At 50.7% G+C, this 57,671-nt stretch carries 56 protein-coding genes (1 of these 56 running past the window's edge); 42 read left to right on the top strand and 14 right to left on the bottom strand.

Translation table 11 applies throughout. The features are described 5' to 3' along the window. On the bottom strand, positions 1-1,058 hold a 1,058-nt coding region (locus ACF2JD_RS21360), incomplete at its 3' end, for a DUF4158 domain-containing protein (protein ID WP_001138079.1). A 125-nt stretch (positions 1,059-1,183) separates the two neighbouring features. Between ACF2JD_RS21360 and ACF2JD_RS21365 the strand changes: the two genes are divergently transcribed. The 3 genes from ACF2JD_RS21365 (at position 1,184) to ACF2JD_RS21375 (ending at position 3,503) form a co-directional block, all read left to right on the top strand. After that, the gene (locus ACF2JD_RS21365; RefSeq protein WP_000904906.1) at positions 1,184-1,798 is read left to right on the top strand and encodes a recombinase family protein; all 615 of its coding nucleotides are present in this window, start codon (positions 1,184-1,186) and stop codon (positions 1,796-1,798) included. Positions 1,799-1,863: 65 nt separating this feature from the next. After that, positions 1,864-2,667, top strand: coding sequence for an aminoglycoside O-phosphotransferase APH(3'')-Ib (gene aph(3'')-Ib, locus ACF2JD_RS21370; RefSeq protein WP_001082319.1), 804 nt, complete (start codon positions 1,864-1,866; stop codon positions 2,665-2,667). Beyond that, positions 2,667-3,503 (top strand): aminoglycoside O-phosphotransferase APH(6)-Id, encoded by an 837-nt coding sequence (locus ACF2JD_RS21375; RefSeq protein WP_000480968.1) that lies wholly within the window; start codon positions 2,667-2,669, stop codon positions 3,501-3,503. The genes aph(3'')-Ib and ACF2JD_RS21375 overlap by 1 nt, the downstream gene beginning before the upstream one ends. Before the next feature lie 1,698 nt (positions 3,504-5,201). Here ACF2JD_RS21375 and ACF2JD_RS21380 read toward each other — a convergent pair. From ACF2JD_RS21380 to ACF2JD_RS21390, 3 genes are read right to left on the bottom strand one after another with little or no spacing between them, the layout of a single operon-like run. Then, on the bottom strand, positions 5,202-5,639 hold the full coding sequence (locus ACF2JD_RS21380) for a hypothetical protein (RefSeq protein WP_103829034.1): 438 nt from the start codon (positions 5,637-5,639) through the stop codon (positions 5,202-5,204). Next, positions 5,639-6,391: a hypothetical protein gene (locus ACF2JD_RS21385; RefSeq protein WP_103829033.1), complete on the bottom strand. Its 753-nt coding sequence runs from the start codon at positions 6,389-6,391 to the stop codon at positions 5,639-5,641. The genes ACF2JD_RS21380 and ACF2JD_RS21385 overlap by 1 nt, the downstream gene beginning before the upstream one ends. A gap of 18 nt (positions 6,392-6,409) precedes the next feature. After that, positions 6,410-6,754, bottom strand: coding sequence for a hypothetical protein (locus tag ACF2JD_RS21390; RefSeq protein ID WP_128343918.1), 345 nt, complete (start codon positions 6,752-6,754; stop codon positions 6,410-6,412). Positions 6,755-7,208: 454 nt separating this feature from the next. Between ACF2JD_RS21390 and ACF2JD_RS21395 the strand changes: the two genes are divergently transcribed. After that, on the top strand, positions 7,209-8,438 hold the full coding sequence (locus ACF2JD_RS21395; RefSeq protein WP_103829032.1) for a ParA family protein: 1,230 nt from the start codon (positions 7,209-7,211) through the stop codon (positions 8,436-8,438). Further along, on the top strand, positions 8,438-9,436 hold the full coding sequence (locus tag ACF2JD_RS21400) for a ParB N-terminal domain-containing protein (protein WP_103829031.1): 999 nt from the start codon (positions 8,438-8,440) through the stop codon (positions 9,434-9,436). Before ACF2JD_RS21395 ends, ACF2JD_RS21400 begins: the two co-directional genes overlap by 1 nt. Before the next feature lie 116 nt (positions 9,437-9,552). Here the strand turns inward: ACF2JD_RS21400 and ACF2JD_RS21405 are convergent, their stop codons facing one another. The 9 genes from ACF2JD_RS21405 to ACF2JD_RS21445 all read right to left on the bottom strand — a co-directional run bounded on the left by ACF2JD_RS21405 (position 9,553) and on the right by ACF2JD_RS21445 (position 22,132). Beyond that, complete coding sequence (locus ACF2JD_RS21405) at positions 9,553-10,302, bottom strand: PRTRC system ThiF family protein (RefSeq protein ID WP_103829029.1); 750 nt, start codon at positions 10,300-10,302, stop codon at positions 9,553-9,555. 46 nt (positions 10,303-10,348) lie between these two features. Beyond that, a complete protein-coding gene (locus ACF2JD_RS21410; protein ID WP_134695593.1) occupies positions 10,349-11,095 on the bottom strand; it encodes a hypothetical protein in 747 nt (248 codons plus the stop codon). Continuing rightward, a complete protein-coding gene (locus tag ACF2JD_RS21415) occupies positions 11,076-12,293 on the bottom strand; it encodes a hypothetical protein (RefSeq protein WP_128343915.1) in 1,218 nt (405 codons plus the stop codon). Before ACF2JD_RS21415 ends, ACF2JD_RS21410 begins: the two co-directional genes overlap by 20 nt. A 134-nt stretch (positions 12,294-12,427) precedes the next feature. Next, entirely contained in the window at positions 12,428-12,628 is a 201-nt protein-coding gene (locus ACF2JD_RS21420) for a hypothetical protein (RefSeq protein ID WP_128343913.1), read from the bottom strand. 513 nt (positions 12,629-13,141) lie between these two features. Further along, complete coding sequence (locus tag ACF2JD_RS21425; RefSeq protein ID WP_212540594.1) at positions 13,142-13,660, bottom strand: hypothetical protein; 519 nt, start codon at positions 13,658-13,660, stop codon at positions 13,142-13,144. Positions 13,661-13,785: 125 nt separating this feature from the next. Then, on the bottom strand, positions 13,786-14,940 hold the full coding sequence (locus ACF2JD_RS21430; RefSeq protein ID WP_103829025.1) for a DNA polymerase III subunit beta: 1,155 nt from the start codon (positions 14,938-14,940) through the stop codon (positions 13,786-13,788). 289 nt (positions 14,941-15,229) lie between these two features. Beyond that, on the bottom strand, positions 15,230-16,984 hold the full coding sequence (locus ACF2JD_RS21435; RefSeq protein ID WP_440988139.1) for a PRTRC system ParB family protein: 1,755 nt from the start codon (positions 16,982-16,984) through the stop codon (positions 15,230-15,232). Positions 16,985-17,148: 164 nt separating this feature from the next. After that, a complete protein-coding gene (locus ACF2JD_RS21440; protein WP_440988140.1) occupies positions 17,149-19,932 on the bottom strand; it encodes a helicase-related protein in 2,784 nt (927 codons plus the stop codon). Positions 19,933-19,990: 58 nt separating this feature from the next. Then, positions 19,991-22,132 carry a hypothetical protein gene (locus ACF2JD_RS21445; RefSeq protein ID WP_440988141.1) on the bottom strand — a complete coding sequence of 714 codons (2,142 nt, stop codon included), beginning with the start codon at positions 22,130-22,132 and terminating at the stop codon, positions 19,991-19,993. Between the two features lie 1,384 nt (positions 22,133-23,516). Here ACF2JD_RS21445 and ACF2JD_RS21450 point away from each other — a divergent pair. The 33 genes from ACF2JD_RS21450 to ACF2JD_RS21610 all read left to right on the top strand — a co-directional run bounded on the left by ACF2JD_RS21450 (position 23,517) and on the right by ACF2JD_RS21610 (position 53,441). Next, positions 23,517-23,834: a hypothetical protein gene (locus tag ACF2JD_RS21450; RefSeq protein WP_103828380.1), complete on the top strand. Its 318-nt coding sequence runs from the start codon at positions 23,517-23,519 to the stop codon at positions 23,832-23,834. Between the two features lie 248 nt (positions 23,835-24,082). Next, positions 24,083-24,496: a hypothetical protein gene (locus ACF2JD_RS21455; RefSeq protein ID WP_206618415.1), complete on the top strand. Its 414-nt coding sequence runs from the start codon at positions 24,083-24,085 to the stop codon at positions 24,494-24,496. Positions 24,497-24,522: 26 nt separating this feature from the next. Continuing rightward, positions 24,523-24,900: a hypothetical protein gene (locus ACF2JD_RS21460; RefSeq protein ID WP_103828379.1), complete on the top strand. Its 378-nt coding sequence runs from the start codon at positions 24,523-24,525 to the stop codon at positions 24,898-24,900. Positions 24,901-24,913: 13 nt separating this feature from the next. Continuing rightward, complete coding sequence (locus tag ACF2JD_RS21465) at positions 24,914-25,216, top strand: hypothetical protein (protein ID WP_103828378.1); 303 nt, start codon at positions 24,914-24,916, stop codon at positions 25,214-25,216. A gap of 440 nt (positions 25,217-25,656) precedes the next feature. Continuing rightward, positions 25,657-25,845, top strand: coding sequence for a hypothetical protein (locus ACF2JD_RS21470; protein ID WP_103828377.1), 189 nt, complete (start codon positions 25,657-25,659; stop codon positions 25,843-25,845). 1,956 nt (positions 25,846-27,801) lie between these two features. Beyond that, a complete protein-coding gene (locus ACF2JD_RS21475) occupies positions 27,802-28,587 on the top strand; it encodes a hypothetical protein (protein WP_194760746.1) in 786 nt (261 codons plus the stop codon). A gap of 609 nt (positions 28,588-29,196) precedes the next feature. Next, positions 29,197-29,598 (top strand): H-NS family histone-like protein, encoded by a 402-nt coding sequence (locus tag ACF2JD_RS21480; protein ID WP_103828375.1) that lies wholly within the window; start codon positions 29,197-29,199, stop codon positions 29,596-29,598. A 349-nt stretch (positions 29,599-29,947) separates the two neighbouring features. Next, complete coding sequence (locus ACF2JD_RS21485) at positions 29,948-30,217, top strand: hypothetical protein (protein ID WP_128345047.1); 270 nt, start codon at positions 29,948-29,950, stop codon at positions 30,215-30,217. Between the two features lie 38 nt (positions 30,218-30,255). Next, the gene (locus tag ACF2JD_RS21490) at positions 30,256-30,519 is read left to right on the top strand and encodes a hypothetical protein (RefSeq protein ID WP_103828374.1); all 264 of its coding nucleotides are present in this window, start codon (positions 30,256-30,258) and stop codon (positions 30,517-30,519) included. Positions 30,520-30,530: 11 nt separating this feature from the next. Continuing rightward, complete coding sequence (locus tag ACF2JD_RS21495; RefSeq protein ID WP_440988142.1) at positions 30,531-30,851, top strand: hypothetical protein; 321 nt, start codon at positions 30,531-30,533, stop codon at positions 30,849-30,851. Between the two features lie 144 nt (positions 30,852-30,995). Beyond that, positions 30,996-31,565, top strand: a complete 570-nt coding sequence (locus ACF2JD_RS21500; RefSeq protein WP_128345049.1) for a hypothetical protein — start codon at positions 30,996-30,998, stop codon at positions 31,563-31,565. After that, positions 31,556-32,458 carry a hypothetical protein gene (locus ACF2JD_RS21505; RefSeq protein ID WP_134695599.1) on the top strand — a complete coding sequence of 301 codons (903 nt, stop codon included), beginning with the start codon at positions 31,556-31,558 and terminating at the stop codon, positions 32,456-32,458. The genes ACF2JD_RS21500 and ACF2JD_RS21505 overlap by 10 nt, the downstream gene beginning before the upstream one ends. A 2-nt stretch (positions 32,459-32,460) precedes the next feature. After that, complete coding sequence (locus tag ACF2JD_RS21510) at positions 32,461-33,966, top strand: hypothetical protein (RefSeq protein ID WP_103828371.1); 1,506 nt, start codon at positions 32,461-32,463, stop codon at positions 33,964-33,966. Between the two features lie 117 nt (positions 33,967-34,083). Beyond that, positions 34,084-35,022, top strand: a complete 939-nt coding sequence (locus ACF2JD_RS21515; RefSeq protein ID WP_440988143.1) for a hypothetical protein — start codon at positions 34,084-34,086, stop codon at positions 35,020-35,022. Then, the gene (locus ACF2JD_RS21520) at positions 35,019-35,747 is read left to right on the top strand and encodes a hypothetical protein (protein ID WP_128345055.1); all 729 of its coding nucleotides are present in this window, start codon (positions 35,019-35,021) and stop codon (positions 35,745-35,747) included. Before ACF2JD_RS21515 ends, ACF2JD_RS21520 begins: the two co-directional genes overlap by 4 nt. Positions 35,748-35,763: 16 nt before the next feature. After that, positions 35,764-37,284, top strand: coding sequence for a GspE/PulE family protein (locus ACF2JD_RS21525; RefSeq protein WP_103828369.1), 1,521 nt, complete (start codon positions 35,764-35,766; stop codon positions 37,282-37,284). Continuing rightward, complete coding sequence (locus ACF2JD_RS21530) at positions 37,281-38,318, top strand: type II secretion system F family protein (protein ID WP_128345057.1); 1,038 nt, start codon at positions 37,281-37,283, stop codon at positions 38,316-38,318. Before ACF2JD_RS21525 ends, ACF2JD_RS21530 begins: the two co-directional genes overlap by 4 nt. Positions 38,319-38,332: 14 nt before the next feature. Continuing rightward, positions 38,333-38,851: a prepilin-type N-terminal cleavage/methylation domain-containing protein gene (locus ACF2JD_RS21535; protein WP_134695600.1), complete on the top strand. Its 519-nt coding sequence runs from the start codon at positions 38,333-38,335 to the stop codon at positions 38,849-38,851. Between the two features lie 62 nt (positions 38,852-38,913). After that, complete coding sequence (locus ACF2JD_RS21540) at positions 38,914-39,420, top strand: type II secretion system protein (protein ID WP_103828366.1); 507 nt, start codon at positions 38,914-38,916, stop codon at positions 39,418-39,420. Continuing rightward, a complete protein-coding gene (locus ACF2JD_RS21545) occupies positions 39,420-40,340 on the top strand; it encodes a type II secretion system protein (RefSeq protein WP_134695601.1) in 921 nt (306 codons plus the stop codon). The genes ACF2JD_RS21540 and ACF2JD_RS21545 overlap by 1 nt, the downstream gene beginning before the upstream one ends. 34 nt (positions 40,341-40,374) lie before the next feature. Further along, the gene (locus tag ACF2JD_RS21550; RefSeq protein WP_134695602.1) at positions 40,375-40,869 is read left to right on the top strand and encodes a hypothetical protein; all 495 of its coding nucleotides are present in this window, start codon (positions 40,375-40,377) and stop codon (positions 40,867-40,869) included. A gap of 1,215 nt (positions 40,870-42,084) precedes the next feature. After that, complete coding sequence (locus ACF2JD_RS21555; protein WP_103828364.1) at positions 42,085-43,104, top strand: trypsin-like serine protease; 1,020 nt, start codon at positions 42,085-42,087, stop codon at positions 43,102-43,104. A 283-nt stretch (positions 43,105-43,387) separates the two neighbouring features. Then, on the top strand, positions 43,388-43,765 hold the full coding sequence (locus ACF2JD_RS21560; RefSeq protein ID WP_103828363.1) for an RAQPRD family integrative conjugative element protein: 378 nt from the start codon (positions 43,388-43,390) through the stop codon (positions 43,763-43,765). 281 nt (positions 43,766-44,046) lie between these two features. Beyond that, the gene (locus tag ACF2JD_RS21565) at positions 44,047-44,421 is read left to right on the top strand and encodes a DUF2976 domain-containing protein (RefSeq protein WP_440988144.1); all 375 of its coding nucleotides are present in this window, start codon (positions 44,047-44,049) and stop codon (positions 44,419-44,421) included. A 55-nt stretch (positions 44,422-44,476) separates the two neighbouring features. Beyond that, positions 44,477-44,818 (top strand): DUF2976 domain-containing protein, encoded by a 342-nt coding sequence (locus tag ACF2JD_RS21570; protein ID WP_103828360.1) that lies wholly within the window; start codon positions 44,477-44,479, stop codon positions 44,816-44,818. A 10-nt stretch (positions 44,819-44,828) separates the two neighbouring features. Beyond that, complete coding sequence (locus ACF2JD_RS21575; protein WP_103828359.1) at positions 44,829-45,227, top strand: DUF3487 family protein; 399 nt, start codon at positions 44,829-44,831, stop codon at positions 45,225-45,227. A gap of 2 nt (positions 45,228-45,229) precedes the next feature. Then, positions 45,230-45,883 carry a DUF2895 family protein gene (locus ACF2JD_RS21580; RefSeq protein WP_103828358.1) on the top strand — a complete coding sequence of 218 codons (654 nt, stop codon included), beginning with the start codon at positions 45,230-45,232 and terminating at the stop codon, positions 45,881-45,883. Then, positions 45,883-46,815, top strand: a complete 933-nt coding sequence (locus tag ACF2JD_RS21585) for a TIGR03749 family integrating conjugative element protein (RefSeq protein ID WP_103828357.1) — start codon at positions 45,883-45,885, stop codon at positions 46,813-46,815. The genes ACF2JD_RS21580 and ACF2JD_RS21585 overlap by 1 nt, the downstream gene beginning before the upstream one ends. Continuing rightward, complete coding sequence (locus ACF2JD_RS21590; protein WP_134695603.1) at positions 46,812-48,335, top strand: TIGR03752 family integrating conjugative element protein; 1,524 nt, start codon at positions 46,812-46,814, stop codon at positions 48,333-48,335. Before ACF2JD_RS21585 ends, ACF2JD_RS21590 begins: the two co-directional genes overlap by 4 nt. Further along, positions 48,289-48,735: a hypothetical protein gene (locus ACF2JD_RS21595; RefSeq protein WP_134695604.1), complete on the top strand. Its 447-nt coding sequence runs from the start codon at positions 48,289-48,291 to the stop codon at positions 48,733-48,735. Before ACF2JD_RS21590 ends, ACF2JD_RS21595 begins: the two co-directional genes overlap by 47 nt. A gap of 9 nt (positions 48,736-48,744) precedes the next feature. Then, positions 48,745-51,708, top strand: a complete 2,964-nt coding sequence (locus tag ACF2JD_RS21600; RefSeq protein ID WP_103828355.1) for a conjugative transfer ATPase — start codon at positions 48,745-48,747, stop codon at positions 51,706-51,708. A gap of 181 nt (positions 51,709-51,889) precedes the next feature. Beyond that, positions 51,890-52,372 carry a DUF1525 domain-containing protein gene (locus tag ACF2JD_RS21605; RefSeq protein ID WP_158656471.1) on the top strand — a complete coding sequence of 161 codons (483 nt, stop codon included), beginning with the start codon at positions 51,890-51,892 and terminating at the stop codon, positions 52,370-52,372. 58 nt (positions 52,373-52,430) lie between these two features. Next, positions 52,431-53,441, top strand: coding sequence for a TIGR03756 family integrating conjugative element protein (locus ACF2JD_RS21610; RefSeq protein WP_158656472.1), 1,011 nt, complete (start codon positions 52,431-52,433; stop codon positions 53,439-53,441). Positions 53,442-53,751: 310 nt separating this feature from the next. On the opposite strand, the gene ACF2JD_RS21615 is transcribed toward ACF2JD_RS21610, so the two are convergent. Beyond that, positions 53,752-54,069 (bottom strand): hypothetical protein, encoded by a 318-nt coding sequence (locus ACF2JD_RS21615; RefSeq protein WP_103828352.1) that lies wholly within the window; start codon positions 54,067-54,069, stop codon positions 53,752-53,754. 146 nt (positions 54,070-54,215) lie between these two features. Here ACF2JD_RS21615 and ACF2JD_RS21620 point away from each other — a divergent pair, with 146 nt between their 5' ends. The 4 genes from ACF2JD_RS21620 to ACF2JD_RS21635 form a co-directional block, all read left to right on the top strand. Next, positions 54,216-55,556, top strand: coding sequence for a hypothetical protein (locus ACF2JD_RS21620; RefSeq protein ID WP_128343567.1), 1,341 nt, complete (start codon positions 54,216-54,218; stop codon positions 55,554-55,556). Positions 55,557-55,617: 61 nt separating this feature from the next. Continuing rightward, positions 55,618-55,905: a hypothetical protein gene (locus tag ACF2JD_RS21625; protein WP_103828350.1), complete on the top strand. Its 288-nt coding sequence runs from the start codon at positions 55,618-55,620 to the stop codon at positions 55,903-55,905. Further along, positions 55,905-57,428: a conjugal transfer protein TraG N-terminal domain-containing protein gene (locus ACF2JD_RS21630; RefSeq protein ID WP_103828349.1), complete on the top strand. Its 1,524-nt coding sequence runs from the start codon at positions 55,905-55,907 to the stop codon at positions 57,426-57,428. Before ACF2JD_RS21625 ends, ACF2JD_RS21630 begins: the two co-directional genes overlap by 1 nt. A gap of 47 nt (positions 57,429-57,475) precedes the next feature. Continuing rightward, positions 57,476-57,671, top strand: the start of a protein-coding gene (locus tag ACF2JD_RS21635) for a conjugal transfer protein TraG N-terminal domain-containing protein (RefSeq protein WP_158656473.1). 1,223 nt of this gene lie beyond the right edge of the window; 196 of the gene's 1,419 nt are visible here — the first part of the coding sequence; it begins with the start codon at positions 57,476-57,478; its stop codon lies beyond the right edge, outside the window.

The raw sequence follows: 57,671 nt of genomic DNA on the forward strand, positions 1-57,671 counted from the left end.
CTCGCGATGACATCGCCCAGCGGCTGGCCATCATCCTGTGCATCGACCAGGGCGCCCCCGATCTCGGCGAAGGATTTCAGGGTGTCACGCACCACCCCCGCTTCGTCTGCGACCTTTGCATGGCAAATACGCTCCGAAGCACGGTAGAGACGGCCGACGATCCGGTCGTGGGTTTCGACCACTGCGTCGGCCAACATCGCCTGCCATTCCGAGACGCAAACAGCCAAGATCGCAAGCCGCCTGTCCTCCGGGAGATCGCGCATGCCGTCGGCATAATACCGTTCACCCTGCCTGCGCAGACGAGTCACCCGATGGGCAGGAACGCCGGCAAGCAGATCCTCGGGGAGATCGACGCGTTGCAGATATTCGAGCCGGTCGAGCAGCCGGTTGGCCGACGAAGAGTTCGAGCCAGGCTCGAACTGGCGCAGCCACACAAAACGGGTCACCCGATCATCAGCCGTCTCCTCGAGCAATGCCAGCAACTGTTCTCGGATCGACATAGGCAGCCGACTGGCGATCCTCGTCTCGATGCGTCGCTCGGCATCGACGAGAGCCGCGGCACAAAGCCGCTCGATCGTGGATGTCGCGGGAAGGACAGTGCGGGTGCGTCGGCACTCGGCTACGAAGCGACGGGCGATATCCTCGTTCGACACCGCCATCTCGGCTTCTCGGAACAACCATTCCTTCAGCTCGCTCGCACCACGTCCGGAGAAGGTGCGGAAGCCGTAGAGCCCCCGTAACTCGGCAAGATGCTCGTGCCGTGTTTCCTCGCGGGCAGCATAGTCTACGAGATCGTCGGCACCCAGGCCAAGCTGCGCTCCGATAAATTCGATGACCTCTGCAGGGATCAGTTCGCCTGGAGCCAGCACCCGGCCGGGATAGCGCAGGACACACAATTGCAGGGCGAAGCCGAACCTGTTGTGAGCGCGCCGACGCAGCCTGATATGCCCAAAGTCTTCATCACTCAGCGTATAGTGCTTGAGCAAATCCGTCTGTGAAGTCGGCAAGCGCAACAGCGCGTCTTTCTGCCGATCGGTTAGAGTGACGCGACGCGGCATACATGTTCCTTTTTCAAAATCTGATAGCGTTCAAGACGCTTTGTTTATGAAGCTGGTTGAGATACATTTCCAGAGGTCAATGCAATCGTGGCCGAAGCGCCGCCTCAAACCAACGTTTGTGATACATGCTGATCGGATATGCCCGCGTCTCCAAAGCCGATGGCTCGCAGTCTCTCGACCTGCAGCACGACGCCTTGCGCGCCGCAGGTGTCGAACGGGACAATATCTATGATGATCTTGCTTCCGGCGGTCGTGATGATCGCCCTGGCTTGACTGCCTGCCTCAAGTCATTGCGTGACGGCGATGTGCTGGTGGTCTGGAAGCTCGATCGCCTCGGACGATCGCTTGCCCATCTGGTCAACACGGTGAAGGAGCTGTCAGACCGCAAGATCGGCCTGCGGGTTCTGACTGGAAAGGGCGCTCAGATCGACACCACGACTGCGTCCGGTCGCATGGTGTTCGGAATCTTCGCCACCTTGGCCGAGTTCGAGCGGGATCTGATCCGAGAGCGCACCATGGCGGGTCTCGCCTCCGCGAGAGCGCGCGGTCGCAAGGGCGGACGAAAATTCGCGCTCACCAAAGCTCAGGTGCGTCTCGCGCAAGCCGCCATGGCCCAGCGCGATACTTCAGTTTCCGATCTCTGCAAGGAACTCGGCATCGAGCGCGTCACTCTCTACCGATATGTCGGTCCCAAAGGCGAGCTCAGAGACCATGGAAAGCATGTTCTCGGACTTACGTAGCAACTCGTTTCTTTTCGCAGGTTGAGCCACCTCCGCGCTTCATCAGAAAACTGAAGGAACCTCCATTGAATCGAACTAATATTTTTTTTGGTGAATCGCATTCTGACTGGTTGCCTGTCAGAGGCGGAGAATCTGGTGATTTTGTTTTTCGACGTGGTGACGGGCATGCCTTCGCGAAAATCGCACCTGCTTCCCGCCGCGGTGAGCTCGCTGGAGAGCGTGACCGCCTCATTTGGCTCAAAGGTCGAGGTGTGGCTTGCCCCGAGGTGATCAACTGGCAGGAGGAACAGGAGGGTGCATGCTTGGTGATAACGGCAATTCCGGGAGTACCGGCGGCTGATCTGTCTGGAGCGGATTTGCTCAAAGCGTGGCCGTCAATGGGGCAGCAACTTGGCGCTGTTCACAGCCTATCGGTTGATCAATGTCCGTTTGAGCGCAGGCTGTCGCGAATGTTCGGACGCGCCGTTGATGTGGTGTCCCGCAATGCCGTCAATCCCGACTTCTTACCGGACGAGGACAAGAGTACGCCGCAGCTCGATCTTTTGGCTCGTGTCGAACGAGAGCTACCGGTGCGGCTCGACCAAGAGCGCACCGATATGGTTGTTTGCCATGGTGATCCCTGCATGCCGAACTTCATGGTGGACCCTAAAACTCTTCAATGCACGGGTCTGATCGACCTTGGGCGGCTCGGAACAGCAGATCGCTATGCCGATTTGGCACTCATGATTGCTAACGCCGAAGAGAACTGGGCAGCGCCAGATGAAGCAGAGCGCGCCTTCGCTGTCCTATTCAATGTATTGGGGATCGAAGCCCCCGACCGCGAACGCCTTGCCTTCTATCTGCGATTGGACCCTCTGACTTGGGGTTGATGTTCATGCCGCCTGTTTTTCCTGCTCATTGGCACGTTTCGCAACCTGTTCTCATTGCGGACACCTTTTCCAGCCTCGTTTGGAAAGTTTCATTGCCAGACGGGACTCCTGCAATCGTCAAGGGATTGAAACCTATAGAAGACATTGCTGATGAACTGCGCGGGGCCGACTATCTGGTATGGCGCAATGGGAGGGGAGCAGTCCGGTTGCTCGGTCGTGAGAACAATCTGATGTTGCTCGAATATGCCGGGGAGCGAATGCTCTCTCACATCGTTGCCGAGCACGGCGACTACCAGGCGACCGAAATTGCAGCGGAACTAATGGCGAAGCTGTATGCCGCATCTGAGGAACCCCTGCCTTCTGCCCTTCTCCCGATCCGGGATCGCTTTGCAGCTTTGTTTCAGCGGGCGCGCGATGATCAAAACGCAGGTTGTCAAACTGACTACGTCCACGCGGCGATTATAGCCGATCAAATGATGAGCAATGCCTCGGAACTGCGTGGGCTACATGGCGATCTGCATCATGAAAACATCATGTTCTCCAGTCGCGGCTGGCTGGTGATAGATCCCGTCGGTCTGGTCGGTGAAGTGGGCTTTGGCGCCGCCAATATGTTCTACGATCCGGCTGACAGAGACGACCTTTGTCTCGATCCTAGACGCATTGCACAGATGGCGGACGCATTCTCTCGTGCGCTGGACGTCGATCCGCGTCGCCTGCTCGACCAGGCGTACGCTTATGGGTGCCTTTCCGCAGCTTGGAACGCGGATGGAGAAGAGGAGCAACGCGATCTAGCTATCGCGGCCGCGATCAAGCAGGTGCGACAGACGTCATACTAGATATCAAGCGACTTCTCCTATCCCCTGGGAACACATCAATCTTACCGGAGAATATCGTTGGCCAAAGCCTTAGCGTAGGATTTCGCCCTCTCCCGCAAACGACCCCGGGTAGCCGGCGACCGGGCGGGGATTCGGCGCGGCCTCCGATGGGTCTGTGTTGCAGGTGGCCCCGGGCGGCAGCGAGTTCGGCATCCAGGGTGCCCAGCAGCGGCGGGGTGATCGGTTGTAGCGGCCGGCGGGTTCGGTTAGAGGGTGGCCACTGCCTGCGGGTGTTCCGGTGCTTGCCGGTGGCGCTGCAGCTCCCGGATCGGTGCTGTTGCCGGTGGGGCCGGGAGTTGTGGTGGCTGGTTTTTGTCGGTGTGCATGCAGAGTAGCAAGCCAAGGCTCCGGCGGTATTCGAGCTCCACACACTGGTGTGCTGAGTCTAAGGGGCCCGGACTAAATGATCAGGGCTGATTCTGCAGATGCTGGCCGCCGAGCGGGTACCGCTATCCCCATTGGTGCCCTGGGTCGAGTAAGCCGATGCGCAATACCTGGTACGTCTCGGGCTGCTGCGTGCTCGGCGCATGGGGGGCCACTGAGGTACAACGTCTGGCGGGGCGGTGCAGCAGGATGGCCCGGGTCACCGTGGGATCGGGCAGAGGGCGGCCACCGCCGGCGGGGGATCGGGTGCTACGTCCGGCGGTGCCGGCAAGTGTGCTGGACCAGGTGGCGGCGGGATTTACTCGGTGTGCATGCCGATCTCAAGATCCTGGGCTTTGGTAGCGCTCGCGCTGGCCTTTGTGGAGTGTGGTTGACGGATCGTGCCGCCGCGGACTCTTTGGCCAGTGTGGACCGATCCGGAGTTGTATTCGGTGTGGTGGTGCTGCCGGTGGCCCCGGGCCGCCGCGGTCTCGGAGCCCGAGTTGGCCACCGCCGGCGGGGTGGATCCGGTACTCTGTCCGGCGGGCCGGTACAGCAGGTGGCCCCGGGCTGCCGGTCGGTTCGGTGTTCAGGGGGAGCCGGTGCATGGCGGGCCCTGGGCCGGGGCTGGTTAAGTCGAGCCAGGGCCGTCGCAGGCTCGGTACCCTGCTGGACGAGTGTTCCGGTTCATGGCAGTCGGCGGGGCCGTCAGGTGTGCTGGGGCTGGCAAGGCCCGAGCTCAACGTCCCAGGTAGCCCGCCCCATTATCGGTTTCGGTTCGGTGTTCAGAGGACCGGTTTGGGATGCTCGGTGCGTCCCGGGCTGGATATCCGGTTCGCGTCATGCGGTTAGGCTCGAGATGGCGGCAGGCATTTGTTTGCTTGCCAAGTCATGGATGTGAGGAAGGAGGAGATTATGAGGGCGTTTGTTCTGACGCTTTAAGGCCGTAGAACTCAGCCTTAGGGCTGCCACGGTCAGGCCTGCAGGTGTGCGGGAGCCGGTGTTTCTTCGGCCGGCACCTTGGTTGGCCCCGCCCCTGCAGGATCTGGCGCCGGCTCCAGGCATGCTAGGCCAGTACCTTGGATAACTCCACCCGGCCGGTACTGGCGGGGCCTCGGGCCGGCGAGAGCCGATGCCCCCCCCCCGGCCTTCGCCTTAGTTGGCCCCCTGCCCATACAGAATCTAGCTGCAGCTTGCTGATGTGCCTACCTAGCGATCTCTCGAACGGTGCATCGCCGAGTCGACCTGAAGTGAATAAGCAAAAAAAGGCCGCACAATCGCTGTACGGCCTTCAATTCATTTCGCCATCATACCAAGTAAGTAACCTGTAATGCCTGAACAGATAATGGCTACCAACCAGGGAACATTTGTAACAACATTCAGCTTGCTTCCCCTCTCCTTCATTTCGGAGCGGGCTATGAAGTCTAACTCACTCCTCATCGCATCGAGAGTTGAACGATGCACACGAATAAATCGCTCGTTTTCTTCATCAAGCCGCTCTAGCATGACACCAAAGCGTGTTGCTGCATCATGTATCTCTTGCCGCTCACGGGATAGCCATTTTAAAAGCGACTCAATCTTGCTAAACAGTTCGTGGGTACGCTCCACCTCTCGTTGTAGGCGGCTGGCTGCCTGAATGGCTTCGTACACATCACCAAGCATGGATGCAAAGATCGCCTGGTAATGTTCTGCCGGTAACAAGCCCCCCTTCAACGATAGGTTTTCCGGGGCCATTAGGCGACCTGCTTAGTAAGACGTAAATCCCCCCAGACTGTAGTGAGCTTCTCAAGGAGCGGAACACAGCACATGCGTAGAGTGTGCATGGACGTCAGTTCTTCTACCTTCCTGGCATCGAGCTCCAACCCTTCTGTACGAGATTTCATAACGATAGCCTTTGCCTCACTTTTGTAGTCTCGAGTATCAGCTACCACGCTAGCAAGGCTCAGCTCCTGCCGCGACAGCATTTCAAACGCCGGGTTTTCTTCTACTGCCCACCGGAAGTCGGTCTCCACTTTTGTATGCTTTTTCATGTATGACACGAAGCTTGCAAACTGGTCGAAGGAGAAGAATGTGGCTGGAATTTTGTTGAAAATCGGGCGAATCCGAGCAGGGTCAACGCCAATTTCCAACAGCGTGTTGATGGTTTCTGCCGCCTCTGCCTGGCAACGCTTCTCTGGTGTGAGGGGGATAAAGTAGTAGTCGAACTCTTGGCAAGAGTTACTGAACTTGCGAAGTCCGTCGATGAAGAACCGGACGTTGCTCATACCCACATCGATGATGGCCTCATCTTCTACCATGATTGAATTCATCAGATTTGAGAATTGACCCCCGTTCATTGTGGTTACGTCAACACCAAGTGCATCAGCGGCCTGGTTCATGTCCTCAATCGAGAAGAGCTGGGCTGCGGGCATCATGGTTTTCAACCAGTGGGCAGACAGAACGGTTTTTCCTACAAATCCTGTTTTAGATACAACAACAATCTTCATCTATTAATTCCCTAATATTCAGAGTTTTACCTTGCCTGCCCACACGTCAACAACTACAGGCGTTTCCACCTTATTGGATGTGGCAGAAGGAAGTCGTTCGGCCACATGACTACGCTGCACGGCGGCTGGCGCCATTTTGGGTTCCTCGCTGGGGACGAGAGGAGTTGGTTGGGTCGAACTATGGCTTGCCAATATTTTCTGTCTTCGTTTTACGAACGCATTTATTGCGGACCTTGTTATCTCAATGTTGTACTTCTCCTCTAGGTACTCACGGATCACCTCAAGCGAATGTTTACCCCTCAGCTCCAGGAGTTCATCTGTATAGGGCTCGAGTTTCGATGCGCCTTTTCTGCTTGGTAACATAAGGTCCTCGCTAAGAGATGCTGTCTAGGTGCCAAGGATTGGTGATTGTTGTGCTCATTTTCGCCCTTACCCTTGTCAACGCTTTGCATCATAAACGAATCACATTTGATGCAAGTCGTATCACCATTGAGCTACCAACGTAGTCGCCTTGTATCACTGTTGAACTACTGTCGTAGTTGCCTTGTATCACTTCTCGGCGGGTTAACGACCGTGTTGGTGACGGTGATGATTTGCGGGGAAGAATCAGTATGCAGTTACTTCTTCCAATCAGGCTGGGGCTGGTGACGAATGAATGTGATCGGTCATCTGATGTGCTTTTGGTTTAGTTGGCCGCATTTAGCTGAGGGCAGAGCTTGTGCCTCCAGCTGCGCCTATTGCCAAAAAATAGACAAACCCATAATTCCTGAATTATCATCCCAAGACCTAAAAACATGGAATTGACGGTGGAAGTCGAATGATCAGTGTATTGGAAAGACAGCAACGCTTGGTGGGCTTCGAGAAACTCCGCAACCAAGCAAGAATGGTGTTGGGGTACATAGCCGATGTTAAGCAAGACCGCCGGGACTCCTCCATTGAGGACGGCTATCAAAGTGCGGTTTACACGATGTACCAGGTGCAGCGTTTACCGGAAATGACCCGGGCCAGAGTTGAAGGGGCCATCAAGGTGTTGCGTGATGGTGGCCGAGAGTTTAGCCGGCTACCAGCAGAGAAAAACGCGCTCCAACCACACACATTTTCTCATGCCGATGTGCGGGCCATTTACAAGGCCGCAGGCCAGCGTTCGTTTGCCGAGATCAAGTCCACTCTTGGCTCCGATACTCGCGCTAAGGTGGTAGCTTGCCAGAACCTAAAGGGGGGGGTTGGCAAGACCACATCGACCGTTACCATCGCGACCGGTTTGGTTCATCATCGCAACCTGATCCGTCATCAATTGCGGGTAGCGGTTATTGACATGGATCCCCAGGGGTCAACTTCCGTTGCTTTTGGGTTCGCCGGGCTTGGAAAAGTGCCACAGCATTCTGCAATCGAAGCCATTGCCAGCAGAGCCACACCTGAAACGGTAAGGTCATGGATGCTGCCTACTTCTAGCGATGGGCTATTCGTCATGCCGGCGGGTACAGCTGATGGTTTCTTTTCACTGCAGGCATACCAACACGCTGCAGATACCGGCATCAACATGACCGAATTGCTGACAAAATATGTCATTGATCCGATTCGTGATCACTTCGATCTCATCTTGCTTGATGCGGGTCCTCATCTTGACGCGGCCTTGATTAACACTTTGCAAGCGAGTGACAGCTTGTTTGTTGCTATTGGCCTCGACCCGCTGGAGTTTGACTCGAGCTTGAAATTCCTCGAGTCCATTCATGGGTTGTTGGCGAATATCCCCTCCCCAAACCTGGATCCCGCATCAGTCTGGCTTCTGGGCAGTAAATTTGACGGCACCAATCCACAGCATCTGGATAACTACATGATGCTCAAGAACCTTGAACCAGCGAAGTTGTTTGTCAACAGGATGGAGCAACTGAGGCCATTCTCTTCTGTCACTGAAGATGGCCGAACCGTATTCACCATCCAACCGAAGCATTATGCAGGAGATACCCGGTCACTCCGACGTGCCCAGAACGTTGCGGAGAACGTTGTGGCTGAGTTTTTCTCTAACATTCTTGAGGTATCGAACTGATGAGCAAAAAGCGCACGCCAATGAGCACAGGCCTAGTGGCCCACATGGCTGCATCAGCAGCCGAGCCGTCCATTTCAAGCGGTGTGTTCAGCATACCTGAGGATGTGGCTGGGGGATTTCTGGACGCGGAAGAAGCATTGGCCAGCAAGATTCGATCGACTGGTGCTTTCCGGGTTATACGCCTTAAAAATGGGCGCCTCGTGCGGCTGACGTCAGTCTATATCCCCTCCGCACATGTTGAGGAGCTAACCTATATCCACGAAGCGAATATTCGCTCCAAGTCGGGAGTGACTGAAGAAACTGTAGATGACCTGATCGGCTCAGTTCGGTCTGGTGGCGTCGTGATGGAGGTGTTGGCAGTACGAGGAGCAGATACCAGGTATGGCATATTTGACGGTCAGCGTCGCCGATACTGTGCACTGTTGGCGGATAAAGGCTTACCCATAGCTTACACCGACGAAACAGAGGATCTGAGCATGGCAGAGCTACGCGAGCTCAGTCGACTTGCCAACCTCACTCGACCCAACTCGCTTTATGATAAAGGGCTGCATTATGCCCGGGTGATGAAGGATGAAGGGTTAGATGTACTCCAGGCCGCAGCACTTTTCGGGGTGCATGAGTCAGAAGTCCGCGCCTCACAGTGGGCACTTGAGATCCCGCTGCCACTCTATGAACTGCTACCGGATGGAACTGGTACTGGGCGCCCAACAATACTAAATCTGCGAAGAACCCTAAAGCTACTCACGAAGGGACAAGTTGAAGCCCTGATATTATGGGCCCAAGGTAAAGAGCCATACCCCTCAGCACCGAAAGCACTGGCCGACATTGCCGCACAAGCAACAGAACTTGCGGGTGAAAAGCCGAAAAAGCGCACCAATGTGAATGTGATTGCCGGAATCGAGGTGAAGCAAAAAAAGGGCAATACTTTCGAGTTGACCCTACCAGACGAGATTTCCAGTCAGCAACTGTTCGATCTCCTTGCTATGCTCAAAAAGTGAGGATCAAGCAGGGAGGGCTGGGCATGGGAGCAACAGCATCAATAGGATTCCACCAACCTGCCAGTAAATAAAAACCGCCATCGGGCGGTTTTTATTTAGGGTTGCGTTCATGGCACTCACTGAGTCTTCGGAGAGTAACCGAACGATGACCACACTTTTTCGTCAATGGGTATGGGGTCAACTGATAACCGGTGTACGTCGAAAAACGCACCGTGGGAATCAAGGCCGCCATGCCGGAACATATTCCACATGAGTTGGCCAACAATCCTGGCTGCCGTAGAGTTAACCCCGAAATCTTGCTTGGCGACGGCCTCCGCTGATGAACAGCTCTTGGATAGGTCATCCACCATCACCTCATACTGCCCCGCAAACAGGTCATAGGCTGTCGGCAATCCCGCCCCCCCTAAGACTACCTGCCCCGTCTTGTTATCGTTGCCTGCGTCAATCCAGAGGCCGTTTCCTTTGCTCAACGTTGCAAACTTCGACCCGAATTGCGCACGAAAACTGGGCTTGTCCACAGCGGTGATATATACGGTTGGACGGCGGCGATTAAAGTGTCCTTGGCCCACATCATAGTCTGCCTTAGCTTCCCAAGCGAATCCGTTATAGCAACGCTCCGCATCGACCAAGGCTTGTGCTTTGGGGAGCCCCAGGTCTGCCGCATGGAACCTCTGGCGACCTAAATTAGCTTCACGAACCGGAGAGCCATCATAGGCGGTCACACTGATGCCGGGATGACCAAGACGGGCCAAGAGATCATGTAACATTGACAGTTCGCCCATGACAAAACTGCCAGTCCCTCCACACCCAATAAGCACAACATCCACTTCCTGAGACAAATACTCAATGGGGGTTTTCCACTTCATCGCCCTGCTCCTTTACTCAACTCAACGTTCGCAATTATCCCCTTCTTTATCGTGATGCAACCTGCTCAATCCAATCTCCGAGATAGCCAATTCTCGTCATTTGGGAGGCTGTTATTGTCGGGATTACGCCGGTCTTTCTCCGCTCTACGTCCATTCCGACCCAAAACGCGGTTGGCGTAGAGCCGTCGGCTAACGCTTGGGAGTTGTTACTGTGTGTTTTCAGCGCCTCGTACATGCAAGCCTCAATCTCCGGCAAGGTCGAGAAATTAATTTCTCGGGGCAACGTTGCACTCCCAAGGCAAAACCCTCCCCCGTGGTAGCAGTTGGGCATCGGAACATCGTAGACATGGTTCTCGGGTGTAGGGCGCTCATCGGTTTCCAGAGCGGCTACAGATAGCCGTGCCGACCCTTTCTGGATATTGAACACAAGTGCTGGCCAACGGATCTGGAAACCGCACCTCTCACCACCTACCTGTAACCATAACATTCCTTCCCGCGAGGGCTGATACCATGTAATGGCGCTTGGGCTACTGAGCAGCACGTTTGAGGGGATGAATTGGTAGTTGCCCTTCGTGTTACCCTGGGAGCGATCCAGCGACCCTGTGAGGTCTGCCAACAGATCCTGAATCGTCTGCATTGAAAGGGGTTCACCTAGCCCAAGTTTGTCGTCAACGATGGCGTGTCGTGTAATGCCGGTCAGGTCTGCCATCTGCTCACTAGAGCTGGAAAATACGAGCGCAAGGCGGGGTAGACTCTGTTTATTCTGACAGGCGTTATTTCTGACCACTTGCATGACCTGTTTCCTCTTTCATGTTGTTTCCTGCGACGTACACAGCGGCCATAATTGCAATGCTTCGCTGCCACGATTCCATGGCCATCAAAGTATCATCATTGATGTGGACGCAAACGCTAGAGGTACAAAGATCCCCGTTCATGGCAAATTCGTTGTGAGTGTTGTAGGCATCATCAGCAAGCTCCCTGCGCGACAGCACCTTTGTTTCAAAGGGGATTTTAAAGTCAATGGATATGTCAGACTCGTCTTGATAGTCGAAAACCTCTTTCGCTACCCTATTGGTCGCCATTTCCCTTTCAATGATCGTCTGAGCCCCCAACAGGAAGGCACTCAGAGAGGTGTTATCATCCACCTCACTCAGGCGGCCAAATACAGCCGCAAGCCCCCCTTCAGCTGTGATCTCCTTCACTGACTGAGCGATTTCAGTCCAGCCAGCTTTCTGATGGCAATAATCAAAACAGCTCCACATGGCTGAGTATCCATCACCACCGAGTTCATCACTGGCATCTTTGACCTTCATAAGAACAGCAGTTGCCTCTGCTTTGCCACCGACTAGCAGCACGAGTTTATCGAAAAAGTCGGGGGCTTCTGATTCGATGCTGGGAGCAGAGTCTATCTTGGATAATTCACTTTCGGCCTGCTCCAAAACGCCGATGAACTCGTCAATTTGGCTGGCCTCCAAAGTCTCTGGTAACTCAAGATCGTAACACTCAGTCATCCAGTCGAGGGTGTATTCAAAGAAGGCATTACTTGGGATGAACCCAACAAGTGGGAGTTGTGAGAACATGAGGTTTTGAAATGCTGCGAGGTAGTCGCTGGACACTGACGATGGAAAAACCATGAATTCGAGGTCAGAGAACAGCCTAAATCTGAACTGCTCGCTGGCCTGACCGAACTCATTACCATTTCGGTCGTTAACAAGGCCAAAACTAAAATCAAGTATCTGCCTACAAGTTGCGTAGTTATTGTCAAACTCTGTGGCCAACGCTTCCCCACCCACATTTTTTAGGATCTCCCGCAGTTCGCAGGCACATACCTCCCCTGCCCTTTCAGCCCGCTCAGACAGCTCTTGGCATACAACATGCGCAAGATCCTCAAAGCGACTCAGGCGCTCAGCTAGAGTCTGCGCTGCCATCAAATTGGTCAGTTCTGTGGCCCCCCAGCCGTTCTTGTGAGCCAGCGTGACGACAGGCTTCAACAGTGGTGCAATTTCCCCCAGAGAATGAATTGATGAATGGAAACCATCTGTAGCCGCAAACCCCGGTCTTGGTATTACAGCCCCGCGCAGACGCAAGGAGGGGGGTACTTGCAAACGCGCGCTAGCCTGCCCTTTCAGCGAGGCCGGCTCGCCCAACCGGATTGCAAATCCCGCTCGGTTGGTGCTCGCGCTACTCTCTGAGCAAACTGCATCCATTTCACTTTCTCCTTGGCAAATTCTTCTAGGTAGTTTTGATCTGAAACTTGCTCTGTTGGCTGTTCTGGCTCAGCCTCAATTACATCCAGCCATGCGGCTAATTCATCATGAGTCGGCATGTAAGCACCTCCTATGCAGCCAGTATCCCTTAGATTGCTCAGACGCAAGATCAGCTCAAACTCCCAAAAATACAGTGTATTTTTGTTGCTCCCTTGCGCTGCCGATAACAAGTTGGAAACACAAATACACTGTATTTTTCTGCTGCCTGTTCACCGACAACATCACCCCATCAGCAGTACTGGGTCACTCAAACCTCCCCTAGGACTGATAGCTGGCGGCTGAATCCACACACACAAAAGATAAAACCGCCTTGCGGCGGTTTTCGATCCCCTCCCCTCCCAACATCTAACCGTTGGTTTTGACTGGGGGTATTAGAAATTCGTATTGCAAGGTATTCCCTACCAGAAGGCCATCGGTCTCGTACAAGGTTGTCCAACGTACCTGTGGGTAGGTGGCTGATAGGATTTGTTGTGCCGTTTCGAGTGGCAGGCCAGGAACAGGGTCATCTACGATAGCAGAGCCAATTTTAAAGGTTCGACGCAGTAAGTTGATGGTTTGCATATGGACTCCCCTTAGATTCCCAAAGAGGACAAAATGTCTTGGTCAAAAAGTGCTTGGGCATCAACTTTCTCCTGAACTGCCCCTGCCCCTGCCCCTGCCCCTGCCCCTGCCCCTGCCCCTGCCCCTGCCCCTGTTGGAATAGCTCCATCAGTCACTGGATGTGTGGCTTCCCCCTTTTTCTTCTTCGGCTCAACACCCTTGACCGCCGCTTGAGATACAGCCTTCTGCAATTGCTCAGTGATGCTGGGCTGGCGTAATGTATCAGAGAGACCTTGAGCGTACTCGTCAAGGATCTCAGCTAAGCGAGTATCAATGTCACCTAGAGGTGCGGAAACGACAACCGGAGTTGTCAGGGCAGCACGGTAGGCTTGCCCCCTCTCCTGATAGCCTGCCCCCGCAACATTGGCCGCAGGAGCCGAGAGGACGGGGATGATGATCACCTGTGTTAACTCTGCCGAGCCGGACACTTGAAGGTTGAATTGACTCACCCCGAGGCGAGTGGAAAGGCATTCAATCAGGGGCTGGAACATGGAAATTTCTCCGGTCTGTTTCTTTATTCAGTGGACTTAGGTTAACCCGATACCGGATGATGCAAGGGGGCATAGCGATTAGTTTGCCCCCCAATAGAACGACAAAAGCAAGCTGTCAGATAACATCAAGCCTTAACTTGGGCCAACACCTGCAATGCAGTAATGTCAGTTTCAGAACGCATGAGAACCGCACTATTCTGCTCCGAGGTATCGATGGTCAGATTGACTATTGCGCCGGACAATCCGCGCAGAGCATCGACGAGATAACCAACATTGAAGATGGCCGATACCCTCTCTAAGCCTAACGGCATCTTACAGGGGACGATCTCGGTCGCCCCCTCGTCGCTCCCTTCGTTCTTCGAGCTGATAGTGATCTCCCCAGCTTGGACTTGGAAACGCACAGTTTGTTTGCGACCATCAGCCAAAATCTTGGCTCTCTCAAGGCATGAAATGAAATATTCCCGATCTACCCCTAGGTCAGCCCAGCCATGACCAGAGGGATTCGGGATAACACGCTGCCAGTTGGGGTACTTTCCTTCCAGCAGGCTGAATTGTAGTTTCCAACCATGTACCGGACAGATGATGGCAAGGCGTGAAGCATCAAAGAGAACTACCAGCTCACACCCCATCTTTGTCATTGAAATTATTTGCTGCACTTGTTGTTTAGGGATCAACAACTGATGCCCCCGCACATCACCGCTAATACTGCTGATAGGGAACTCCCCTTTAGCCAGCCGCAATCCATCAGATGCCACAACTACGGCCCTCGTATCGTCCAGCTCAACGCAAATGGAATTGAGCGTTGGGCGGCAATCATTAGCCGGAGCCATACGGTTTAGACGGGTCAGGGTGGGAAGCAGATCGCTACTTTGGATGGAAAAGCGAGAGGTGTTATTACAAATCTCTGGCTGAGGGAACTCGTCTGCTGATAAGCACACTAACTGGAATCGGCTACGCCCTGCTTGAACAACGCCTGATAATTTATTGCCGTCAGAGGAAAACTTGACAGTTGCGGTTGCATCAACGGGCATCGAGTGAACGATGGCATTGAATTTTGCCGCATCAACGCAGATAGAGCCCGTGCCGCTGAACGAATCCATTTTCGTCATGCGGGTAGCAAAGAAACCACCATTCGTGGCTTGAACTGACAGAACGCCGTTCTCTGCTATTTGCAGTAGAAGGTATTTATGAATCGGTGCAATGCTCCCTTTTGCATGAGCTGCAACGAAGGTGATTGCGTCGGTAAAAGATGAACTGGATTTAAAGGTAAATTCCATCATAACGGTTGTCTCCTTGGTGCGTGGAGTCAACTTACGCTGTTACTTGATAATGCAAGTGCCCATCAGGTAGGTCACCTTGCAGAAATACTCTGATGGATTGGAGTAAGGGAAGAAAACAAAACCTACAATTGTACCGGACCGGATGAACTGAGCATATTGTCACCCTTGCGAATCCTAGCAGATTACAACCCCGCTAGAGGGCTACCAGGAACAGGACATATAGTGGAATAAGCATAGGGGATCATAAAGGGGTGTTCCCCCGCCTACTAAGCGGGGGAGGGGAGAGGGACTATTCAAACCCCTTAAAGTAAAAACTGGGGGCGTAGCCTGACCAACTGAACTCAAAGGAGCCAACTGTCTTGATAAGATCGCCTTTGTTCATACCGATAAGCTTTTTCAGTGCCTTGGCATCGTGGGCAGCCTCATAGGCAGTCAAGAAGCCGGACTCCTTCAAGATGAAGGTGATTGTATCTGTCGTGTAACTTTTCAGTCGCTCGGGTGTGGGAACCCATTGGGCTATAGCCTTCTCCTTAGCGTTAGGAGCGTGGGGGAGAGTGGCCATCATAACGTCCACCATCGGGCAGTAGCCGGTGCCGTCCAAACGCTCGACGATAAAGCTCATGGTACTGGCGATCTCGCTTCGCAACGCCTCAATACTTTTGCTGCTATCAGCAATGGTATCCGGCAGGGCGCGTCCAAAGGTTGCTTTGCCAGCAACGGACAAAAGGCTCGACAAAACAACTGATAGTTGGAAACGCTGTGAAGCCTCTGCGTCGCTTCCCCACGCCTCAACGGCTGCGCGTCTTAGCATTATCTTGTGGTCTGCAACCACCGAACTACTCAAAGAGGTAGCGGGATCACTATCGGCAGCCTTTCTTTTGGGCACATTGGGAGCCTGCTTATTCCCGTCATCCAATTGCAAGGGTTGGGCTGTATTGGTGAGAGCGGGATCAATCCCCGCCGCCCAGTTCGCCTGTTCAGTGATTTCTGCAGCTTCCGCCACTGCATCACAGTGCTTCGCAACACACGTTTTGAAGCAATCTGGGTCGGTACAACGATCTTCGAGCACATCACCTGCGGTATCAATGCGGTCATCGAGCAATGCAACACGCTTCGAGCAAGGTAAACAGCCATCAAACATCTGCTCTGCGCCAACGGTGTCATGGCTTACATGGTTAATCGAACCTTGGGACACTTCGGATAGAACAATGATGGTGCCGTAACGCTCGGTGAGTTCGCCCTTGCGGGCCGCAACCATAGCTGCAGTTTTTTGTTTAAAGCACACAAGATTCCGGCAAACAGCCCCGTCAACAACAGCGAACTCATTAAACAGGCTGGATTGTTGCTGGCTGTTGTGAATGCAGGAGGCGCAATCTCCTACATCAAAACGCGCAGAGGAAATCGGTGCCGAGGCTTTACCAAGCAAGGCTTTGAGCGCATCCACGCTAAGGCTTTTCTCAGTAATTGAGGGCAACAGAGCGTTCTGCGCCTCAGCACTGATACCTGCGAGCAAATCGGCATGGCGAAGTGAAACCAATTTGGCTGAGATTGCATCAAGCACTGCCGGAGTGCAGCGAGTAAGATGCAGGCGCTGTTTGAGGCGACCCAGCGACCAACCGAGTTGCTTACGGGCTTCTTCGTAATCACCATTGCATAGAGCTAGTGCCGTTTGTGCTGCGTGGGCTTCATCAACCGGCCCCATGTCTTCCCGCTGCAGGTTCTCCATCATGCCAATAGCAACGCCTTCTGAGTCACTGCAATTGACGACAAGGGCGGGGAGCGGGCAACCCACAATTTTGGCGGCATCCCAACGGCCATATCCTGCTAACAGCTCGAAAACACCTGCCACTTCTGGATGGGGGCGAACCGTCACCGATTGGATGATCCCGCGCAGCCTTACATCAGCGAGAAAATCCGTCCACTTGGTATTGTTGCGGCTGCCGCGACGGACGTTGCCCCAGGGGGCTGCGACTACCTGATCAACAGTGAGCATCACCAAAGAATCATCCGTGTGGTTGGAGGCGCCTTGTTTCAATGCGTTCATGTTCATAACCCCATTCTGGTTTCAATGGGGTTATGATCCCACGGCATCGGTCAATGCAAGGGAGGGCAAACCAATAATCATTAGTTGGGGCTATCAAATAGCAGACGAATATCTTTCGTCAATGAACAACCCCCCTGTCAGCAGGTGGGGGGGTACATCATTCCTCAAGCGGCCATTTGATTTACTGAATGTGTGGCTGAATCTGCCAATTCCTTTTCAAGTTGCCGCAAAAATGGGATCAGTTCATCAAGCTCTGCTTGGGCGCTGAATGGCTTCGCTGCCTCAGTGCGATAGTCGGTAGCGTTCTTTGTCCAAGTAGCCATTTGGGCCGTGGCTATGTTTGGTAAGCGCGGCAAGGTATCGACGAGCACGACAAAGGCGGCCATCACAGCGTTAATGCTATTGCGCTCTAAATTTCTCAGCTCGTAGTGATGACCAGAGGGGCCGCGAACTGTGAACTCGGTGGCGAAGCACAACTTGGCGAAATACGGCTTTTCATAGACCAGAGTAGCCCCCCGGTAAGTAGCCATGTCGTGTTGACTGCCAATATCTGCACGGTAGTTCAGTCTGCCATATTTTGAACCGACAGCCGGGGCGGCGGCGGTTATGTTTAGACGATCTGTAGCCGTCGAATCCACCCCCATTTTTTCATATGTCACACCATCCACAGTGATCAACAACTCATCCGCCGTGGCCGCAATGTTAGCTGCATCGGCTCGAATCATCTGTATTTTGGTCGCCAAGGTTGCGCTTCTTTGCTCAAGGGATTGTGCCTGGTCGTCCAATCTGACGCGATTCCGGAACCAGTTATTCCGGGCTGCCTCAAGCTTTCGCAGCTTTGCTTTGCCTTTGACATGAGCCAGGATTCGCGGGTCATCGGCTACGATGGCGCTTAACTCGGCATAATCAATCGCTTCATTTTGCTCTGTGTAGTGCCGGACTGAGCTATCGAGTTGACGGAAACGGCTGATAAAGCGCTGCTTGGTGTTGAGCAAACCCAGTTGCCAAGCATCAAGACAGCGACGGGTGATTGGCACAACAATATCAATGGTGAACTCGGGGTCATTCGCCCATAACAGATTGCCTTGGCGCTCAATGCGGCCAGCTCGTTGCGCCAAATCACCGGGCCGATATGGGAGATCGAAGTGAACCAACGAAACCAAACGCCGGTTGATATTGAGCCCAGAGCCTGCCAGTTCAGTAGAGCCAAGCAAAATTCGGATCTGCCCCTCATTCATCATGTCACGCAACGCTTCCTTTCTGGTGTCCGTCCGGTAATCGTGGATCACTGCGATCTCGTTGCGGGGGACGCCACCCTCAACCAATTTTTCTACCAGCTCATCGTAGAGGCTGAATGAACTGCAGACCATGGCGGTAAGTTCGAGTTCGTCTAGGCCTTCAATACGCTCTAACGCTTCTTCATCGCCCTGCCTAGCAAGGTTGAATATTGCCGCCCACTCTTTCGAAGCTCCGGCACGATGGCGAGCGGGAATGCTGCGATCCATGAAGACCATCTGAGTACCGCGAACGCTAGTTGTCGTTTGATATTTTTCGAGCAGGTAGCGCACTACGGTATTAATTTTGCTGTCCTGGTAGTCCGGTGCGTCTGGGTACACAAGCCGAGCATCGAGAGAGAGCATTCGCCCCCGGTTGAGCAGTTTAAGGGGGTTGTTCTCCCGGTTATCGACTCGAGAATATGCACTGACGATTTCGGCGAAGCCGTTTTCCTGGTGCTCATTGGGTTCAATCACCAGCTCGATGATCTTGCCCCCTGTGAGGGGAGGTATAGCACTGCGGCCATCAGCTAGTTTTGGCAAGACATTAGGCAACTGCTCAGAAGTAACTACATCAGCGAAGCTTGAGTAGATAGCTTGAAGCTCTGTCAAATTTGTGAATGTACTAATTCGAGTTCTCATCTTGTAGCCGCGCCCGGACGCCGCCAATTCATAATCTGTCACTGGCTGGGCGAAAACTGCACTGAATGCGTCAAAGTGGGTCAGCTTTGCTGACTGAGTAAAATCTTCGGCCATCACTCGCAGATGTCGATGTGCTTCCACAACGGAGTTGAGGATTGGTGTTCCGGTAGCCTCAACATATCGCCCACCGGCACGCAGAACAGCACGGCTTTTGATAAATAGATCAAAGGCACGCTTACTGCCTGATGCCTGGCCCATGCCGGCAACGCTTTGCAGGGATGAAGAATAACTTAGGTTCTTACCGAATTGGCTCTCATCAATGATTAGAGTTGTGATCCTTAGGTCAGCAAAGTCGAGCATTTCATCAGTGCGTTTGTTCACCAGTTCTTCGAGTTCTGCTTCTTTGCGCTGGATCCGCGTCTGCATCCGGCGTACAGATAACCGCTCATTTTTCAGCTCCGACAAACACCGGTGAAGATCATCAATCTCTGCTTCCAACATTTCGACTAAGAGATCGTGAGGGGCTGGGATTAGCCCGAACACACTCAGCGGGATGATGCATAGATCGAAGTCTGTCATTGCAAGGCGGGCTAAGGCTGTGCGGCGTGTGGCCGGGGTCATCATCGTTTTATCGAGCACAAAGATGTTCATGCCAGGGAAAATAAATTGTGCAGCGGTGGCATGCTGAGCAACAAGATGATTAGGCGCGACCAGCACTACACGCTCATATTTATTAATGCGTCTTAGTTCGCTTGCCGCGCCAATCATTGTGAACGTTTTTCCGGCGCCGACAGCGTGATCGATCAAAGTGCACGACTCATGAATGACCCGAGCAATGGCGTTTCTCTGTGTGTGATATAGGTCTACTGCACTACCAGTTAAAGGCAGGCGTGAGCCATTATATTTTGGGGCAACAAAGCCGTTGAAATGTGCGTTATAAGCAAGCTCAATTTCGTTGCGGCGTTCGGAATCATCCAGCACCCACGACTCCCAGGCCGCCTTAATTTCCTCTGCTTTGTGTTGGGCGGCCATTGTTTCGTCCGGGTTCGGAACAGTCGTATTAGATATGCTCGGATGTGGATCGCGTACCTCAATCGCGCGATTGTTCAAAATCGCGGCGCTGCGTACCCCATTCAGAGGTTAAGACGGTTTGAGGAAGAGAGCCATGCGAAACATGATACTCGTTGTCGATAAGGGTAACTTGTGCATTCAATTTGGGCTGATCGACCAGATGGCGGATAAAATCGGCGTGGAAATGGTTAGGCAGCCAACGGGAGTTCATCGGTGCAAAAATGTCTACCGCCTTGATGGGGGAGGGCATGACTCGCTGCAGTTTGGCAACATTGATAGCAAACAGAGGGTCGGATTCGGCCGCTCCTTGTGCAGCCTCAATCTTGCTGGGGATGTAACCTGAAAGGTACTTTGCAGCAATGACCAGGTTGCCACTATCTGGTTCGGCAAATGCCAGAGATTGTTCGGCCAACTGATGCAAAAGTTCTTGGTCTGTCCCTTTAAAGCCGACCAGATCCCGAACGTATGAAAGATCGACCTCACCCTTGTAGCTCACGGAAATTAGCACGGCGTCGGCAAGGTTCGCGGCATAGCTGGGAGTGATCAACGGAGTGATTGCGCGGCGGGTGAACAGATCCCCCTTACTCCATTGCTCTTTACGCTCTGCGATGCCCTCCTTTTCGGCAACCGTGGTACTGATCGGTGCGATGTAGTCCAGCTCGAGAGCACGTAAGCGGTAATACCACGGATCTTCCCCAAGTACAGATTTGTTTTTTGAGGCGTGGAACGGACCGAAGTCGGCAGTAAAGCGGTCATAGGTTGCATTAAGATCAGCCCTAATAGCTCGCAAGCTGGTGTCTGGCGCATTGCTTTGCTCTGCGTTGATGAGTGATGCCAAGACCCTCTTAACTCTCAGCATGGCCGATATACGCAGCCTATCCTTGGCTGATTTAAACTCGCACTGTTGGAACGTGGGCACCTTAGCCCCGTTTTCATCAACATGATCTGCCACTCGACGCATCAACTCGCCCGCCGGAGTTTGGCAAAACTCATATGGCCCAACATCGCTCATACCAGCGGGGGCAGAAATGACGCCTTTCCTTGCAACTGGAACCGTAGACTTACGGTAAAATAAGGGGTTGGAAGTCTGGATATCGAGGATTTCAGTTACAACACTCGCAAGATCACGGCCAGGGTCTGCAACGTTGCAAGACACATTGAAGGTGCTAGGAGCTGAGATTTTGCCGGCGACGAGTTCAGGACGATCCACAAACAAGCGATTCACACGATATGCCGAGCCTGCTTCGTCGTTGACCTCTACGGTGTCGATCCATGAAGGGTTTTCTTCCGGGTGCTGGCAGGCTTGAAAGACCAGAATATCGGTAACAACGTTGGCTCCTTCACCCTTGAACACCGAATTCGGCAGACGACAGGCTGCAACCAAATTTCCCCTGGCCGAGAGAGATAGCCGCGCATCGTTATCTTTCGAGTCCATTACCCAGCTTGATACGACAACAGCCATTAGCCCGCCGTGGTGCAGTTCGCTCAACCCCCTAATCAGAAAGTAGGCATGTAGTGGAAGAGTGCCAAATGCTCTATCCCTGGCAGGAACAGAGCAGTATGGCGGGTTTCCAATAACTAGGGAAAAGTCGCCACTATTCGGGAGCTTTACTTGCTCGAACGGCTGATTGACATAGATCTTGGCTGCAGGGTTCAGCAGGCGGGCGATAGTCCCTGTCAGGCCATCCAACTCAACAGCAAAGGATTTCATCGCTGAAAGAGTCGCTGGGCGCCCCGCCAAAAATTTACCTGAGCCTGTAGCGAAATCGAGTAATAGACCTTCCTGCACACCCAGGCGTGCCACCGCACGATACATGGCATCAATAATCCATTCGGAGGTGTAATAGGAGGTCAATACAGATGCTTCCAACGCAGCGAATTCTGCTTGAGTGACTAGCGATTTCAATTCGGCATGCTGGGGGTGTTCTGGCTCAAAGAGTCCTGATAGTTGACCCCATCCGGTATACTGAGTAAGGACATCACGCTCGACGTCAGATACAGCCAGCGAGCCATCAGCCAAGCAGCGCTTTACAATTTTGATCGCTTCAATATTGCACCTGATTTTTTGGGACACCGTTTTTGCGATGACGGTTGTTTTGTGCCCTGAAAGGGGAGGGCAGAACAAGTAATCAAGGAAAGCCGTTGCGTTCAAAAAGGACATTTATAGCACCCGTAGACGATTTTTTTGCTTACTTCGATCATCCCCCAGATCTTCGCAATGCAACTGGCGCCATGAGCGCACTGACGGGCAAATCCATTCCGTCAGCAAGTTGCAGGTATTCACTGGCGAGCCCGCCAGTCACAGCCTCCTGAACACACGCCTGATTAGCCCCCAGTTCTGATTGGTGTTGGCCTGCACTATCAATGTGCTCGCGGTACAGCAAGTGGCCCGGAAGATCTCACTCGTGTGCTAGGCCCAGGCTTTTGTCTGTGTGCATGCTGAATTCGGGCCTCTGTGCTACGGCGTCTTTCAAGGCACCCCCTGAGCGGCTAGCGTCGGGGCTGGTGACCTGGTGTGGGATGCCTACTGGTTGATTTCAGGGAAGGGGGCACCAGTGAGCTTGTGCGAAGTGTTCAACGGATCCTGGGTCGGTGCAGGTGTTTAGTGGGGCCTGCAATGGTGGTGGCGGGATCTAGTTGGTGTGCTTGCCGAGTTCTGGACCCAGTACCCTTGAAGGACCAGATGTTACGGACCCCTGGCCACAGTGGATTCGGCGTCCTGGGAGACCTGCACCGGTGCCGGTGAGCGGAGGGGCCTGGGGATGGTTGTGGGCTTTTGTCGGTGTGCATGCCGATCTCGGGACCCAGGGCTCCGGTTTAGCTCGCTTCGGCCGAGAGGAGGGGAGGGATCTGACATGCCTTGGGCCGCTGTGAGCTCAGCGTCCAAGGGGGCACGCCGGTACCACTGAGCTGGTACGTAGGTTCAGAGTGGTTAGGGCTGGTTCCGGAGGTCAGGTGTATAGTTCGGCGCTGCTAGCACTGTAGGTGGAAGCGAGCTGCCGACCGGCTTGATATTTGGGGTCGACACGGCTGGTGACCTGAGGGCCCTTGCCGGGGTGAATGTAGAGTTCGGGAACCTTTATCCGATGGTGCTTACTGCGCCTCCAGAGCGGCCAGCTCTGGTGTCATTGATCTGGTGCACGGAGCTAAGAACGACCTCAACCAGTGATATGGATTAGCATCCAGTGGCTGCAGGTGGCAATGGACCACCGAGCTAATCGATGTTCAGCGTTTACGCTGCCGGTGTGGTAGGGCTGGATCGCCCCGGACCTGTGCCGAGCTGGTTGAGAGATCAAGTCCACAGCGTCCGGCGAAGTCGGCGGCCTGAATACCTGTGTTGAAGGGGCGGCCGCCTTGCATTGGTAAAACCAGTGGGAGAATTAGCACTGAGAAACTGATGGCCATTGTGTGAAAACCACACAATGCCGGCACAAGTAGAGTGTGCATCTTTACAAAGAACCGGCAATGTCGAAGATACGTGAAAGGGGAGACCACCGGCTCCTTACGCGAAAGCAAGCTGATTGGAAAGCAAGGAATCAAAGACCATGGAAATGACATTTACAGCATTGATAGCACTTGGTGTGAGCTGGTCGGCCGGTGCCGTTCTTGAGGTGTCATCACATGACGCGGATGTGCGGAAGATGGTTCTTGATGATATAGCCGAGGATGGCGACAAGCAGTTTATTGAAGCTCTCGGCGCTGGTTTGTCGAAGTCCGGCCTTATCAAGGTTCATGCCGAACTGGTAGGCTGGCCGAGCGAGTATGAGACGAGCGAGTACAGGCTGATCAGCGCCACTACAGTATTGGCTCCCGAGCTGGCTAACGTCATGGCGGCTGATATGCTCGCAGCAACAAGCAACTGATCGAGGGAAAATGGGGTTGAACTTTAAACAATATGGTAAACCAACATCGGTTAGAAATTTAGGCATAAGGTTACATCCGATAGCTGGATTGATAGTTCTTATTGCGATATTTTCTTTGATTGTTTTGGTCGATATATCAATTAGATATGAGAGTTTATGCTTGACCTTTCTATGCGTGTTTTTGGCAGGCGTAGTGATGGGGGTGGTGGCCATTGGAACATCTAGAGCCTGGTGTAAAGAACCCACAAATGACATTGAGTGATGATTACTTGGGAAAAACGATGAATATTCTGCAAGCGGGTAGCAAAGAAGTTGCACTTAAGCTGATTGAAGGTCAGGCCGCCCGCATCGTTGAACTGGATTACGCCGATGGTGCCATAGACCAGTTTGAGCTGGGTCGGTTGGGACGAAAATGCGGAGTAGCCGTGTTGCACCGCGGGCAAGAAGTGATCATTGTTCAAAGCATCCGAGCCTTACGTGATGGGCTCAAATCTGAAAAAGATACGTACCGGCAACGCCATCTCTATTGCATGTTTGACCTCGCAGCTTGCCTACCAGAGGAGGTGAAGTGGGTTGAATCGAGGGCTGCGTTCTTAGGGGACTGCATTCTTCGTGGTGAGCTGCTGGAGACTCCATATAACGCGCAGTCGTGGGCTCATTAAGCCCGTCATATTGAGGTAAAGGAACCGTGAGCGACCGACTCCCTAAAGGACTCTCCTTTAAGGCCGCAACAGGCCAGTGGCAGGCGCAGTACAATGGGCTGCGGGTTACTTACAACACTGCCCGCTATGGAGACATTGCTGAGGGCTTGGCTCGTCGTGCGCTGGAACGGATGCTGGCCGGGAATTTTGACCAAGTAGCAGATGATCTACTTCTCAAGTATTCATGGCGCATGGACGATGCAGCCAAGCAGTTGGGCCTATCGCTTGGCCAGCTTCGACAGTGGATACTGACGGGCACAGTTAACGGTAAGGAAATTCGATCACCCAAACGTGATGTTCAAGGGGTAGATCGGATCAGCGGATATGAGCTAATGATGGCGCAAGAACGTTTGCGGCTTGAGTAAGAGGGAATACGGCATGGCTGAACAGAACTGCGGTTGTTGTGGGGCGAAGCTAGAGCCCCGGAATGGGCCGGATACCCTGAGTGGGGAGACATGGGCGCACCCTGTTGCAGAATGTCCCTGGTCAAATTGGGAGGGGCTGACGATGGCTCAGGTTGTGGCGCTGGGCCGGATTACCACGTTGCAGAATTTGACTTTCAGGCTGGCCGAAGATCTGGATTATCTGGCCGAGAGCACCGAACTAGACGACTCTGATCGCCGCCATATCGAAGAAATGCAGCAGCTGATTTCGGATACCCAAGTCGAAGTTGGTAAGTAAGAGAAAAAACACCAATGAAGATCAAGCAAATGGCGCTTGGCTCCGTTGTACTGGCGTCTTGGCCGAGTGCAGAAACCCGGCAGAACGCTTTGCCGACCGAATGGATAACAGTATTTGCCTTGCCCTTACGTAGGCTTATCGACGACTGTTGTAGGCCTTGCAGCAGGCTGGTGAGTCAATGCAGGAGGCAGGTAAGGCCATTGAACCTCAACGCCCTATCGTCACCAACTGCGTCAAGATGCTGCCGGGCACCGCGCTGATCACCACTTATTGAAATTGGAAAAACCTAATCCGCCCCTTGAGGCGGATTTTTATTATCCGTTACTGCGCCCGGCGGGTCTGTGCTGCCGGTGCCATAGGTGGCTGCGGGCCTCCGCGGTCCCGGCGCCGAGGGTAGCCACTGTTGGCGGGGTGGATCCGGTACTGCGTCCGGTGGGTCTGTGCTGCAGGTGGCCCCGGGCCGCTGCGTGCTCCACGCCCTGGGTGGCCACTGCTGGCGGTGGGATCTGGCGCAGTGTCCGGTGTTGCCGGTGCAGCAGGTGGCCCCGGGCTGCTGCGAGCTTGTCGCCCAGGTTGGCCACTGCAGGCGGTGGGATCTGGCGCTGTGTCCGGTGTTGCCGGTGCCGTAGGTGGCTGCGGGCCACCGCGGTCCCGGCGCCGAGGGTGGCCACTGCTGGCAGGGTGGATCCGGTACTGCGTCCGGTGGGTCGGTGCTGCAGGTGGCTGCGGGCCACCGCGGTCCCGGCGCCGAGGGTGGCCACTGCTGGCAGGGTGGATCCGGTACTGCGTCCGGTGGGTCGGTGCTGCAGGTAGCTCCGTACAGATGCAAGCTCGTCGCCCTGGTTGGCCACTGCTGGCGGTGGGATCTGGCACAGTGTCCGGTGTTGCCGGTGCCGTAGGTGGCTGCGGACCTCCGCGGTCCTGGCGCCGAGGGTGGCCAACGCCGGCGGGGTGGATCCGGCACTGCGTCCGGTGGGTCGGTGCTGCAGGTAGCTCCGTACAGCTGCGAGCCGGCGCCCTGGGTGGCCACTGCTGGCGGGGTGATCAGGTACTGCACCAGTTGGGTCGGTGTAGCCGGTGGCCCCGGGCAGTTGCGAGCCGGCGCCCAGGGTGGCCATCGACCGGGTGGGGGTCGGTGCACCAGGTGGCTGCGGGCCTCCGCGGTCCCGCCGGCGGGGTGTATCAGGTAATGCATCCGGCGGGTCTGTGCTTCCGGTGGCCTCAGGCCACTGCGAGCTCAACGCCCTGGGTGGCCACTGCCGGCTGGGTGATCAGGTGCTGCGCCAGTTGGGTCGGTGTAGCCGGTGGCCCCGGGCAGTTGCGAGCCGGCACCCAGGGGGCCACAGCCGGCGGGTGATCCGGAACTGCATCCGGCGGGTCTGTGCGCCCCGTGTTGCCGGTGCAGCAAGTGGCCCCTGGACGCCGCGGTCTCAGCGCTCAGGTTGGTCACTGCCGGTGGGGTGGTGCCGGTACTGGGTCCGGCGGGTCTGTGCTGCCGGTGGCCTCGGGTCGCTGCGGTTTCGGGCAGAGGTTACCCAGCGGTGGCGGGGTGACCCGGCGCTTCGCCTAGTGGGAAGGAGTAGCAGGTGGCCCTGGGCCGCTGGGAGTCCGACGACCAGGGTGACCACAGCCGGCGTGTGATTCGGTGTTTCGCCCGGTGGGAAGGAGTAACAGGTGGTACTGGGCTACTGCGAGATCGTCACCCAAAGTAGCCGTCGACCGGGTGGGAGGCCGGTGCAGCGTCCTGCGGGCCGCCGAAGTCTCGGTGCCCAGGTTGGCCATTGCCAGCGGGGGATCCTGTACTGCGTCCGGTGGGTTAGTGCTGCAGGTGGCCCTGGGCTGCTGCGAGCTCGTCGCCCAGGTTGGCCATTGCCGGCGGGGGATCCGTTACTGCGTCTGTTGGGTCTGTGCTGCAGGTGGTCCCGGGTCGCTGCGAGCTCGACGCCCAAGGTGGCCAGTGCCGGCAGGGTGATCAGGTGCTGCGCCAGTTGGGCCGCCGAGCTCTCGGTGCCAGGGTGGCGACAGCTGGCGGGGGGATCTGGCGCAGTGTCCGGTGTTGCCGGTGCCGTAGGTGGCTGCGGGCCTCCGCGGTCCCGGCGTCTAGGTTGGCTGTGGATCCGGTACTGCGTCCGGTGGGTCAGTGCTGCAGGTGGCCCCGGGCTGCTGCGAGCTCGTCGCCAAGGTTGGCCACTGCCGGCGGGGTTGTGCCGGTACTGGGTCCGGCGGGTCTGTGCATCAGGTGGCCCCGGGCTGCTGCGAGCTCGGCGCTCAAGTTGGCCAGTACCGGCTGGGTGGTGCCGGTATTACAAGTGGAACAAGGCCCCCGTGGGATGCTTGGAGCACTAACAGGCCGGTGCCCTGAATAACTCGGTGTTGAGTCGATGACAGCCTTGCATTAGACAAAATAGCGGGAGAATCAGCACTGATAGTTCTGCACCAAGCATACTCGTAGGTCCCCATGAGGATCGGGAGTTTTATTTGTAAGATAGCTCGGATTTTCATGCAGATTATATCGAAGAGAGCATGGACGATAAAAGCGTAGTGCTATCGGTAATTACTTATGTATGAAGGAATGGTAGGGAAATATGAATAAATTTGAGATTACTTTTTGTATGGTGGTCCTGGGTGCTGTTCTCTGCGGGTGCAAAGACACAGATTATGAGGGAGTGAGACTTGTTGATAAGTACCACAATCAAAGCATGGATAATGCAATCAATTTAACTGTTTATGGAAATGCCTTAATAAAGCATCTTGATGAGCGAAGAATGCTTGATGTTATGGAACCAAACTGTGAACGTTTTTCATCCCGGATTTGTTATGTAACAGAAGAGCGTTTGGAGTGGGTAAAGTTAGCCAAAAAAGCATTTCTTTCAGGAATGGAAAAAAATGACGCAAATATTATTGTCAATTTGCCGGCCATGGTTAATCTGGATGAGTTTGAACTGACAAAAACTCAGTCGGAGCAGTTTGTTGAATTTATTAAGTTTAGTTCTGGTGACAAAACTTTATCTCATGAGGGGTTAGCTGCATCATATAGCTACATTGGAAGGTTGGGAGTTGAGAAAGGGGAATACTTTGAAGCATATAAACACTTCGCCGATGCAGTTGCTATTAGTAATTATAAGGGTGTTTATGCTAAGAATGTAATAGCCCTGTTGGACTATTTTGGTTGTAAGCAAGATACACTCGTATGGTCTGAGTTCACAACCGGTAGTAATTTAAATGTAGTTATAAAGTTGAGGGGCGCTCGATACCCTGAGCAGGATATAGATATCGGATTCAATCTTGCGCTTGCAAGATTGGCAATACGTAGAATGGTAGACGTTCCTCAATTACAAAATAGTTGCCCAATCAATCTATACAAAAATTAATTCGGTTGAATGGTTATTAGGGTGAGACCCAGCACTAGGTTGGTCGGCACTTTGGTGGGTAGATTGATGATGTTCTTGAAGATTAACCGCCACCAGAGCAGATTATTCAGTTTGGGTTGTAGGGGAGCTCTTGCAAGTCGCGGCCCATTGTGGCTCAAGGGTGCCGCAAAGCATTGCTGTGGAACTAAGCCGTCGCACAAGTGTTTGCGGCGGCCCAGCCAACCAGTGATTCGTCAAGTGTAGGGCTCGAACACCGCAGTTATGTTCTGGTGGCTTGCTCTAAGGCTACCAACCAGTGCGGTATGTCTTCAGTGCTATTGCCAATCGGTTGTTCCGTCTTGGTCGCCGCGGGCCACTGCCGGGGTGGAATCGGATCATATAGCCAAAGTTACCAATCTGGGGGCATGATGGGTGATGTGGGGGTAGAAAAAATACTCAGAGTATCCGAAACATGAAAAATATCATTTTCATTTTTATGAGATCAATATAATCTAAAGCTGATGCGCAGTCGTTTATAGACAACTCTCAGAATGGGGTAAGCGGAGAGTGACAATTATTGAGCATTAATAGTTAGTTTCTTTCCGTTGAATTTTTTAGTAGGGATCACACATGCAAGAATTTTTGAAAATGCTGTTGAATATTCGAAGCCTCCGGGCAGCACTTCGAGATCTGCCCTTTGAACAAGTACAAGAGGCCCACGAAAAATTCGAGTTGGTGTACTTGGAACGTAAGACTCAAGTAGACAAAGAAAAGGCTGCTCAATCAGAACGAATGAGTAAGTTGGCAGAGTTCCAGGAGTTGCTGGCCAAGGCCGGCATCGACCCCAAAGAACTTGTCGGGGATGCTTCAGGCGTAAACTCTAGTGAAAAGAAAAAACGCGCTCCGAGACCGCCCAAGTATCGTTATGTTGTTGATGGAAACGAACAGACTTGGACAGGTCAGGGGCGCACCCCGAAGCACTTGGCTGAGCAGATAGCACAAGGGCGCTCGCTGGACGATTTCCTCATCTGAATGTGATGGCCATGCCATTTATGCATGGCCATCAATTTTTAAATCTGTACCAGATTGCCAGATATTAGTCCGCTAGGTTATTCTGTATAAGTCCTCGGTGCCTACGTGGGGACAGGCCGCCCGGCCTGGCACCAACATCAACTCTACCTGCACTCTGCAGGTACTTCCACCTGTGATCCATCACCCAAGCCCTCGTAGGCTGATTCTGCATGTCCGTTCACCGGTTATTCTCCGGCGTCAGCGTACATGCAGAAACAGCCCAAGGCTGTCTTATGGCACTCGGTCCGCAATGTGTCACTCGTGACCAACACCAACCCGGGATTAAAACCAAATTCAACGAGGCATAATCATGTTCGAAGTAACCAAAACTGGAGAACTTATCTCTACTGGCCAGCTTGTAAGGCTGGGGGAATCCAACGTTTATGCAAGCGTGAACCCAGGCGAAGGATGCAACTTCATAAGAACAGTTGTGAGATCGCCGGCCGCAGACATAGACAAACTTAATTCAACATTCACATCTTGCGTTTTAGATGCTGATCAAGTCATTCAGGCATTGAACAGTGTCGATCCTGCGTGGCCCTTGCTGCTTGCGAACGCGCTTGCAGAGAAGGCGGCTTAACAATTTAAGCCTCCAGGGCACAGAAACAGGAACTACAAATGTTTAATTTAGGAACGTGCGGTGCCACTCCAGTCGCTATGGAAACACTTGAACGCCTGGGCATATCGTCATCAGCTTTGCTTGACGCTCATCGAGAGGGGTTATTGTGGAGCCATGCACAGAGACTTAAGAACCTTGATGCTATCAGCAATGATGAGAGGGTTCTATCCAGCCTGCCGGCTGATAAAGGCCAAGGTAGGATATGGGTTATCACTGAGGCAGACCGCAGCACCACAACAATCATCATGAGTGATGAATACTAAGGAAGGGCACTATGGAAACTATCACAGTGGCCTTGATTTCTAGGTTCTTCGCCGTTATCGCTGTCGCGATCCCATGCATATTTGAAATGCGAAATCGCAAGGCAAAATTGCGAGAAGAACGACAGAAAGCCTTACTCAAAGTTGCTATGAGGGATCTCGAGTTCCTGCACTCTGTTGAGAGTAGATTACTTGAGACGATCCAAGACATGAGCGGTGAGAGCATGAAGATCAGGATACGGCAAGAGGTCACGATAGACACCGGGCTTGTATGGTCTGGTCAGTTCACGCCAAGCCGAATCCATCAGCGACAACGCCAGATGGAAAACACATAAACCCAGAACCCGCCTAAGTAATTGGCGGGTTTTTTTTCCTCCTATCTCGAGACCGTTCAGAAAACCCCCCCCATTTTAGCTGTGCAATTATTTCCGCTTGAGTGCGGTATAACGCCCCCTAGGATTTTCTATACGGTGGCGTCTATGAGAAAAAGTGTTTTGGCATTCAGTGTCGTTGCCCTGCTGGGGATATCGCAGGTGCAGGCTTCACCAGGCGACACACGGCCTGAGAGGAGAACTCCGCCAATGGCGGAGATGGCACGTGATACTTATGGCGACAAAACGCTCATAGAGCTCAACACTGAAATCGAACTGCTACAGAACGACCTGGCCCTTTTGCGTGATGAGTATGCCAAGCATAACGCGCGGATCACCGGGCAGATTACTCGCCTACGTCACATCATCAATGACCGTCAGCAGGCGATCAATTTCATTCGTCGGGACCGAGAACAGCGTTACTTCAGCGTGCATCCTGGATCACTACGTGGACAGCTGGAGAGCCTCCGCTTTGCGTTGGGGTTGCAGGCAATCCGTTGGTCTAAGACCGTACCGGCTCACTGCGATTGGCAGTTTGATGCCGGTTTTGAGGTCGATAAAAAAGAGCCGATAAAGGCTCTTGAAGCGTTCCTGGCTGGATTGCCGCTTCTTCCGCAGATACATGAAAGGGATCGATCCGCGACAATCACAGCGACGGAGATCATCAAGTGCGACTGAAGCTCCTGTCGGTGGCGGTAGCTGCAGCCTTGGTAGGAGGGTGCAGCCCGAACAACGTACTAAAAGACCACAGCGCCCCGCAGATCGTGTCGACGCGCAGCCAGAACGACACCGGCGTATATAACACTGTTGGAGCGGAGCAGAATGACTTGGCTGCAGCTGTTCAACAAAAAGTTGAGCAGGTAACAACTAAGCACCAATGGACCCCTGTTGCGACGGCAAGTAATACCAAGAAGCCGATGCTTGCATCAGCATCGAATCCAATGGCAAGCACGCCCCAAGAGTTGATGAAACCTCTGGCTCCTGTTGTGACGAGTGGGAAGGTGTTCGTTCCAATTAATGAAACAAAGCCGCCTGCCATCACAGTAGAAAAGTTGTCTATGGTTGTTCGAGCTGGTGAATCTTGGGAGCGTGCTTTATCGAGATGGTTTAGAGATAACGGGTATAAAACAGTTCTCTATTATTTCCCAGGGGGAGTGCCTACTGGCTTTTCATCTATACCAAAGAAAACGCACTTTTCTGCGTATGACTTCCAAGGGGTAATATCCGACGCGCAAAGCGCATTTGGCAATGAAACAAATTCAAAATTCATTGTTAGCTACGACGCTATGAGTAAAAGTGCCGTAATACACGTTCCAGGGGTGTTGGTACAGACATTTAATGTCACTGCCGGCAGCCTGAAAGAAAATGCAATTCGTCTTACCAAGTCCTATGGGTGGAATACGACAATACAAGATTGGCGTCCTCAGGATTATTACGTATCGTCAAGCTGGCCAATCGTCACGGAAAGAGGGGATATAGCATCAGCACTTAATGCGTTGATCGAATCATACCCAGTCCAACCACAGCTACTGAAGTCAACACAACACGTTTATTTTGTGCAGGGGAACTGATCATGAAATCGCGCAGTGCTATTGCAACAGCAGTTATCATAGCTCTTTCAGGGTGTGGTGCCACGGATCATTTGGAGCAGAAAAATGCTGCTAACGATACACTTGGACAAATTAAGGCGTATGAGGGTAAGCATGAATCCTCTAAAAGTATCTATATCGACAAGCCCCCTTTGGACTTGAATCCGACAATCGGTGAGGGGGCCCCTTGGTGGGTCAGAAAGCCCGCCACCATTCAAGGCCAAAATATACCGCTTAGCTTTGCAGTAAGGAACTTGCTGCAATCGGCCGATCAGAAAATATCAGTTAACTATGGACCTGATGTGGTCCAAGACAAAATTATTTCTGTGGATTATCAGGGGGATGTGAATGGGGCGCTAAATGAGATCGCAGCAAAAGCTGACATTTCCGTTAGTGTTCTTGGGAACAAAATTAATTTTGAACGATATGTCACAAAAGTATTTGAGTTAAATTCACTCTTGGGAAAAAGTTCATTCCTCTTTGGCCGCAAGGCTAACTCAGTAAATAATAGCGGTGAGGGATTAGCAAACCGAACAATTACAAGCTCTCTTGGGAATTCGGATACTTACGCAACCACTGAAGTGGTCGACATAAATCCGTTTGATGACTATTTAGCTGCTATAGAGTCGATTCTGAGGCGTGACGGTGCAAGTAAGGATGATAAGAACCCATTAGAAGGGAATGTAATCGTAACTTCCTCGACTGCTTCTATTCTTGTTAGAACAACCCCGCATCGTATGAGCCTGGTTGAGAGCTATATTTCATCAAGAAAACAGGCAATAGCTCGCCAGGTAATGATTGAAGTAAAGGTTCTCCAATTCAAAGGAGGCAAAGGTTCTGCGTTTGGCATTGATTGGAATGTTATACGAAATCTTTCAGAAGGTAAGCTGCAGTTTGCTGGTCCATCACTGCCAACCCTAGGTGATTCAGGGAATTATGGATTTTCATTTACCTCGACAAATCCAAAATGGGATGGAACAACCATCCTGATGAAGTCACTGCAAACTCAAGGGCATGTTGGTGTAGAATATGAGCCAAGAACTGTTGCTAGAAATAACAGAGTGGCCTCAATAGATAACTCGGAAAAACTGACATATATTGCCAGAGTAACAGTTACACCAAATGAAAATGCCGATGCAAGCGTTGAAGTTGAAGATGCCGTTGTAAGTGATGGCCTTACAATGTCCGTGATGCCAAATATATCAGATGATATGGTAAACCTCCAAATTTCTGGAGTTCTATCAAAAGTTATTAAATGGGATGATACAGAAGTGAGCGGTGTAACAATTCGGGCGCCGCAAGTTCAAGAAATAAAGTTTGATCAAGATATTGGCCTTAAATATGGCGAAACCCTCGTGCTTAATGGATACAAACAGAAGTCAAATAAGTCTGATGAGACATCTGTATTTAAGAATTCATTCTTGGGTGGGAACTCAGGTGAAAGTAGCATGACAGAAACAATTGTTCTGATCACCCCTAAGCGGATATAGAGCCATCCGGCTAAGTATGAGCGGATATTCGAGAATGGAGAACTGCTAACGCGGGTAGCCTCTGATGAGGCTGATATTGCTTGGGGCGAATGCATTGCTGAGGCACTAATTCACGAAGTGAAAGACACCCCCAGGAAATGGGTGTGCATTATTGCTTCAGACCGCGCCTATCGATGCGTTCTCTGGGACGCTGGAGATATTCGTCGTGATGAAGTCGTCGATGCTACGGAATTGTCTGAGTGGTTGCAGGTACACCCATCTGACCGCATTTTTTCTACAACCGAATTATCTGTTCATGGCATAGAAACAACGATAATTGAGGCTTTAAATTTAAGGCCTGATGACTTCGAGCTCGTTGAGTTTCGTGGTTCTGCATTGGCAAGAATGGTTAAACCATCACTTGTTTGTATATCTGTTATTGCAGCTGTTACCTGGTTTCTATGGCCTGAACCGCCACCACCGCCGCCACCGGAAGTAACGGATCCCTGGTATGCCTATCGCGCAGCATGGACAGATGTGCAACTTGCGGGTGATGCGATCAGTGAGTTTGGTGTGACGTGTGCAAAGTTTGGAACAATTCCCGTTGTCACGGATTTGCCTGCGGGAACCATCGAAATAGGCAGCATCAATATGGTGTTGCCTGAAGTTGTGATCGATAGACAAGTGATAAATGCATGGACTGAAAAAAATAACCTATCTATGTCATTCAGCGGGTCATCACCATTTATTCGAGTAGCTATCCCTCTGAGTTCCTATTGGAGTTCACATCATGCCAATTTCAAGGTTCTTGATGATACAGTCTTTGATTTGTTTTCAAAGCTTTCGTTGATATCAGGTTTGAAAGCAAGCTATGAACCCATAGAAGCTAATGGGGTATGGGCAAGTAGAAAGGCCAGCCTGACCATCGCAAAGGCTAATCCTTGGTTCATTAGCGAGCTTGGTAATGCGATGAAAGGAATGCCAATAAAATTGGAATCAGCAACGTTCAGCATTAGCAAGGAAGGGGATTGCACCCTCAATAATGCGGTAATTCAGTTTGGAGGTGGCTCACAATGAATGAGAACAAAAATAAATATAACACTAAAAAGTTGGTAACATATTTAGGGTTGCTGTCAGTAGCATGTGCCAGTGCGGTTTATTTATATCAGGCTCAAGAAAATAGAAAGGAAAAGCGGAATGAGCGTCTCAATGCTCTTATCGCACAGTCAGAGCAGCGGGCGCCGGCATCAACCGCTGTAGTTGGAGGGGGCGATATGGCAAGCCAAAGTGTGATTGACCCCCCGGCTGCAGTGAAGATGCCGAAGCTGCCAAAAAACATACAAGAGCTGATGAGCCTCGGAGAAAGAAGGGCTAAGGCAGAGGCCTTGCTGGCAACAAACACGGTGGAAGAGCTGATTGAGATTAATGCCGCAAAGAAAAAAGTAGCAGCAGAGAAGCCAGCGGAAAGCACCCCACCTTCTGGGGCATTCTTGCTTCAGGACGAAATGCCTGTAGGCGCAACCGTGTCCTCTAGCAATCCAATGCCGGTAGGAACTGGAATCGCATTTAATGAGCCTAAGGAGATGGACCAGCCTGGTAGCAAACTTGACAGACTCATTCTTCGATATGCGGCCCGTGTAGATGGGAGGCTGACCGCGTATGTTTCTATTGGTGAGTCTGGAAGAATGATTCCTGCTCTGGTAGGTAAGACAATAGATGGTATTAAGATTATCTCCCTGAATGATAGGCAATTGTGCGCAAGATATGGAAAGTCATCTCGCTGCATAAATATGGTCTATTGAGGAACCGGATGTTAATATGAACATGGCAATTAAAAACACTGTGTCATTAATTGATGATGATGAAATCTTAGCACTTTGCCGGGAGGACAAAAGCTGCTTCGTTGATGAGAACTGGGTCGTTTACACATCAGATCCAAAGAGTGATAACTTAAATACAATAATTTCTAAGGTTAAGGTTCAGCTGCATGGTAAGGAGCCGAATATTAATCTTGCTGATAGCGAAGTAGTACTGAATGCTTTGCAGGTCGGTTCAACTCAAAGTGTCGACACAGTCCAACAAAGTGCTAAGAACGCCACTGATGTCGCACCAACACAAGTTGAAGACCGCTTGATGGGATTGCTGTCAAGGTGTATTAGAATGGGGGGATCTGATATACACATTTTGGTGAAAGGAAAGAAAACAATAATAAAATGTCGTATTGATGGTCGTTTGATTGATATCTCTGCACCTCAGACAAAAGAATATGGGGCAGAACTAACAGCTTATGTATTTAATGGTCACAGCGGTTCAGAAGAAAGCTATTCAGCGTTAATTCCAAATGCTGGAAGCTTTAGTAAGATTATCTCTGTAAATAATGTTCAAAAAGCATGGGATTGGCGGACGTCAATGCTACCTGTTAGTAGCAGTAGCGACGATAAAGACTGTACCAAAACCGTACTGCGATTACTGACACCCATTAGGGACGATATTCCTTCGTTCGCAGATATGGGGATGGACGAAGATCACATTGAAATCATTGAGCATGCATTCAAGCAGCCTCAAGGGGCCGTTTTTTTCTCTGGACCCACCGGTTCAGGGAAAACCACAGTAGCTATGGCGGGGCTATCAACTATTGATGATGGCCGCAATATCAATACGCTTGAAGACCCACCTGAATGGAGTTTGGATGGGGTTTCTCAAACGCGAATTGATTATGGCCTGACAAAGAAAGGTAAAGAGCGTGACTTTGCGTATTACGGAAAAGTAATGCTCAGGCAAGATCCTGACGTCATTTATTTTGGTGAGGTGCGTGACCAAAAAAGCGCCGCGGAATTTACTCACCTTTCAGAATCCGGGCACTTGTTAATCGGAACCACACATACTTCAAGTGCAACCGGTCTTGCAACCAAGCTGGTAGAACATTTACGCGTGCCGTCAGTAATCGCCAGTAGCCCTGATGTATTCTCAGTCTTCGCTCATCAGAGGCTAATCAGGGTTCTTTGCCCGTACTGTTCAATTCCGCATGAAAAGGCAACCGAAGAACAGCAGGCTATTTTGCGCAGAGCTCTGGGTGTAGATCTACACCTCGCTCGAGTAAAGAATAGTAATGGTTGCAGCAAATGTGTTGAAGGTGAAAAAGGTAGAACCTTGGTAATGGAGGTCATCGTCTTAACAGATGACGACCGTAAATTCATAGCTAAAGGTGATGCGTTGGCGTGGAAGATCCACTTGTTGGAGAATGGCTGGAAAAATATTAAGCACTATGCACTTAAAAAAGTAAGGGCTGGGATATGCGATATTCACTCTGCTGCTGAACAAATTAAGGAGCTGTTGTGAATCTTGACATCCTTTCGAAGACGTGGCTCCAGTTGGTTTTTTTTAAAACCGACCAAATTGAATTCCTCGAGGACTTTAAGGAGTTAATCAACTCTGGTATTGATGAGAAAGATATTTGTATTAATTTGGTAGAGTTCGGATCTCCCTCTGCTAAAGCGCTTGCAGGTGATATGCTGATGGCTATCAGAAATGGTAGGCCAGTTACATCTGGTATGCAAGGATGGTTCTCACCAATAATAATTTCTACAATTGCTGCTGGACAAGAAACTGGTGACATAGACATGGGGCTTGATGTTGGTATAAACACCATCAGAGATGCTTCTGGATTGACTTTGGATATTTTGAATGCAGTAAAATATCCTGCAGTAATGATTGTTGCGTTGTTGACTGTAGCGGGTGGTCCGTCATATGAGTATATGCTGGATATGCAAAACAGACTGCCGCTCTACAAATGGGGGGGGATATCACAGGCAGCATGGAGTCTTGCAGAATTCAGTCATAACTGGATGTTTTTTCTTATGTGCTTGGCCATTACTAGCCTCATAAGCTTGATGTGGATGTTACCGAATTTTCCATATAGAGAGTCACTTGATAACTCCATAGTTTTTAAACAATATAGAGACCTCAATGCGATAGCAGTGTTAGCTAGTGTCTCCAGCCTTATGAGAGCCGGGGTCGGGATTAATGATTGTATGAGCATTATTGGCCAGGGTTCAAGTCGTTGGCTTCGAGCAAAAATACAGAAAATAAAGTTGAAAATAGCATCAGGTAAGAAAAACTATGGTGATGTATTTGATGTGGGGTTACTTGGTCAAGTTGAAATTCAAAGAATTAAAATATTAAGTAATAGTGAAGACATTCCATCGGTGCTAATGCAAAGCTCGATAAGACAGCGAAGGAGGCTAAAAAAACAGATAGTTAGTTTGGGGAAATTGGCAAACTTGCTGACGATGATGGCTGCAGGTTGCGGTATGGCTATATTGGCCGGTGGTACATATCTCGTGGTGGCGCAGTCCGCTAGAGTTGCTTATTAATTTTTAAGGGTTGAATGATGAACTACGTAAACCAGAACAATGAAATCATGGCTTCCAAAAAACAAGGCGGCTTCACATTGATCGAGTTTTCCATTGTGGTGGCAATTGCAGCCGTTCTCTTGGTGGTCGTTCTGCAAGTAGCTGAAGGTGTAAAATATCAAACTAAGCAAGAGGCGCTCATAAAGCAGATGCAACAAATCACAACTGCAACGGAGCGTTGGAAAAAAGGGCGCCCGAATAAGAATGGTGTGAGCATGAGCGTGTTGTGTGCGACGGGGTCTAAGCTGCTTGATGCCAGCGTCTGTGGTACTGCCAAAGATGGTAAGGCGGCAAATGCATTTGGTGGTGATATTACCGTTGTAGCAAACACTACCAACCCCAGCCTGGTTGATATCACGATGGCGGGCCTGCCGGCTGACTACATAACCGATCTAGCTGATACCTTAGCCCCCATGACTACAGGGCGTTGTCAGACGGCTACAGGGTGCACAACTATTACCGTCACTGGCAGCAGTGTTAAAGGAACGATGTAAATTATCGTTGTTAAGGAGGCGGCTTAGCCGCCTCCATATTTTAGAACATAGCAGGCATATTTATGAAGAAATGTAGTGGTTACACTTTGATTGAGCTATCGGTGGCTATGGCGGTAATTGCCACTATCTCATTTGGCGTGACTGCTATTGGGTATAATTTAAACATAGCAATGCAATCTATAAAGGCTCATGGAATCGCCTCTGATGTGAATGCTGGAGTTAACTCAGCGCTTCGACTTAAGGTGCCTAATGGTTGCCTGACTGGCATAAGCATTTCTCATGCTGATTTAATTACAGCAGGGGTGCCCAACTCATCGGTATATCCTGCGCCGTGGGCGACAAGTTTCGCTTTTGGGTATCGCGGGGGTGAGCCTGTTCATGTCGTGGTTTCAATAGATGTAAGGAATGCCGCTTTTGCTGGCGAGCTATATACTGATTCTGGCGCAGATTACATGTCAGGTAGTACATTATCATTTCAGTTCCCTATTAAGTCTCCAAGGCTATCTTCGTTTGGAGAAATGTATAGGAGTCCAACAAATTGCTGGGCACATGGCATTGGAGATAAGTAATGCGTAAAAGCCAGAGTGGATTTACACTCATTGAACTTTCTATAGTTCTTCCAGTTTTAATTTTCGTGAGCATGATTGTTTACAATGAAATGAGGCAGCAAAGAATTGATTCTGCTGCGGAACAACAAGGCCTTCGCATTGCTGAGCTTTTTTCAAAAGCAGCGGAAAGGTATCAGTTCACATCTAAGAGCAATAACACAGTTACACCTACTAACTTCCCATCATCGATTCAGGTACTAATTAATGAGGGTTACATTAGGAACTGTACCGTAAGTGATGCGAGTGCGGGTAACTGCCGGCCAATGACTGAAACTCTCTGGGGGGATGCTATTTCTGTAAGGACTTATGGTGTAGCTGGGAACCCAACAATTCCAAGGTTCGAATTGACCATACCACTCGCAAAAGTGCCAGCAGATCAACGAAATGACGTTGCCGCTGGATTATTGTCTTCACTGCCTTTTGCTACCGTATCTGGAACAAATATAGTTACGGAAATTGGTCGACCAGGCACTGAGGTTGCTCACGACAATTTTTATATGCTTGATGGATCGAGGGCGCTAAAGGGGAACATGAATGCTGCCGGATATGCCATCGAGAACGTAAAAGATCTTTCTATTTCCGGCCTCACAAATCGCACCGTACTTTCTGGGTTGGCTTGGGGTAATGTGCAACAAAATAACCAGATCGTTTCCCTTGTCTCCTGTCCTACTAATCGCGGGACTCGCAAAGTAAACGTGATTCCTCTGTCATACAGCAAAAATGGCTTCCCGTTTAACAAAATGGGGGCTGTTGAGGGCCGGTTTGATGGAACGAGAGCTTACGTCCGGATATGGGAAACTGATCAGAATGGAACCCAGGCATGGTTTATTCCTGCTCCACCAAACGCATCCGTTTTGGTTCAGCAACAATGTAGCAAATAAATTGTTTAAAAATCCCACCAAATAAGAGGTCTGAATGAAACTTTATAGCGATAATGCCCTTTCTCGATTCTCTACCCGTTTGTTAATGGCCGCGTTGCTGACGTGTTGCAGCGGAACAGTAACGGCTGGTGTCGATGATGTGTGGGCTGCCTCTCCGGCGACTTACGATACCCAGTGGGCGCAAGCATATGCAGCAGCAGTCAACCCCTCTTTCTCTGGTTCGGGTGGACGAGTCGATCTGTATAGCGGTTCATCCACTTCAGTCAACATTTCTGTGCCTACCACCGTCAATGTGCTCTATGTGAGCTTTGATCTGGACGGTCGTGGGATCACTCAGTTGATGTTCGACCTTCAGGAGGCCGTCACCAGAGGTGATGTGAGACTGTACAACCGGGGGGGGGAGAACGCTGACAGGCCCTATGACGCCCTCATAAAAGTGAGTCGATCGGGTGTTCTGGTAACACTGCGGGGGGAGGGGGTTTGGACTGGTGCTCCAGTAATAAAGCGGGTTGTGGGATACAGCCTATAAGCAGGGCCTGTAGCTCGATACTACAAGCCCATTACCATCATTTGGGGACGAACAAATTGACGCTCACAGAGCCGGTGACTCCCCAAGTTGAGTTTGATGGAACAGGAACCACGCAGGTTTCAGAATTAGTGTTGTTCATGGATGACGAAAAGGACGAGGAGCACAGCTGCACACCATCAACAACAACCGATAGAGAGCGATTGTTAGCAGTAGCTGAGAGTGCGCTAACAAGAATCCCAGCCCCGTATGAGTTAGTTCCACTCGCACTACCTCTAATCCACTTCCCATCAAACATCCCGCCGGTATCTTGGCCGTTGGTCTTCGGATTGACAGGACCTGAATTGGCTTGTGCCCATGTGGTGTCCCGAGTCGCCGGAGCGGCATTCCAGGCATCATCGACGCTCGCCGCTGCGGCCCCACTGCAACAGGCCAGCAACGCAGTCATTAACAAATGGGTAGGGTATCGAGAAAGGGCATTATCAGGCTACTCAAGCGCGCGACAGAGGCGATTGTTCCGAAACCATGATCACCGGGGTAGGTTCAGGTCAGCAGCGTACCTAGCACGACATTATTGAGGGTCAATACCTCGAGAGCCCTCGTGATGGAGCCCTGGGCTCCGCTCGTGAGGCACGAGATCTGGCAGGGCCCTGCAGGATCTCACGGCATGCTAGCGGATGTGCTGTATCAGGTGAGCATTCGGCGGGCAATCCAGTGTTGGTCCCTGCGATGGATGATGGTTTTTGTCTGTCAATCTGCGTGTCGAGTTCGTAAGCCTGGATTCAGGCGAACTGTTTAAGCACTTCGTTCCACTGCCTAGCTGAAAAGCTTGTTATAGAACCTCGGCGCACGGCGGACCGGGTGGGCCAGGCAACCAAATTTGCATTGGCATAACTCATGACATGATGAGTACAGATAAACGGTTCGTCCGTTATCCAATAGCAACATATGATGTCGGCCACTAAGCGGCGTCAGCCAGGACGATTCCCTCGGCGACATCGACGTGTGGGTTAGAGAAATCGGCATGAAAAGAGGGGAAACAGATTGAAAGAAGTAACTTCGCTACCGTAGTCAGACTTGGTATACTTTATGGAAACACACAAATACAAAGAGCTATGAAGTTTGATCAGGTTTCTCAGCAAGATGTCTCACAATTAGAGACGGATGTAATAAATCTGGATAGATTAATGAGAACGTCATTGGCAATGAAACATAAACTTGAAAAAAAGGGATGATATGAGAAAAACTATTGTTGCCGCGCTGCTTTTGTCAGCCATTTCTCCTGCGCATGCTATTTACAATGGCGCTGAAATTAAATCACCTGAGTTTGTTCGGGTTGGGGGAATCTGTTCTGGTACTGTAATTGCTGGTAAATGGGTCGTAACAGCTGCACACTGTGGTGATTTGACAGGGCAGACTGTAAGTAACATCGATGCAAGTGTTGTGAACATTAAACGCACAGTAATTCATCCAATGCATGATGGCAGCGTACCGCGTGTATATGATATTTCATTGCTGGAGCTTGATAAAAAAATGCCAGCGACAGCAAGTGTTATTAACACCGAACCCGCGGTCGGTTCAATTCAATCCATAGCTGGCTGGTCAAGCCTCTCTGGTGGAATACTGAAAGGTGCTTCCAATGAGACTGTAGGCAAAGCAGATGCAAGATGGTCTCCAGATGCTTACGAACTGAAATATGACACCGTAAATGGGATTGGTACCGGTACCTCTCAGCCTGGTGACTCCGGTGGTCCTTGTTATAACGAAGCTGGTGTATGGGGGGTAATTCAAGGATCTGCTGGTCAAGGTGATGGCACTTTCATTCAATCGTGCCAAGCATTTTATAAAGCAGAAACTACTGCATGGATGCTTGAAACAATCGCTGCATGGTCGTATCCGGCCGAGGTGAAGGGCGAGGGGACCGTAACGATCAAGGTGCAGTCATTCCACAAGGACCCGGAAGTTTTTGCACCCTATACCGAAGGGGATCTCACAATTGAATCGAATACCTGCAAAAACGGGACGGCAGCACCTCTTGAGGAGTGCACCGTTGTTGTGAAGGGAAGCGGCAAGCTGTTAATTACAGGTAGCGACACGGTTGAGGTGAATAAAAAGACAACGCCCGTGACCCCGACTCCGGAACCTACAGAAAATGGTGGTGGCGGTGGTTCAACTGGTCCAGTAGGCCTGATAGCGCTGGCACTGGTGGCAATGGCCCGTCGTCTCATAGTTAAGTGAGGCGCCATCAGTTTGGTACCTGTTGGTTAAAAATGTCAGTTTGAAATGAGGGAGGCCAAGGCCTCCTTTTTTATTGATAGCCCCTTAAGAAGTGAAGCATCCAAAGCTCTTGCCGCCCCTGCTAGAAAACCCCCCCAATTTTAAGCGCTCATTTTATCCTGAAGCGCCGAGTTAGAATCCCATTGTGGATAGTTAACTGACAAACATGCCACGCCTCAAAGACCGCACCAACGGGACCTGGCTCTTTACGGTGCCACGGATCCAAGCAAATGGAGAGTGTTGAGTGAGATTGTTTAAGACGGTGATCAGTGTTGGGATGTTGGCGCTTTTTTCAACAGCATCGGTAGCTGATGCGTGGCAAGAACGTGAGATCCTGAGCCGTGTACGTGAGCAGTTGATTCGGGTAAACAAGTTACTCGTCGAAGCTGAGAGCGCGGGCATGAACAACCAAAGCCGGTTGCGAATGGAGTATCGAAGCATTCGTGACGACCTAAACACCGTCGAAGACGGGATCTTGCAATACCTCTCCGCGCCTATGGATCCGGCAGCCATAGTCCCCCTGGATGGTGGCTACACGGACTACCAAAGAGCGCATGCGTTACCCCGGCCGGACGCAAATTTGTCTCGCGAACGCGCATTACCTATGGGGTATAAAAAATGAGCGCATCTTGTTCAGGTGGAAATGTATCTCAATGCATGGCTGCTGTCGGAGCTAATTCCACATTCAGCCAAACATCAATTCTGCTTCAAGGCAGTATGTACGCCGCTGCATTCATATTTATTCTGTTCGTAGCCTATGCCTGTTATCAAGGATTGGGGACAGACAAAGTAACATATTATGGAATGTTTAAGGCAATTATTACCGCCGTAGTATTGAGCGCTTTGATCCTGCTGATTGTTAAGGCAATAGTGCATTAATAAATTTTATTGAGGAGTATAGGGATGCCAATGAAAAAAGTTAGTAATAGATTGAGGGGGGTATGTTTTATGGCTGCTCTCATGACTGGTGAGGTTCATGCAGTTGGCCTGCCTACAATAAATGCCCCAGGTGGTTCGGCAAGCAATGATCCATTTGCTTTGATAGTAAACCTCTTTAAATGGGGGCTTACGGTCATTGCTTTTTTACTGGTTGCGCTGATGTTTATCACTGTTGTGAAAAACGGTTGGCAAAAATACCACCAACTAGGGGAAGAGAACAGTAAGGTGACTTGGCGTGACTTGGCGAGCAACCTGGTCGCCGGGGCTTTACTGATCTGCCTTGGTGTTGCTATGGCCAACTATGCGGTTGGTGTTTTCGGTGCGAGCGCAATTAGCTAATTCGACATTTTATAATAGGCAGGTATTACCTGCCTATTAAATTGGGAGTATGTAAATGAAAAGGCTTAGTGTGCAGGCTTATAGCCTTGCAGTGATTTCCTTTCCTGCCTTCGCTGTGGGTATACCAACAATAACCCCGCCTAATGGAAATGGCGCCGTTGAACAGCCACATGACCTTGTTATCAGTCTTTTCTTATTGGGCGTGAACCTTTTAGTCATGCTGCTCATCGTAGCTCTGTTGTTAACTGTTGCGAAGAACGCATGGCAAAAGTATCACCAGATCGGCGAGCAAGGTAGCAAGGTTACTTGGCGTGATCTGGTAAGTAATATCGTGGCCGGTGCGCTTTTGGTTGCACTTGGGATATCACTTGGCGTTATAGCGCTTAATATATTTTAAGGCTGTGAAAATGGGGCGAGAGCACACTATACAGACAACCTTAGAGCGGCTTGATAAAAAGCCTGCGCTATGGAAAGGGTTAACGATTGATGAGTTGCTAATTGTCACATGTACGGCAATTGCGATCTGTTGTAGCACAAGTGCAGTTATATTTTCAGTGCTTATTAGCGAGGGGCTAATTGGTTTTGTTATTGGGATGATTGTAAGCCTTGGCGTAATCCCCCTTGTAGCAGGGAAGATTGAGTCAGCCAAAAAGAGGCACGGTCCCTTGATGTGGCTCAAGTTAAAACGGTACACCCAAAAACGCGGCTGGATGAAATTTGACGGGATGATGACAGATAAAATCAAGTGGGACACTCGTCTGTCAAAACGAAAAAACATTAACTACATTGGTCCGGTAAGGAAGTAATAATGAACAATGTGTTTGGTCGTAATAAAGGTAGGGCGAGAAATGCATTGGATAGAAGCGATGCCAGAGTTAAGGACTGGCAGCTTATATCAGGAGTTTTACTATTCATTCTGATAGCGCAGATGGTCATAAGTGCGGTCCGTCAGAATGATATTACCGTTCACATTCCACCTGATTTATCGGCCGGCGCACAGTTTGATAGCAACACAATACCTAAGCCCAATGTATACCTTTTCGCAAGTGAAGTTGTTAGGTCAATAAACTATTGGAAAACGAATGGCGACAAGGAAATGCCAGACAATCTGAACCGGTACGCTTGCTATATATCCGAGAATGTGAAAAGCGAACAGATCGCATTGCACGCTCTCCGTGTTAGCGATGGTCAGTCTGCAAATAGAACTCGCCGCTTAAGCGAAATTACAGATCTAAAGGATGTAGAAGGATCAGTGTCTTCAGTTGGTGCAGGTATTTGGGATGTTGATTTAGACTTGCGTCTAATCGAATCGTTAGAGGGAACTCAGGTAAAAGATCACGCTCTTCGTTATCGCGTTCGTGTTGCCGCTGACAATTCTGGATCTGTCTGCAACCCATTCAACATGCGAATCACAGCTATTAATCAACCTCTTCGGATTGAGTTTGAGGGGGGAGAGCAGTGATGAAAATATGTCTCCTTGCATCTAGCTTAGCGCTAGTTATGTCCTGCTCAGCTTTTGCTGTAGAGCCAATAGAATGGCGTAGCAAGCCGATCAAGATCCCACTGCAAGTTGGGGAGCAACGCCTTATACATTTCCCAGACCATGTTGTGTTCGGGCGCCCTCGCTCGCTCGCCGATAAGCTTGATGCGGACAGTATGCAGGGAACCCTATATTTGACAGCCCAAGAAGAGTTTGCTCCGACACAAGTGAAGGTGAAGTTGAATGATTCTGGTGACATTGTGTTACTCGAGCTCGTTGCAGTGCCACGTGCAGGCGCTCCACTCGATGAAGTGTTGATCTCCGTACCAGGGTCTGAGGCCGGAACCGGTGTTGTAGCAGAGGCCGGCTCAGGAACTGGTGCTGACTCGCAGAAGTCGGCTCCTGTTGTTGAAAACCCCCTCGCTGGTACACCATTCGACACATCTGGTGATGCGGCCATTTCTCCAGAGGAAATGATCCAGTTCGCAGCCAGGGAATTTTATGCCCCGCCTCGTTTACGAACCAATGAACCAAGACTGAATCGTACAGCATTAAATAGTGCGGAAGATATGAGAGATCTATTTATCGATACCTCGTATGGTATTTTCGATGTGACTCCAATCGCAGCTTGGCAAAGCACTTCCGGCCAGTATTTAACCGCTATCAAATTGGTTAACCGCAAGTCAGCACCGGTCAAGGTAAACCCATTCCATTTGAATATGCAATATGCGTATGCGGCGGCACAACATATCCAGCTGAATCAGAATAACGTTCCTGGGGACACTACCATGCTTTATGTAATCTCCGATCGCCCCTTCAGTGACTCCAGGTATGAAAGCCCTGCTCCATGGGCTCCTGTGGCGTCATCACAACCTGCTGTGAATCAGAATGGTCGCCTGGGGAGCAATAGATGAGTGGTGTAATGGTAGGGGAAAACCCAATGCTAAAAATCGGCGCTGGCGTTATGTTAGTGGGAGCCATCGTAGTTGGATATACGGCCTTCACCGCTCCAGAGAATAACCATGCTGACACCCTTAAAGCGGAGCAAGGCGAGGGTGAGGGTAAGGTTAAAATTGAACGCAGGCACACACGCCTTGGTGCTGAAGCGGATACCCCGGAAACATCTGTTGAGGCTTTGGCTAAAGCTGTAACAGATTTGAGCACTCGCCTAGTACAGGTGGAAGAAGGGAAGTCCAATTCAAGGAACTCAGCTCTTCCTGTTGCACCGCCCGTGGAGGCCGATAGTCCGACGGTTATAGCTCTGAAGCAAAAAATTGAAGAACTTGAGTCGAAGCTGTCACCCAATGAGAATTCAGAGCCACAGCAGCCGGTGGCGACTGAGACTGTCGTGGACCCTTACCCAGAACGAGCCCAACCCGGGAGAGATTTCGGGTTGGGACAAGATGAAGCGCCTGCAGGTAATGTAAGAAAATCTATTGACTTACCAGCAGTACCTAACCTCTTTAATCCGAATGGCAGCGGATCACAATCTGTTGGCTCTACATCACTACCTGCAGATAGTGACGAGGGTGTGGATTGGATTATTCCCTCTGATGCGCAGCGAGCTACTGATGAACAGACTGGGAAAGACGTACTCAAGTACCCAAAATTTAAAGGCTCCGGGTATCGGAATTTGCACACATCAAGGAATGCAAATTCAAACCTTATGGCACTCTCAGATGATGAGAAGAAGAGTAGCTTGGTTCCTATTTATACAATTCCAGAGAACGCAAGTTTTCTCGGTTCTGTAGGCGCCACTGCGTTAATAGGTCGAGTGCCACTCAATAATCAAGTAACCGATCCATTCCCATTCAAAGTTGTCGTAGGTCAAAAAAACTTGGCCACCAACGGTATCAAGATTCCTAACCTTCAAGGGATGGTTGTCTCTGGATTGGCGAGGGGCGACTACACTCTGAAATGTCTATATGGACAGATTAATAGCGTCACCTACACCTTTATTGATGGGACCATTCGCACGGTTGCTAGCAAAGGTAAGGAAGATGGTGGTGGGTTAGGATATTTAGCTGATTACCAGGGTGTTCCTTGCATATCAGGCAAGTACATTACTAACTTACCGTCATATCTAGCTCAGACAATGGGAATAAACACAATTGCTGGAGCGGCCGAAGCTTTTGCGAATGGGCAAGCGGAGATTACAAAGAATACTGATGGAAGTTCGAGTTCGTCGATTGTCGGCGAAAGTAACAGCATAAACTACATGCTTGGAAAAGGTGTCGGAAAGGGGGTCCAATCTGGTTCGGATGCTCTTGCTGAGCGCCAGCAAGGGGCATATGACGCTGTTTACGTACCTCCTGGAACCAGAGTTGAAATCCATCTGACCAGCCAAATTGACATCGATTACGATAAAAAAGGACGCAAGGTATCCCATGTTCAACCAACGAATCACTACAGTAACAATCGTGGCTTTGATTAACGCCATCCTTGCTGGTTGTGCCAGTAAGGAAGATGTAATTCCTAAATCTGACATCACTGCTGAAATGGTGTTTGAGCAGACCATGGGTGGTGGCGCTGGTGCACGTGATTATCGCATTATGACGACACCTCAGATGGCTGGAGTCCAACCTGACATTGATGTGTATGAATTGCACAACTCACCAAAACCACGTTATCAGGTTCTCCCTAACCCAACGCTTTATATTTTTGTTCCTGCTCACCTAACCGGTAAAGGACGCTCTCCGGTCCCTGCATATATTACAGAAACAAAAATGTTTGAACGTGACGAGTATGCTCTACCTGGTGAACTATATCCGTTAATGGATGTTCGGTATGACCAGAGTAAAGTTGCGGCAGATAATCAGCAATATAAAGATTAAGGTGAACTTGTGAGCATATTTCAGGATATTAAAGATATTTTTATTCCACAAGCTAATAAGTCATCTAATAAGAATAGGCTTCAATACGGCAATGAACGACCCGAAGTTGACCATGAATCCAAAGAAGCTGCTTATGTTGATGAGTCTCGTAAGCCATCCTTTGCTAGAAAGCTTGGGCCGGTCACACAGAAACTGGTTGAGTCACATTATAGACGTAATCCAAATAGCTTTGCCGATAGGCTTTCAATTACCGAATACCTAGAAGAAAGTAAAACCTTTATGCTTGAAGATTGCTATTCTCAAGCAGTAGTATTTGCTGCATCTCCAATTGCAACTGAGGGGCGTTCCAAAGACCAAATTGCAGAGCTTAGGAATACTCTTCAAGCCGCATTCAAGCAAGCATTTGGGATTGCTCACGGAGGTTCTGACTGGGTTCTTCAAATTTATTCATGGAAGGACGATGACTTGTATAGGTATGTCGATGAGATATATTCCTCTATTCATGAAGAAGTTCGTGACACTCAATTCACAGAACAGTTTCTTGATGTTCTCGAGGAGCACTTTCGTGGTGTTAACCAAGAGGAGGGGATCTTTAAAGATGTTCAGGTCACTGGCAAGCAATGGCGTGGCCAAATGCGGCGCACATATTGCGTTATCTACCGACGCTGTTCGAAGTTAGAAATTGAATCGGCAAGTTTCGATCCAATAAATGACATCAACGAGGTTGCAGATCGTTTTTCTCACTTATTGTCATCTTCTGGCGTAAAGATTCGCCGCTTAGATGGCGAGACTGTTTTTCGGTGGCTAACGGATTGGTTTAACCCCAACCCTCCTATTACCAATGGTGATCGTGAAGCCCTATATCGGCTGGTAGGCTACCCTAAGCGTAAAAATGACAAGCCATACGGATTTAATCTGGCTGAGAGTGTTTTATTTTCTGAGCCTATATCTGACCCTGACAATGGGTGTTGGTGGTTTGATGATATGCCACATACATTCATGCGTTTTAAGGGGCTAACTCAGGCTCCGGATATGGGGCAGTTGACTGGTGAGGTTTCCAAGGGTACGGGTAAAAATCAGCGTTCGAGCTGTCTAATGGATTCTGTCCCGGCCGGGGCAATGCTTGTTCAGACAATTATTTTCGTCAGCCCCACGAAAATTGATTCGCACCTCATGAGCTTGAGTTCGGCCCAAAAAGGTGAGACCCAGGAAGCGCAACGAGCCCAGCAGGCTCTTAATGAAGTCGAACTTCAGCGTCAGAACGATCAGGACGTATTCTATGCCTCGCAGGGCGTATACGTTCGCGGAGAAAATTTGGTTGAGCTGCAGGACCGATGCAAGTCGCTAAAAAACAACCTCCTCTCCAACGGAGTCATGGCGCTAGACGCTTCCACAGACCCATTGATCACGGAATCTTACCCGCTTCACCTGCCTGGTTGCTTCCAGCCTGAGCTGGATACGAAGCGCCAGTACATGCAACTCTACTACTCCCAGCATTTAGCCAACATGTGCCCGATCTTTGGGCGCGAGCAGGGAACTGGGAATCCAGGGCTCGTGGTATGGAATCGAGGGGGGGAGCCCCTTACCTTAGACATGTTTGGCAAAGACCGGGTGCGTGCTGCTCATGGTGTGGTTATCGGACCCCAAGGCTCAGGTAAATCAGCCTCGTTGAACTATATGGCTGCCTCTGTGATGGCAGTGCATCGACCGCGGCTATTCATCTTGGATAAAGGTGGGTCGTTTGAGCTGTTGAGTGAATATTTCGCACAGCACGGCCTGACGGTTAACTACATGCGGATCAACAAATCTGCCAAGTTCTCCCTCTGTCCATTCCTCGATGCCGGCGAAGTTGTGAAGCAAATCGAAGAAGCCAAGGCGAAAGCTAAGGCAGCAGTAATGGCTGCGCAGAATGAGACGCCGGCTGAGGAAGTGGACGAAGATGAAGATGATGCACCACGGGATCCCCTTGGTGAAATGGAGCAGTCTCTCTACATCATGGTGACAGGCGGCAACATGGAAGCATTCGCCCGAATCACTCAGCTGGATAAGGCACTTATGCGAGCAGCCATTCTAGCTGCAGGGATTAAGAGTCTTCGTGATGGCAAAAAAACGCTGACTCAGGATGTTCGAGAGGCAATGCTCGACATCGCGGAACGAGAGGTCAAGCTGGAGCCTGACCAGCGGACCCGGTTAAAGGAACTAGCGGCCTCTCTCGAGATGTACTGCACTGGCGAGCTTGATGCTCGAATGTTCAACACCGTTGGCGAGCCCTGGCCTGATGCCGATGTAACAGTGCTTGATGTTGGAGTTTACGGTTCGGATCGGTATCCAGCTCAGCTTGCTCTTGCTTACATTGGCTACATGCAGAGAGTAATTAACAAGGCGGAAGAGACACAAAGCCAACGCCGTGATGTCGTGAACATCGTGGATGAAGCTCACCTCTACACCGGTAACCCCCTTCTTGGGTATCAAATTGCGTTTGCTGTAAAAGTTGCCCGAAAAATTGGGCTTTGGATGTTGTTGGCCACACAGAACGTCGAGGATTTCTCCAAAGGAGATGACATCAAGAAGGTGCTTGGCCTATTCGAGTGGTGGTTCTTGCTGAATATGGAATACAAAGAGGTGGAAGACCTTAGCAAGTACCGAAATCTAACCCCTGAGCAGAAAGTTATGATCTTGAGCTGCTCTAAGCAGCAGCGGGCCTACACAGAGGGTGTTGTGATGGGTAACCCCAAGACCGTTGGCGAGATGCTGGTTCGCCAGGTGCCGCCATCAATATTCTTGACTCTGGCCATGACAGACCCGAACGAAAAGAACGAACGTCGAGCCCTGATGGAACAGTATGGGTTGTCATCCCAGTACCAAGCAGCAGAGATGATGGCCCAAGAACTAAACCGCAAGCGGGGTTTAAAGACCAGGCCTCGCAGCTCTGACGCTGTATGCCGCTCTCAACGCCTACAGGAGGCTTCCTGATGACGCCGGTAAGATGTCCCGCGACCGTCTGGGATAGAGCCAGGCTGAAGCACACAGCCCCCCTGAACCGAGGCCCCGATGCTAGAAACTCTTATCGGCAACCTGCAATTGTTGAGTTCAGCGAAACGGTCCACCCCTTGATGTGCATGGGGAAGGTTGGAAGGGCATGGAGGCGCGGCAGATGATAAGACGTAGCTTGATGGCTTTCACCTTCCTGATCCCGATTTTGAACTCGCAAGCTAAAGCTACTGAAGTTCAGGTTACTCAAGTAGATGTGTTTACCGTGGATGGCCTTCGATATGACGTGGAAAGTGCTCAACTGGCTAAAAAGTTGATAGTACCAGTGCACATCCGACAGATAGATGAAATCTACAAGCTTGAGATGGAATTGAGTGCCGGGCTTCCAGCCTCTGAAGCGGAGGCTGCTGCAATTGCCACCAAACGGTTCGCGAAGCTAAGTAAAATGAGTGTCCTGGAAAAGTATGCGTCTACTGCAGAGTCTTTGACGTTGGCTCGTTCTCTGAATGTAGAGAAGGTACCAGCAGTTGTTTTTAATAAAAAATGGATAGTGTATGGCCTCGATCCTCTACAGGCCTACTCGATCTTTGAAAAGACGCGCAGCCGCGGAGAGTTGAACGGCTCGACAAGGGGGAATGGTGAATAAATTATCTCTAGGCGCGCGGATTGCTATTTCGTGCTTAATGGTCATAAGTGGAAAGTCGATGGCCATAGATGCCAATAGCACTCTTCCTGATGGTGATAAGAAGGTCGAAATCTTCGATCTAATAGCGGACACAATGGACCTTGCATGTGTCGACTACAAAATCAAAGGGGTGTGCTTCTGGCTTCACTGTGCCGGCCCGTATTGTCGGGTCAGAACATCTAGTGTGGTCAGTCATTACAACCCAGATGTCATAGTAGAGACAGTATCAAATAGGGAGGCCTACCCTCTCACCTGGTTGACGAAACCAATGTCACAAGTTACCGATCCACTGGCAAGGGGTCTGAATCACGGTTTCGATGTTGGGACTGGTGTCCGCGGTTCGCCTACTGGTACTGCAACGAATAAGAACTTCTTCGATACGAATGTTTATGGAAACCCAGCCTTGCTCGGTTTCAGGGACATCGTGGGAAGCATGCTAAGTCTGTCGGGATTCTGTAATAGTGATGTCATGCCGTTCAACCCATACTTCGTTTCAACTCTTGATCCGGAATGGCGGATGGGACTTCTGGAAGCTCCTTTATTAGTGCTTCCATCCAACTTCAATCGAAAGATCTTTGCAAAGAGTGGTGATGCACTGAGCGGGACTGTAGGAAGCGCACTCGGCGGGTATGGAGATATAGTTCAGTCGAGTGAACGTTTCGGGTACATATTCCCCAGAATTGGGTCAATCGTTAATCCGAACAGATATATCAGTTCAACGGTAATCGCCCAACGGGCCGCCGATATTGTCACATCATTGAATGCCCACATCTATCAAAAATTACCTGACACTGCTGGTTCTGCGAAAGTGTGGGCTCCAGTCCCACCCCGTGAAGGAGATGCTGAAACGGCCAAATGGCAAAGAAACTATCCACGCGGGAAGACTGAGTGCAAGGCATTCCCAGCAGATTCGAGCGAGGAATTCAAGTACAGTGAAGATGACTTCTCTCCGACCCATAACTACCTCTACACACTTTGGCGACGGTATGAGTGTTGTGCCAGGAGAGGAACTTTCCTATACCGTATTTAACGAAGAGGGCCCACAAGGGGCCTTCTCAATTATTGGGAACCTGAAATAAAGGAGCCTATCGTTACTTGCCAGTCTTTTGTAGACAGTAGGTCGTAAATGTCGGTCAGCATGCGAGTAGAGGAAGTGTGCCGAATCGACATGAATTTTACGATCAGGGCAACGGCATCGGGTTCATCAACAAAAGGGGTAACACGAGTCACAATCATCTCAAGATTACGCGACGCAAGCACCTCATTGCACCCTCGTAACTTGATGTATGCGCCAATAGCAGAAATGACAGCCTCACGGTCCAAGCTGGGTTCAGGGTTCTTCACTTTTTGAATGCACCTCTCTGAACATGCCGCTGCTTAGCCTGGCTATCCCCTGGCTGCTTTTGATTGATCAACGCGACCAGTTCCATCATGCAATACATCCCTTCTACCTGTGCAGATGCTTCGGCCGTATCAAGATCTAGAGCCTGCAATTGCCCCTGGATCGCTTTCGCCATCTCTGGGTAGCTCATGTCCCAATTCATCGGCACTTGGTAATGATCGGCCGCCAATACAAGGTAGCTGAACATTTCATGCCCGGTATCGGCATTCTTCAGATCATCGTAGTAGATAGGCTTTGGAAGCTTGATTTGAGCCATAAAACAACTCCTTCAATTAACTGGGTCCACGTTAACACGGTCTCGAGCCAATGCAACTTCCGGTGTGGCGGATAATCCACGTCCATTTGCGCACCCCATTTCTCTGAGTCAAGCAAGTTAAAATAGGCTGTTTCATGAACTTGGGGATGATGATGCAAAAACGAATTCTATCAGTGGCCTGTCTACTAGCCTTGTTCAGTGGGCCCACTTGGGCTGCACAGTTTGATGAGCGAGCGGTTATAAATCAGCGGATTGGTGGTGGCCGGCCCATCGATGCACCATCATCGACCGAACCATTCAGCAAAGCTTCTGCCGGCTGGAATGTTGATCTGTCGTGTTCTGCTATGAGCTTGAACAGTGAGATGCTTGGTAGCTTCAACTCCGGCGCCTTCAAACAGCTGCAGTCATCACTGGTAGGCCAACTGATGGCTGCAGTGAATCCCACTAGCCTCATCGGGATGGCTATTCAGAGAGCAAATCCTGATGTCTATGACATGTTGATGTCAGGCAGTATGACGGCCACAGATGCTTTCAATGCCAACGTAATGACTTGCCAGGAGATGCAGCAAGGAGTTTTCGATTCATTGCCTGCTGGGGCTCTCAAGAATCTCACGGTGAGTGAGGAATATGCGGAGGCCATCAAGAAGCACGCAAACGGAAACTATCAGCTAAAGGATCTCGTCTTCAAGGATGGCTCGGCCGGGCGGAGTTATGACGACGGCAAGAAGGGCGTTGACTTCGGTGTCGAGAAGAGAGGGATGATTGGTAAACCGATCAAGGTAACAGAACACACTTCATATGCCGGGTTCAACGCGTTGGCTGGACGTGCTGCGACCGATAGCTCCCCCTTGCCTACATCAGCTACTAACGCTATGGGGATGGGGGCCGTATTCAAGTCACCTCGGGAGGCCAACACCTTCATCTCGGATGTTGTGGGTGAAACCAGGATGTATACCGACAGTGACGCTTCACCTCGTGAAGAGGATAGAGGCATCGGTGCAAAAGCCGCATACGCCAAGGAGTTCGATGCAACCAATTCCAAGTTACTGGATCTTGCAAGGCGCCCTAGTTCTAGCATCACTGCCAAGGATCTCGAAAGCGCATCAACATCAAGCATTAAGGTGACCCGGGATCTGTTGCTTGCGATAAAGCAAATCCACCCGACAGAACAAGCTGCCTATGTGGCGGCGCTAGCGACCGATATCTCTATGGCCAACACATATGAAAAACTTCTTCACTCTGTGCGGATCATGGACGCTGGTTTACGGGATGAAAGCGTGACGAACAACGAAGCTGTTCGATCTGAGGCACTCCACAAGAGGGCCCTGCTTATCCAGGAGATGGATCTACTTGAGCGTGAACTTCGCTTCAAGAAAGAGCTCGCCGGCAGTGCTCAGATAGACATTCTGCGTAGAGCAAATATGGAGAACAAGCCTGGTTCGTACAGAACGCCAACAAATGAATTACCTGTTGGCACTGCAAATTAATATTTCCCAGTAGAAAGCAACGGCATATCCGTTGCTTTCTCTATAAATCCCTGGAGCTGAAATGAAAAAATACCTCCTTTTTGTTATATATATACTTGCAGTGCTGCTTTGTTCGATATTTTTGATTCTTCTCGTGGACACGAAGAGCGAGGCTTGGCAACAGTTTTCCCGTTGGGCCACCGTGGCAAAATGGATAATAGTTCCAAGCCTAATAATTGCGCTCCCAAAAATAATAGAGCGTGCAACAAAAAAGGTGCTGACCAAAGAGGGGAAGAAATTTTTGTGGCAAAGTCAAATCCTAATGGCTGTAGCGTTCACTACGGTTGAAATAATGCATGGGGCACTCTGATGATTGTAAATGAGTGGATAGAACCGTACACGCTTATGATGGGTGTGCACTCAATGGGAGTCATCACTGAAATACTTTGCTCCAGTGGATTGGTTTATGCACCATTTTTTTTTGCGATCGTTAAATCAATTGTTGAGGCAATGACTCAGGGCGTGGATGAGGGTAATGCCGGTGAATTAGCGGTGAAATTTCTCCGCAAAGAACTATTGATCATTTTCCCAGTGTTTATTCTCGCCTTCGTTCCAATGGCGAACAGTCAGATGAGATTTGATGTCAACATAAGCAATTATTCTTGCGATGGAGATCAGCGAATCCAGGCGCCTCCAACAACAAATCAGCAAATGATGATGGGTAATTTTCAAGGCGGTTACACCAAAGTACCCGTTTGGTGGCTCGCGGTTCATGACTATGCTTCAACATTCACAAACACAGTTATTGCCAATACTCCTTGTGCTGCTGATTTGCAGATGGCATCTGTTAATATTCAGGCGGCAAATCTTGAGAATAGTTATGACCAGACCATTGCAGATAGTTGGCAACGTGCATGCCTCAGCCCTGCAGTTGGTGATGCAACCCGTAGAGGAAGTCTTGATGACTCTACCTGGGCGGGCTCCCAGTCAATGCGTGAGTTTTATAAGAAGGAGCAAAATACGGTTCTAATAAGCAGGGAGTCCGCGATCGCAGCAGGCTTGCCGGTTGGGCTATCTGAAGGTGGTGAAGTAAGGCTAAATTGCGATGTCGCTTACCAACACATTGAGGCTGCCGCAGTTTCGGCTGCAAGGAACCAGTCGCAAGGGTCTCTAGAAATATTGATTAACGCTTCACAAGACTCAGATACAGAGAAGAAGTTGGCGATGTCGAAGGTAGCCAAAGTGCAACCACAAACAAGCGCCCAACTTACCAATCTATTCGCAGGCGAAACAGATCATTCTGTTGCTCCAGACAGTGCTTCTGGTTACATGAAAGAGATGATCGGATGGTTAGGGACAGCGGTTGGAAATTTGCTAAAGGCGCCGGGCACGATAGTGTTGAAGAATACAACACCGATTCAGATCTGTGTGATGCAGATGACCCTTATTATGGCCACGCCCATCTTGTTGGTATTCTCTGGTTTCAATATAAAAACTGCCCTTGCAATTAGCGCAACATATTTCGGGCTTGAATTCACGTTGGTTTTTGTAAACCTGGCCACCTGGATGGATAATACCCTCAATTTATTCTTCTATTCAAGCATCAACGGTGGGGTTGGGGCGGGCTCTGCAACATTCGTGTCTGGGCTGCAAGAGAGCATCTTGACCAGGGTTGGTTACACCTCTTATGACTTGTTGCCAAAGCTGTGGATGGCACTCATGGCTTATGTAGGCATTAAGGGTGGCAGCCAGATGATAGGAAGTGCCTCTCAAGGAGTGGAGCAGAGCGTAAGCAATGGGCTCAATACAAGCGTTCGCATCCAGCAACAAGCGGGAAGTATGGCAAACTCCGCCGGCAAGTCATTCATGAAGTCAGGCGGAAAATCATCATGATCGCAAACCATTGGGTTGATCCGTACACCCTCTTGATGGGGGTGCATATGATGGATGTTGTAGTTGAAGCATTATGTATAAGTGGCCTAGTCTATGCCCCATTCTTTGTGGCTATAGTCCAGTCTATAGTTGAAGCCATGACCCAAGGGGATGATGAAGGAAATGCCGGTGAGCTAGCGGTTAAATTTCTAAGGAAGCGATTACTCGGCATTTTTACTGTGTTTATTCTGGCCTTTATTCCAG

Origin of the sequence: Aeromonas ichthyocola, from assembly GCF_046087985.1 — a bacterium.
Lineage (GTDB): Bacteria > Pseudomonadota > Gammaproteobacteria > Enterobacterales > Aeromonadaceae > Aeromonas > Aeromonas rivipollensis.

Bases quoted from the DNA above. Each gene is read 5' to 3' on its own strand.
- ACF2JD_RS21365 (WP_000904906.1), top strand. From the start codon at position 1,184: ATGCTGATCGGATATGCCCGCGTCTCCAAAGCCGATGGCTCGCAGTCT.
- ACF2JD_RS21375 (WP_000480968.1), top strand. From the start codon at position 2,667: ATGTTCATGCCGCCTGTTTTTCCTGCTCATTGGCACGTTTCGCAACCT.
- ACF2JD_RS21380 (WP_103829034.1), bottom strand. From the start codon at position 5,639: ATGGCCCCGGAAAACCTATCGTTGAAGGGGGGCTTGTTACCGGCAGAA.
- ACF2JD_RS21385 (WP_103829033.1), bottom strand. From the start codon at position 6,391: ATGAAGATTGTTGTTGTATCTAAAACAGGATTTGTAGGAAAAACCGTT.
- ACF2JD_RS21390 (WP_128343918.1), bottom strand. From the start codon at position 6,754: ATGTTACCAAGCAGAAAAGGCGCATCGAAACTCGAGCCCTATACAGAT.
- ACF2JD_RS21395 (WP_103829032.1), top strand. From the start codon at position 7,209: ATGATCAGTGTATTGGAAAGACAGCAACGCTTGGTGGGCTTCGAGAAA.
- ACF2JD_RS21400 (WP_103829031.1), top strand. From the start codon at position 8,438: ATGAGCAAAAAGCGCACGCCAATGAGCACAGGCCTAGTGGCCCACATG.
- ACF2JD_RS21405 (WP_103829029.1), bottom strand. From the start codon at position 10,302: ATGAAGTGGAAAACCCCCATTGAGTATTTGTCTCAGGAAGTGGATGTT.
- ACF2JD_RS21410 (WP_134695593.1), bottom strand. From the start codon at position 11,095: ATGCAAGTGGTCAGAAATAACGCCTGTCAGAATAAACAGAGTCTACCC.
- ACF2JD_RS21420 (WP_128343913.1), bottom strand. From the start codon at position 12,628: ATGCCGACTCATGATGAATTAGCCGCATGGCTGGATGTAATTGAGGCT.
- ACF2JD_RS21425 (WP_212540594.1), bottom strand. From the start codon at position 13,660: ATGTTCCAGCCCCTGATTGAATGCCTTTCCACTCGCCTCGGGGTGAGT.
- ACF2JD_RS21430 (WP_103829025.1), bottom strand. From the start codon at position 14,940: ATGATGGAATTTACCTTTAAATCCAGTTCATCTTTTACCGACGCAATC.
- ACF2JD_RS21435 (WP_440988139.1), bottom strand. From the start codon at position 16,984: ATGAACGCATTGAAACAAGGCGCCTCCAACCACACGGATGATTCTTTG.
- ACF2JD_RS21440 (WP_440988140.1), bottom strand. From the start codon at position 19,932: ATGGCCGCCCAACACAAAGCAGAGGAAATTAAGGCGGCCTGGGAGTCG.
- ACF2JD_RS21445 (WP_440988141.1), bottom strand. From the start codon at position 22,132: ATGTCCTTTTTGAACGCAACGGCTTTCCTTGATTACTTGTTCTGCCCT.
- ACF2JD_RS21450 (WP_103828380.1), top strand. From the start codon at position 23,517: ATGGAAATGACATTTACAGCATTGATAGCACTTGGTGTGAGCTGGTCG.
- ACF2JD_RS21455 (WP_206618415.1), top strand. From the start codon at position 24,083: ATGACATTGAGTGATGATTACTTGGGAAAAACGATGAATATTCTGCAA.
- ACF2JD_RS21465 (WP_103828378.1), top strand. From the start codon at position 24,914: ATGGCTGAACAGAACTGCGGTTGTTGTGGGGCGAAGCTAGAGCCCCGG.
- ACF2JD_RS21475 (WP_194760746.1), top strand. From the start codon at position 27,802: ATGAATAAATTTGAGATTACTTTTTGTATGGTGGTCCTGGGTGCTGTT.
- ACF2JD_RS21480 (WP_103828375.1), top strand. From the start codon at position 29,197: ATGCAAGAATTTTTGAAAATGCTGTTGAATATTCGAAGCCTCCGGGCA.
- ACF2JD_RS21485 (WP_128345047.1), top strand. From the start codon at position 29,948: ATGTTCGAAGTAACCAAAACTGGAGAACTTATCTCTACTGGCCAGCTT.
- ACF2JD_RS21490 (WP_103828374.1), top strand. From the start codon at position 30,256: ATGTTTAATTTAGGAACGTGCGGTGCCACTCCAGTCGCTATGGAAACA.
- ACF2JD_RS21495 (WP_440988142.1), top strand. From the start codon at position 30,531: ATGGAAACTATCACAGTGGCCTTGATTTCTAGGTTCTTCGCCGTTATC.
- ACF2JD_RS21500 (WP_128345049.1), top strand. From the start codon at position 30,996: ATGAGAAAAAGTGTTTTGGCATTCAGTGTCGTTGCCCTGCTGGGGATA.
- ACF2JD_RS21510 (WP_103828371.1), top strand. From the start codon at position 32,461: ATGAAATCGCGCAGTGCTATTGCAACAGCAGTTATCATAGCTCTTTCA.
- ACF2JD_RS21520 (WP_128345055.1), top strand. From the start codon at position 35,019: ATGAATGAGAACAAAAATAAATATAACACTAAAAAGTTGGTAACATAT.
- ACF2JD_RS21525 (WP_103828369.1), top strand. From the start codon at position 35,764: ATGAACATGGCAATTAAAAACACTGTGTCATTAATTGATGATGATGAA.
- ACF2JD_RS21535 (WP_134695600.1), top strand. From the start codon at position 38,333: ATGATGAACTACGTAAACCAGAACAATGAAATCATGGCTTCCAAAAAA.
- ACF2JD_RS21540 (WP_103828366.1), top strand. From the start codon at position 38,914: ATGAAGAAATGTAGTGGTTACACTTTGATTGAGCTATCGGTGGCTATG.
- ACF2JD_RS21545 (WP_134695601.1), top strand. From the start codon at position 39,420: ATGCGTAAAAGCCAGAGTGGATTTACACTCATTGAACTTTCTATAGTT.
- ACF2JD_RS21550 (WP_134695602.1), top strand. From the start codon at position 40,375: ATGAAACTTTATAGCGATAATGCCCTTTCTCGATTCTCTACCCGTTTG.
- ACF2JD_RS21565 (WP_440988144.1), top strand. From the start codon at position 44,047: ATGCCAATGAAAAAAGTTAGTAATAGATTGAGGGGGGTATGTTTTATG.
- ACF2JD_RS21570 (WP_103828360.1), top strand. From the start codon at position 44,477: ATGAAAAGGCTTAGTGTGCAGGCTTATAGCCTTGCAGTGATTTCCTTT.
- ACF2JD_RS21575 (WP_103828359.1), top strand. From the start codon at position 44,829: ATGGGGCGAGAGCACACTATACAGACAACCTTAGAGCGGCTTGATAAA.
- ACF2JD_RS21580 (WP_103828358.1), top strand. From the start codon at position 45,230: ATGAACAATGTGTTTGGTCGTAATAAAGGTAGGGCGAGAAATGCATTG.
- ACF2JD_RS21585 (WP_103828357.1), top strand. From the start codon at position 45,883: ATGAAAATATGTCTCCTTGCATCTAGCTTAGCGCTAGTTATGTCCTGC.
- ACF2JD_RS21590 (WP_134695603.1), top strand. From the start codon at position 46,812: ATGAGTGGTGTAATGGTAGGGGAAAACCCAATGCTAAAAATCGGCGCT.
- ACF2JD_RS21595 (WP_134695604.1), top strand. From the start codon at position 48,289: ATGTTCAACCAACGAATCACTACAGTAACAATCGTGGCTTTGATTAAC.
- ACF2JD_RS21605 (WP_158656471.1), top strand. From the start codon at position 51,890: ATGATAAGACGTAGCTTGATGGCTTTCACCTTCCTGATCCCGATTTTG.
- ACF2JD_RS21610 (WP_158656472.1), top strand. From the start codon at position 52,431: ATGGCCATAGATGCCAATAGCACTCTTCCTGATGGTGATAAGAAGGTC.
- ACF2JD_RS21615 (WP_103828352.1), bottom strand. From the start codon at position 54,069: ATGGCTCAAATCAAGCTTCCAAAGCCTATCTACTACGATGATCTGAAG.
- ACF2JD_RS21620 (WP_128343567.1), top strand. From the start codon at position 54,216: ATGATGATGCAAAAACGAATTCTATCAGTGGCCTGTCTACTAGCCTTG.
- ACF2JD_RS21625 (WP_103828350.1), top strand. From the start codon at position 55,618: ATGAAAAAATACCTCCTTTTTGTTATATATATACTTGCAGTGCTGCTT.
- ACF2JD_RS21630 (WP_103828349.1), top strand. From the start codon at position 55,905: ATGATTGTAAATGAGTGGATAGAACCGTACACGCTTATGATGGGTGTG.